Origin of the sequence: Rhodopseudomonas sp. BAL398 (assembly GCF_033001325.1) — a bacterium.
GTDB lineage: Bacteria > Pseudomonadota > Alphaproteobacteria > Rhizobiales > Xanthobacteraceae > JARJEH01.
On record NZ_CP133111.1, the window covers coordinates 4322494 to 4379642 of the forward strand.

49 protein-coding genes, 1 tRNA gene, 2 pseudogenes and 1 riboswitch (2 of these 53 only partly in view) are annotated in these 57149 nt (G+C 65.7%); of the genes and pseudogenes, 30 read left to right on the forward strand and 22 right to left on the reverse strand.

The genetic code is table 11. The annotated features are described in order from the left end of the window. Positions 1–826, forward strand: partial view of an endonuclease III gene (gene nth / locus RBJ75_RS20415; protein ID WP_080901231.1) — the 3' portion only. It extends 2 nt beyond the left edge of the window; 826 of the gene's 828 nt are visible here — the last part of the coding sequence; only part of the start codon is in view: it crosses the left edge, with 1 base visible at position 1; the stop codon is at positions 824–826. A 253-nt stretch (positions 827–1079) separates the two neighbouring features. Here nth and RBJ75_RS20420 read toward each other — a convergent pair whose 3' ends face one another. The 4 genes from RBJ75_RS20420 to RBJ75_RS20435 form a co-directional block, all read right to left on the reverse strand. Beyond that, on the reverse strand, positions 1080–2624 hold the full coding sequence (locus RBJ75_RS20420) for a S10 family peptidase (RefSeq protein WP_044412735.1): 1545 nt from the start codon (positions 2622–2624) through the stop codon (positions 1080–1082). A gap of 110 nt (positions 2625–2734) precedes the next feature. Beyond that, positions 2735–3772: an alpha/beta fold hydrolase BchO gene (gene bchO / locus RBJ75_RS20425; RefSeq protein ID WP_080901070.1), complete on the reverse strand. Its 1038-nt coding sequence runs from the start codon at positions 3770–3772 to the stop codon at positions 2735–2737. A 588-nt stretch (positions 3773–4360) separates the two neighbouring features. Further along, complete coding sequence (locus tag RBJ75_RS20430) at positions 4361–5140, reverse strand: transglutaminase-like domain-containing protein (protein ID WP_044412754.1); 780 nt, start codon at positions 5138–5140, stop codon at positions 4361–4363. Between the two features lie 154 nt (positions 5141–5294). Continuing rightward, on the reverse strand, positions 5295–6041 hold the full coding sequence (locus RBJ75_RS20435) for a sulfate transporter family protein (RefSeq protein ID WP_044412738.1): 747 nt from the start codon (positions 6039–6041) through the stop codon (positions 5295–5297). A 193-nt stretch (positions 6042–6234) separates the two neighbouring features. On the opposite strand from RBJ75_RS20435, the pseudogene RBJ75_RS29515 reads away from it, so the two are divergent. Next, positions 6235–6564 (forward strand): annotated as a pseudogene (locus RBJ75_RS29515) (PAS domain-containing protein); the annotation flags it as partial. 48 nt (positions 6565–6612) lie between these two features. Further along, a pseudogene (locus RBJ75_RS20440) lies at positions 6613–8208 on the forward strand (PAS domain-containing protein); the annotation flags it as partial. A 194-nt stretch (positions 8209–8402) separates the two neighbouring features. Here the strand turns inward: RBJ75_RS20440 and aceK are convergent. The 5 genes from aceK to lepA all read right to left on the reverse strand — a co-directional run bounded on the left by aceK (position 8403) and on the right by lepA (position 15287). Continuing rightward, the gene (gene aceK / locus RBJ75_RS20445; RefSeq protein ID WP_044412739.1) at positions 8403–10274 is read right to left on the reverse strand and encodes a bifunctional isocitrate dehydrogenase kinase/phosphatase; all 1872 of its coding nucleotides are present in this window, start codon (positions 10272–10274) and stop codon (positions 8403–8405) included. Positions 10275–10584: 310 nt separating this feature from the next. Further along, positions 10585–10767 (reverse strand): YegP family protein, encoded by a 183-nt coding sequence (locus RBJ75_RS20450; RefSeq protein ID WP_044412744.1) that lies wholly within the window; start codon positions 10765–10767, stop codon positions 10585–10587. Positions 10768–11210: 443 nt separating this feature from the next. Further along, entirely contained in the window at positions 11211–12761 is a 1551-nt protein-coding gene (locus tag RBJ75_RS20455; RefSeq protein ID WP_044412745.1) for a peroxidase family protein, read from the reverse strand. 212 nt (positions 12762–12973) lie between these two features. Further along, positions 12974–13240, reverse strand: a complete 267-nt coding sequence (locus RBJ75_RS20460; RefSeq protein WP_044412746.1) for a hypothetical protein — start codon at positions 13238–13240, stop codon at positions 12974–12976. A gap of 241 nt (positions 13241–13481) precedes the next feature. Next, on the reverse strand, positions 13482–15287 hold the full coding sequence (gene lepA / locus RBJ75_RS20465; protein ID WP_044412747.1) for a translation elongation factor 4: 1806 nt from the start codon (positions 15285–15287) through the stop codon (positions 13482–13484). Between the two features lie 254 nt (positions 15288–15541). Here lepA and RBJ75_RS20470 point away from each other — a divergent pair, with 254 nt between their 5' ends. Then, entirely contained in the window at positions 15542–17089 is a 1548-nt protein-coding gene (locus RBJ75_RS20470) for a glycosyltransferase family 39 protein (protein ID WP_044412748.1), read from the forward strand. 173 nt (positions 17090–17262) lie between these two features. On the opposite strand, the gene RBJ75_RS20475 is transcribed toward RBJ75_RS20470, so the two are convergent. The 5 genes from RBJ75_RS20475 to RBJ75_RS20495 form a co-directional block, all read right to left on the reverse strand. After that, positions 17263–17604: an HPr family phosphocarrier protein gene (locus RBJ75_RS20475; RefSeq protein WP_080901072.1), complete on the reverse strand. Its 342-nt coding sequence runs from the start codon at positions 17602–17604 to the stop codon at positions 17263–17265. Then, positions 17601–18002 (reverse strand): PTS sugar transporter subunit IIA, encoded by a 402-nt coding sequence (locus RBJ75_RS20480; protein ID WP_011471077.1) that lies wholly within the window; start codon positions 18000–18002, stop codon positions 17601–17603. Before RBJ75_RS20480 ends, RBJ75_RS20475 begins: the two co-directional genes overlap by 4 nt. A 128-nt stretch (positions 18003–18130) precedes the next feature. Continuing rightward, positions 18131–18667, reverse strand: coding sequence for an HPr kinase/phosphorylase (locus RBJ75_RS20485; RefSeq protein WP_044412749.1), 537 nt, complete (start codon positions 18665–18667; stop codon positions 18131–18133). Continuing rightward, positions 18664–20469, reverse strand: coding sequence for a sensor histidine kinase (locus RBJ75_RS20490; protein WP_080901073.1), 1806 nt, complete (start codon positions 20467–20469; stop codon positions 18664–18666). The genes RBJ75_RS20485 and RBJ75_RS20490 overlap by 4 nt, the downstream gene beginning before the upstream one ends. A 113-nt stretch (positions 20470–20582) precedes the next feature. After that, positions 20583–21284, reverse strand: a complete 702-nt coding sequence (locus RBJ75_RS20495; RefSeq protein WP_044412750.1) for a response regulator transcription factor — start codon at positions 21282–21284, stop codon at positions 20583–20585. 222 nt (positions 21285–21506) lie between these two features. Between RBJ75_RS20495 and RBJ75_RS20500 the strand changes: the two genes are divergently transcribed. Together RBJ75_RS20500 and RBJ75_RS20505 are read left to right on the forward strand one after the other, a co-directional pair. Then, entirely contained in the window at positions 21507–22247 is a 741-nt protein-coding gene (locus tag RBJ75_RS20500; RefSeq protein ID WP_044412751.1) for a HugZ family protein, read from the forward strand. A gap of 180 nt (positions 22248–22427) precedes the next feature. After that, positions 22428–24041: a phosphoenolpyruvate carboxykinase gene (locus RBJ75_RS20505; RefSeq protein WP_276156455.1), complete on the forward strand. Its 1614-nt coding sequence runs from the start codon at positions 22428–22430 to the stop codon at positions 24039–24041. A gap of 121 nt (positions 24042–24162) precedes the next feature. On the opposite strand, the gene RBJ75_RS20510 is transcribed toward RBJ75_RS20505, so the two are convergent. The 3 genes from RBJ75_RS20510 to RBJ75_RS20520 form a co-directional block, all read right to left on the reverse strand. Next, positions 24163–25023, reverse strand: a complete 861-nt coding sequence (locus tag RBJ75_RS20510; protein ID WP_234707537.1) for a hypothetical protein — start codon at positions 25021–25023, stop codon at positions 24163–24165. A 436-nt stretch (positions 25024–25459) separates the two neighbouring features. Then, positions 25460–26254: a sulfite exporter TauE/SafE family protein gene (locus tag RBJ75_RS20515; protein ID WP_044416484.1), complete on the reverse strand. Its 795-nt coding sequence runs from the start codon at positions 26252–26254 to the stop codon at positions 25460–25462. A gap of 15 nt (positions 26255–26269) precedes the next feature. Beyond that, on the reverse strand, positions 26270–26614 hold the full coding sequence (locus RBJ75_RS20520; RefSeq protein ID WP_044416486.1) for an ArsR/SmtB family transcription factor: 345 nt from the start codon (positions 26612–26614) through the stop codon (positions 26270–26272). Between the two features lie 46 nt (positions 26615–26660). Here RBJ75_RS20520 and RBJ75_RS20525 point away from each other — a divergent pair, with 46 nt between their 5' ends. Continuing rightward, a complete protein-coding gene (locus tag RBJ75_RS20525) occupies positions 26661–27587 on the forward strand; it encodes an MBL fold metallo-hydrolase (protein ID WP_044416488.1) in 927 nt (308 codons plus the stop codon). A 115-nt stretch (positions 27588–27702) separates the two neighbouring features. Further along, positions 27703–28071 (forward strand): hypothetical protein, encoded by a 369-nt coding sequence (locus RBJ75_RS20530; protein WP_044416490.1) that lies wholly within the window; start codon positions 27703–27705, stop codon positions 28069–28071. A 135-nt stretch (positions 28072–28206) separates the two neighbouring features. On the opposite strand, the gene rpoH is transcribed toward RBJ75_RS20530, so the two are convergent. After that, the gene (rpoH, locus tag RBJ75_RS20535; protein WP_044416492.1) at positions 28207–29106 is read right to left on the reverse strand and encodes an RNA polymerase sigma factor RpoH; all 900 of its coding nucleotides are present in this window, start codon (positions 29104–29106) and stop codon (positions 28207–28209) included. Between the two features lie 216 nt (positions 29107–29322). Further along, entirely contained in the window at positions 29323–30336 is a 1014-nt protein-coding gene (locus RBJ75_RS20540; RefSeq protein WP_234707514.1) for an RluA family pseudouridine synthase, read from the reverse strand. A 43-nt stretch (positions 30337–30379) separates the two neighbouring features. Here RBJ75_RS20540 and RBJ75_RS20545 point away from each other — a divergent pair, with 43 nt between their 5' ends. The 16 genes from RBJ75_RS20545 (at position 30380) to RBJ75_RS20620 (ending at position 45794) form a co-directional block, all read left to right on the forward strand. Further along, positions 30380–30712 carry a hypothetical protein gene (locus RBJ75_RS20545; RefSeq protein ID WP_044416494.1) on the forward strand — a complete coding sequence of 111 codons (333 nt, stop codon included), beginning with the start codon at positions 30380–30382 and terminating at the stop codon, positions 30710–30712. Between the two features lie 92 nt (positions 30713–30804). Further along, a tRNA-Glu gene (locus tag RBJ75_RS20550) sits at positions 30805–30879 on the forward strand. Between the two features lie 355 nt (positions 30880–31234). Continuing rightward, positions 31235–31948, forward strand: a complete 714-nt coding sequence (locus tag RBJ75_RS20555; protein ID WP_044416495.1) for an aspartate/glutamate racemase family protein — start codon at positions 31235–31237, stop codon at positions 31946–31948. 57 nt (positions 31949–32005) lie between these two features. Continuing rightward, a complete protein-coding gene (locus tag RBJ75_RS20560) occupies positions 32006–32869 on the forward strand; it encodes a VOC family protein (RefSeq protein ID WP_044416497.1) in 864 nt (287 codons plus the stop codon). After that, positions 32866–33993 (forward strand): M14 family metallopeptidase, encoded by a 1128-nt coding sequence (locus tag RBJ75_RS20565; protein WP_044416499.1) that lies wholly within the window; start codon positions 32866–32868, stop codon positions 33991–33993. The genes RBJ75_RS20560 and RBJ75_RS20565 overlap by 4 nt, the downstream gene beginning before the upstream one ends. 19 nt (positions 33994–34012) lie before the next feature. After that, positions 34013–35026 carry a zinc-binding alcohol dehydrogenase family protein gene (locus tag RBJ75_RS20570; protein ID WP_044416501.1) on the forward strand — a complete coding sequence of 338 codons (1014 nt, stop codon included), beginning with the start codon at positions 34013–34015 and terminating at the stop codon, positions 35024–35026. After that, positions 35023–35454, forward strand: a complete 432-nt coding sequence (locus RBJ75_RS20575; RefSeq protein ID WP_080901208.1) for a PaaI family thioesterase — start codon at positions 35023–35025, stop codon at positions 35452–35454. The genes RBJ75_RS20570 and RBJ75_RS20575 overlap by 4 nt, the downstream gene beginning before the upstream one ends. A gap of 57 nt (positions 35455–35511) precedes the next feature. After that, complete coding sequence (locus RBJ75_RS20580; protein ID WP_152647853.1) at positions 35512–37116, forward strand: ABC transporter substrate-binding protein; 1605 nt, start codon at positions 35512–35514, stop codon at positions 37114–37116. Positions 37117–37131: 15 nt separating this feature from the next. Next, positions 37132–38100 (forward strand): ABC transporter permease, encoded by a 969-nt coding sequence (locus RBJ75_RS20585; RefSeq protein ID WP_044416505.1) that lies wholly within the window; start codon positions 37132–37134, stop codon positions 38098–38100. A gap of 1 nt (position 38101) precedes the next feature. Beyond that, complete coding sequence (locus RBJ75_RS20590) at positions 38102–38947, forward strand: ABC transporter permease (RefSeq protein ID WP_080901209.1); 846 nt, start codon at positions 38102–38104, stop codon at positions 38945–38947. A 1-nt stretch (position 38948) separates the two neighbouring features. Beyond that, positions 38949–39977 carry an ABC transporter ATP-binding protein gene (locus tag RBJ75_RS20595; protein WP_044416507.1) on the forward strand — a complete coding sequence of 343 codons (1029 nt, stop codon included), beginning with the start codon at positions 38949–38951 and terminating at the stop codon, positions 39975–39977. Further along, a complete protein-coding gene (locus tag RBJ75_RS20600) occupies positions 39955–40944 on the forward strand; it encodes an ABC transporter ATP-binding protein (protein ID WP_044416509.1) in 990 nt (329 codons plus the stop codon). Before RBJ75_RS20595 ends, RBJ75_RS20600 begins: the two co-directional genes overlap by 23 nt. A 23-nt stretch (positions 40945–40967) precedes the next feature. After that, entirely contained in the window at positions 40968–42476 is a 1509-nt protein-coding gene (locus tag RBJ75_RS20605; protein WP_044416511.1) for a class I adenylate-forming enzyme family protein, read from the forward strand. Next, positions 42473–43237, forward strand: a complete 765-nt coding sequence (locus RBJ75_RS20610; protein WP_044416513.1) for an SDR family oxidoreductase — start codon at positions 42473–42475, stop codon at positions 43235–43237. Before RBJ75_RS20605 ends, RBJ75_RS20610 begins: the two co-directional genes overlap by 4 nt. A gap of 28 nt (positions 43238–43265) precedes the next feature. Beyond that, entirely contained in the window at positions 43266–45065 is a 1800-nt protein-coding gene (locus RBJ75_RS20615) for a gamma-glutamyltransferase family protein (RefSeq protein ID WP_317528528.1), read from the forward strand. Between the two features lie 216 nt (positions 45066–45281). Further along, positions 45282–45794 carry an Lrp/AsnC family transcriptional regulator gene (locus RBJ75_RS20620; protein ID WP_276156806.1) on the forward strand — a complete coding sequence of 171 codons (513 nt, stop codon included), beginning with the start codon at positions 45282–45284 and terminating at the stop codon, positions 45792–45794. A 256-nt stretch (positions 45795–46050) separates the two neighbouring features. On the opposite strand, the gene bluB is transcribed toward RBJ75_RS20620, so the two are convergent. Together bluB and cobT are read right to left on the reverse strand one after the other, a co-directional pair. Continuing rightward, positions 46051–46725, reverse strand: coding sequence for a 5,6-dimethylbenzimidazole synthase (gene bluB / locus RBJ75_RS20625; RefSeq protein WP_044407127.1), 675 nt, complete (start codon positions 46723–46725; stop codon positions 46051–46053). Between the two features lie 12 nt (positions 46726–46737). Next, complete coding sequence (gene cobT / locus RBJ75_RS20630; RefSeq protein WP_044407130.1) at positions 46738–47790, reverse strand: nicotinate-nucleotide--dimethylbenzimidazole phosphoribosyltransferase; 1053 nt, start codon at positions 47788–47790, stop codon at positions 46738–46740. Between the two features lie 91 nt (positions 47791–47881). Next, positions 47882–48073: riboswitch (cobalamin riboswitch) on the forward strand. A 111-nt stretch (positions 48074–48184) separates the two neighbouring features. On the opposite strand from cobT, the gene RBJ75_RS20635 reads away from it, so the two are divergent. The 6 genes from RBJ75_RS20635 to RBJ75_RS20660 all read left to right on the forward strand — a co-directional run bounded on the left by RBJ75_RS20635 (position 48185) and on the right by RBJ75_RS20660 (position 56418). Beyond that, complete coding sequence (locus RBJ75_RS20635) at positions 48185–48652, forward strand: DUF1636 family protein (RefSeq protein WP_080900908.1); 468 nt, start codon at positions 48185–48187, stop codon at positions 48650–48652. Continuing rightward, positions 48649–49185, forward strand: coding sequence for a bifunctional adenosylcobinamide kinase/adenosylcobinamide-phosphate guanylyltransferase (gene cobU, locus RBJ75_RS20640; RefSeq protein ID WP_044407133.1), 537 nt, complete (start codon positions 48649–48651; stop codon positions 49183–49185). The genes RBJ75_RS20635 and cobU overlap by 4 nt, the downstream gene beginning before the upstream one ends. Further along, positions 49182–50198 (forward strand): cobalamin biosynthesis protein CobW, encoded by a 1017-nt coding sequence (gene cobW / locus RBJ75_RS20645; protein WP_044407137.1) that lies wholly within the window; start codon positions 49182–49184, stop codon positions 50196–50198. The genes cobU and cobW overlap by 4 nt, the downstream gene beginning before the upstream one ends. 210 nt (positions 50199–50408) lie before the next feature. Further along, positions 50409–54116, forward strand: coding sequence for a cobaltochelatase subunit CobN (cobN, locus tag RBJ75_RS20650; RefSeq protein ID WP_044407140.1), 3708 nt, complete (start codon positions 50409–50411; stop codon positions 54114–54116). Further along, positions 54113–54733 carry a cob(I)yrinic acid a,c-diamide adenosyltransferase gene (gene cobO, locus RBJ75_RS20655; protein ID WP_276157008.1) on the forward strand — a complete coding sequence of 207 codons (621 nt, stop codon included), beginning with the start codon at positions 54113–54115 and terminating at the stop codon, positions 54731–54733. The genes cobN and cobO overlap by 4 nt, the downstream gene beginning before the upstream one ends. A 200-nt stretch (positions 54734–54933) precedes the next feature. Continuing rightward, positions 54934–56418, forward strand: coding sequence for a cobyric acid synthase (locus tag RBJ75_RS20660; RefSeq protein ID WP_044416960.1), 1485 nt, complete (start codon positions 54934–54936; stop codon positions 56416–56418). Here the strand turns inward: RBJ75_RS20660 and cbiB are convergent. Further along, on the reverse strand, positions 56391–57149 hold the 3' portion of the coding sequence (gene cbiB, locus RBJ75_RS20665; RefSeq protein WP_044416958.1) for an adenosylcobinamide-phosphate synthase CbiB. 213 nt of this gene lie beyond the right edge of the window; the window shows 759 of its 972 coding nt (coding positions 214–972); the start codon falls outside the window, past its right edge — the gene reads right to left on this strand; it ends in the stop codon at positions 56391–56393. The genes RBJ75_RS20660 and cbiB overlap by 28 nt on opposite strands.

Consider the following 57149-nt stretch of genomic DNA (forward strand, 5'->3'; position numbering starts at 1 on the left):
GCCGAAAATCAGCCCAGCCGCCGCGCCGAAATCGAAGTCTGGCGCGAAGAAGGCCGTCTCGGCCAAACCCGTTGCGACCAAGCCTGTCACGGCCAAGCCTGTCACGGCCAAGCCTGCCACGGCCAAGCCTGCCACGGCCAAGTCCGTCATAGCCAAGCCTCCGCGGCCAAAGCCCGCGAAAAAAGCCCGCCGCTGGAGCGCCGCCGAGGTGCGCGAGGCATTCAGCCGCTTTGCCGCCGCCAATCCGGAGCCGAAGGGCGAGCTCGAGCACCTCAATCCGTTCACCCTGCTGGTCGCGGTGGTGTTGTCGGCGCAGGCCACCGATGCCGGCGTCAACAAGGCGACCCGCAGATTGTTCGAACTCGCCGACACGCCGCAAAAGATGCTGGATCTCGGCGAGGAGGAGGTGCGCGAGCTGATCAAGACCATCGGCCTGTATCGCAACAAGGCCAGGAACGTGATCGCGCTGTCGCAAAAGCTGATCGAGCAATTCGGCGGCGCGGTGCCGCGTAGTCGCGCCGAATTGGAGAAACTGCCGGGCGCCGGGCGCAAGACCGCGAATGTGGTGCTCAACATGGCGTTCGGCCAGCCCACCATGGCGGTCGACACCCATGTGTTCCGGGTCGGCAATCGCACCGGGCTGGCGCCGGGCGACACGCCGCTGGCGGTCGAGCTCGAACTCGAACGGGTGATTCCGGCAGAATTCATGATGCACGCCCATCACTGGCTGATCCTGCACGGCCGCTATACGTGTCTCGCGCGCAAGCCGCGCTGCGAGGTCTGCCTGATCGCCGATCTGTGCCGCTGGCCGGAAAAGACGGTTTAGGAATTTCCAGAAAACGATCCAGGTCGTCATTGCGAGCCGAGGCCGGCGCGTAGCGCCGTCCGAAAGCGACGCAATCCAGGGGCCTTCAAGCAAGGACTGGATTGCTTCGTCGCAAGCGCTCCTCGCAATGACGGACTCCGTGACGGCGCAGCCCGCGACGGGTGTCTCGAAGGATGAGGACATGTCCCGCCTCATGGTTCGAGACGCGCGCGAAACTGCGCGCTCCTCACCATGAGGCGCGATCAACGTCCGCTTACTTCATCATCGCTTCGGCCTCGCCGCGCAGCGCCTGGCGGGCGGCGTCGCGGGCATAGAACATGTGGCCGCCGGGATAGACCTTCAGCGCGACGCGGTCGCGCGAGCCATAGGTCGGCAGCTGATCGAGAATGATCTGGGAGCCGAAATACGGCGTGGCGAGATCGAACAGCCCGTGCATCACCAGCACTTTAAGGTTTGGGTCGAGCGCCAGGATTTCGCGCAGTTGCGAGGTTGATTCCACCGGGTTATTGCCGCGGCCGAAATTCCAGGCCTGCGCCACCTCGCCGTTGAGCAGATGATACGAGCCGCTTGGCCGCCAGTTCAGCCTGTCGCGGGTGAGGATCACCGCAGCGCTGGTGAGTGGCGCGATCAGCGGATCGGAGGACGGGTCGCCGAAATCCGCCGAGCTGGAATCCGGATAGGGATCGAAGCCGAGCTGCGAGGCGTCGTAGCGGCCGGTGATCTTGCCATTGGCGCGGTCGAATTCGCGGCGGAATTCGGAGGTGGCGAGGCGGCCGGTCAGCCGCCGGCTCACCGTCTGGTCGATCCCGGTCAAGGCCGCGAATTTGTCGGCCAGGCGTGTGGTGGCGGCTGTGTCGGCGACACCCTTGACCAGATCGGTCAGGAATTCGCCGCGCGCGTAAGCCTCGACGTCGGCCATATCGGCGCGGGTCACCGGGCCTTTACGCTGCCGCGCCACCGCCGCCATCGACGGCAGGCTGGCGACATATTGCAGCAGGCTGGAGCCGGAATATTCGCGGAAGTCGAACAGCGGCGACACCAGGATCAGGCCGTTGACGCCGACGCCCTGCCGGGTCTGCAGATTGCGCACGATCTTCGGCCCGCGAATGCCGCCATAGCTTTCGCCGGCGAGATATTTCGGCGACGCCAGCCGGTCGGATTTTTCCAGCCAGCGGCGAATCACCAGCGCCAGCGCGGCGACATCGCCATCGACCGAATAGAACTGCTTGCGCACGTCTTCGCCGCTGGCGACGAAGCGGCTGTAGCCGGTGCCGACGGGATCGATGAAAACGAGGTCGGTGAAGTCGAGCCAGGTCTCGGCATTGGGCACCAGCTCGGGCGGCGCCGAGGCGGGGCCGGTCATCGGCAGCCGCCACGGCCCGGCGGCGCCGAGCTGCAGCCAGGCCGAGGATGCGCCCGGCCCGCCATTGAACAGGAAGGTGACCGGACGGCTGTTCGGCTTGGCGCCGTCGAGCTGATAGGCCGTATAGGCGATGTCGGCCTGGGGCTCGCCCTTGGTGTTGAACAGCCGGATCGTGCCCGCCGTCGCGGTGAAGGCCAGGCTGCGGCCGGGCAGCGTCAATGTATGGTCGGTGACGGCGTCCGGCGGCAGCTTGCGCTGATCGGTCGTGGTCGGCTCGGCCGCCGGCTTGCCGTGCGGCTGCGCTGTGTTGGCGGCCTCGGCGGGTTTGGCCGGGTGCGGTGAATGCGGCGAGGCCTCCTGGGCCTGCCCGGTCAGCGATGTCAGCGCCAGCATTGCGATGGCCATCGCCAAGCGGCGCGGATACGGACCGATCATGTGAGTCTCCCCGATTGCTGTGCATGGTGCGCAGCTTCGTCGCTCCGCCATGATCGCGCGATCTCAGCGCAAAACTGCGACGGAACCACGACCATGCCGGGCGCGGGGAATTAATTCAAGCGCGCCACCAGCGGGTGGAGCTGCCAGGCCTGCAACGGCTCCGGCGCCACCGTGTGCAGCGGCAGCAAGCCGATGCTGCGCGCCAGCCCGACGATCAGATCGCTGACCTCGCGTGGCTGCTCCTCATGGGCGAGATGGCCGAGGCCCGGCATGGTGACGATGCTGGAGCGTTGCACCATGGCGTGGACCCGCGCCGCATCCTTCGGCGCGATGGTCTTGTCGTTGCCGCCGCAGATCAGCATCAATTGGGTGGCCAGCCGCGGCAGGTCGAGCGCCAGCGGCGCCAGCTTCCAGTTCGCCATCATCCGGATCGCCGATGCGACGTGGCCGGGGCTGCGAGTGAGCCGGCGATAGAATTTGATTCCGGCCGGCTCCAGCGCCGAGCCGGTGTCGGCGATCATGCGTTCGATGAATTTGTCGCTGTCGGCAAAGCGGGCGAACAGCCGCGGCACCATCGCGCTTCGCGCCAGCAGCCGGGCGAACGGCGTCATCACCCGCCCGGCCAGTCCGCCAATCGGCAGCATGGCGCCGTTGAGGCCGACAAAGCCGCGCGGCGCGATGGCGCCATCGAGGCACATCCGCGCCAGCACCGCGGCGCCGGCGGAGTGGCCCGCAACCAGCGCCGGCGTGAGGTCGAGCTTGCCTAGCAGCGCGGCGAGATCCGACGCCATCGCATCGAGCGACAGTCGCTCCGGCACCGGGGATTCGGTGAAGCCATGGCCTGGCAGGTCGGGCGCCACCACGGTGAAATGCCGCGCCAGCATCGGCGCCAGCGCGCGCCACGAATGGGTGGCCGCGCCGGTGCCGTGCAGCAGCAGCAGGACCGGTCCGCAGCCCATCCGCTGCACATGCCAGCGCAGGCCGGCGGCCTCGACGAACGCGCTGGTCTCGCGGTTCGGCCAATCGAAGCCGTCGCGCGTCCAGCACAGCCTGCCGCGGTCATCCGTGTCAGCCGGCGATGCCGGCAACGGATGGTCCGGTTTGCGATCGAGGCTGTGATCGAATGGCTGAGCTTGGCTGAGGCGCATCTTGTCCTGCTCGTTTGATGACCTGCTCGCTTGAGACGTCCATCGCTACATCGACGGCATGCATTGTCAAACGAAAGTGATTACGTGCGGTTCCGAGGCCGGCGGCGCGAATCGAATCACCGACTAACGACGCGCGTGATCGTCGCGGACTATCAAGGCGGTAGAAGTACCAAGGCCGACGCCGGTTGTCCGGCTCGGCGACCATGATGTGTCAAGCAGGCTGGCGACAAACGCGGCGCGCGTGATCGATTCGATCATTCAACTTGACGCACGCAATGTCAGAGTTACGAGACATGTGGCGAATTTCGCCGCGCCGCGCGCATTTTGGTTTTCATCAGCTCATTACCGTTCATACTATCCAGTCAGACGATCCGATCAGGCCCGGAACGAAGCTGATTAGTTGCAGTTGCGAATCGCTGAACCAAGAATTCAGCGATCATGCGCGGTATCTGGAGCATTCCGATGAAGATGTCTCATCTGGCGAATTTTCTGCTGATCATCTTGGGCGGCGCGGCGCTCGAGGTCGCCCATGCGGTGCGCCGCGGCTTTCGCGGTCGCCGCGTGCCGCCGGGCTGATCGCCGGTCGCCTCACGCCGCGGCGGTCACCGAGATCGACTGGCGCAAGACCTGGCATTGCTTGTCGGAGGTCAGGAATGCGATGTCGGAGGCGTCGCGGCCATTGCCGATCCGCACGATGCCGGCCACCGGCGCCAGCCGGGTCGGGTCGATCAGCCACCAGCTGTTGTCGAGATAGACTTCGAACACCGCATGGAAATCCGGCGGATTGAGATCGAGCGCATAGGCGCTGACGGCGCGGGCCGGAATGCCCAGCGCCCTTGTCAGGGTGATGCCCAGATGGGTGAAGTCACGACACACCCCGGCGCGGTCAACGAAAGTGCGCTCGGCCGTGGTCTCGGCGTCGCTGACGCCGGCGACATAATCGATGTTGCGGCTGATCCAGTTCAGAATCGCCATCACTCGCGCAACGCCGTCACCGGCGCTGGCGAATTCGCGCTGCGCGAACCGCATGAATTTGTCGGACGGGCAGAACCGGCTGGGCAACAGAAACGGCAACACGTCGTGGGGCAATTCCGACCAGACATGTTGCTGCCCGCTGGCGGGGAGCAATTGGCGCAGCCGGTTCTCGACCACGGCGTCATAGCGAATCGCCACCTCGCCCGACAGGCAGGCGCGAATGCTGCGATCGCCGGCCGGCGAGATGTCGCGCAATAGCTCGGCCGGCGGATCGAACACCAGCTTCTCCGAGACGATGGTCTGATCGTCGGTGTGCGACGCCTCGAGGCTGGCGATGATCTGGGTCGATGGTGCAAAGCTGTAGACCAGTTCCGACTTGATCGCGATTTTCATGGTGCCCCCGGTTTCGACAGCGATGCGATGGCGCGAACCACCGTGGTCAGCAAAGCTCATCGCCAGCAGAGTTCATGGCAAGCAAAGGTGATTGAAAGCAAGAGTCACGCCGGGATGTCGCGGCGGTGGTCCCGGGGCGTTGCCGGCGGCCGGCCTAGCCGGTCGAGACTTCGCGCCGCGCCTCGAACAATTCGCGCGGCGGGCCGGACAGGCGCTTGTGCATGTGGACCATAAACGCCATGCCGAACAGCGGCGTCGCCAGATTGACGATCGGGATCGAGACGAAGGCGGCGATCACCAAGCCGCAGGTGAACACGATCGCGGCGTTGTCCTTGCGCATTGCCTTGGCCTCGGCGGCGGGTCGAAACCGCATCGCCGCCAGCTCGAAATATTCCCGACCGAGCAGCCAGGCGGTGGCGATGAAGAAGGCGATGAAGCCGGCGCCGGCAATGAACACGAAGGGCAGCGCGATCAGATAGACCAGGATGGTCAGCAGCGCGGTCTTGATGGTCTCGGTCATCGCCAGGCCGAACGGCAGCGCGACGCCGGGCGGCTCGTCCGGATAATATTCGCGCTCGACATGGTCGGCGGCGTCATCGACGAAAATGCCGGCGACCAGCGAGGTCACCGCCGGCATCAGGAATACCGCGCCCAGCACCACGCCCAGCGCAGCGGCGATCGAGACGATCCAGGCCAGAATATTCAGCGGGGTCTGAAAGCCAGGTCCCAGCGCGGCCTCGGCCCAGACCTCGCCCGAGGTGGCGAACCAACTCAGCGCCCGTTGCAGACCGATCGCCATCACGGTGATCAGCGCCAGCGCGAAGGCGATCGATCGCCACAGGATCGAGCGCATCGGCGGCGACAGGATCTGGGTCAGCGCCTTGATGGCGGCGTCGAGCATGGCGGCGTCCTCGTCGAATAATCAGTCGCACAGGTAGCGATGGTGGCGGGCTTCGGCAAGGGTTTCGGGCCGGGCGTCGCCGTCGTCCGGCGACCCTGGCGGGTGCCGCGCTGTCCGGTGCCAAACCGAAAAGTAGCTTTGCAACTTCGGCGTTGTAGGCCAAAGTCGCGCCAGATTTCTCACAAGCAGATCGATGGTGCGCGTGCCGACAAGTGATCGACAGTTTCGGGCGTTGGCGGAAAACCTTCCGACGCTGTGCTGGATAGCCGGACCCGACGGCTATATCCACTGGTACAACCGCCGCTGGTACGAATACACGGGAACCAGCGCCGCCGAAATGGAAGGCTGGGGTTGGCAATCGGTCCATCATCCGGAAAAGCTGCCCGACGTGCTCGAACGCTGGCGGGCCTCGATCGCCAGCGGCCAACCGTTCGAGATGTTGTTTCCGCTACGCGGGGGCGATGGGGTCTACCGGCCGTTTCTGACCCGGGTCAGTCCCTCCCGCGACGCCGACGGCGCGATTACCGCCTGGTTCGGCGTCAACACCGATCTCACCGACCAGATGAACGCCGAGCAGGCGCTGCGCGACAGCGAGGCCAAGTTCCGGACCCTCGCCCAGGCCATCCCCAATCACGTCTGGACCGCGCTGCCGGACGGCCAGCTCGACTGGTTCAACGACCAAGTCTATCAATATAGCGGCGCGGCGCCGGGCGAACTCGACGGTCAGAGCTGGGCTGCTATCGTTCATCCCGACGACGTTGCCGCGATCGCCAATGGCTGGGCGGCTTCGCTCGCCTCGGGCGCGTCCTATCAGGCCGAATTTCGGTTGCGCCGCGCCGACGGGCTGTATCGCTGGCATGTCTCCCGCGCGGTGCCGATCCGCGATGCCGACGGCCGGATCACCCGCTGGATCGGCACCAACACCGATATCGAGGACCAAAAAAGCACCGCCGAGGCGCTGGCGCATCTCAACGACACGTTGGAACATCGGGTCGAGAGCCGCACCGCCGAATTGCTGCAGGCGCAGGAGACGTTGCGGCAGAGCCAGCGCATGGAATCGCTCGGCAAGCTGACCGGCGGCGTCGCGCATGATTTCAACAATCTGCTGCAGGTGATCAGCGGCAACCTGCAACTGCTGCTGCGCGACATCGCCGGCAATGCCAAGGCCGAGCGGCGGGTTCATAATGCGATGGCCGGCGTCACCCGCGGCGCCAAGCTGGCGTCGCAGCTGTTGTCGTTCGGCCGGCGGCAACCGCTGGCGCCGCGCGTGGTCAATATCGGCCGCTTCATCCGCGAAACCGACGACATGCTGCGCCGGGCGCTGGGCGATGAAATCGAGATCGAAACCGTCGTCGCCGGCGGGTTGTGGAATACGCAGATCGATCCCGGCAATATCGAGAATGCGATCCTCAACCTCGCGATCAACGCCCGCGACGCCATGGACGGCGTCGGCAAACTGACGATCGAGGCCGGCAACGCCTCGCTGGATGACGACTACACCCGCCTCAATCCAGACGCGACGCCGGGCCAATACGTGTTGCTGGCGATCACCGATACCGGTTGCGGGATTGCGCCCGAAATCGTCGACGAGGTGTTCGAGCCGTTTTTCACCACCAAGGCGGATGGCAAGGGCTCCGGGCTCGGCCTGTCGATGGTGTACGGCTTCGTCAAGCAATCCGGCGGTCATATCAAGATCTACAGCGAGGTCGGCCAGGGCACGACAATCAAGCTGTATCTGCCGCGTACCACCGAGTCCGAGGACGTTGTGGTCCCGGCCGTCGCCGGACCGGTCGAAGGCGGCTCCGAATCGATCCTGGTGGTGGAGGATGATGCCGAGGTGCGGGAAACCTCGGTCGCCACCTTGCTCGATCTCGGCTATCGGGTGCTGCAGGCCAAGGACGCGCAAAGCGCACTCAGCGTGGTGGAAAGCGGCTCGGCGATCGATCTGCTGTTCACCGATGTGGTGATGCCAGGGCCGCTGCGCAGCCCCGAACTGGCGCGCAAGGCACGGGAACGGCTGCCCGGCCTCGTCGTGCTGTTCACCTCGGGCTACACCGAAAACGCCATCGTGCATGGCGGCCGGCTCGACCCCGGGGTCGACCTGCTGCCGAAGCCCTATTCGCGCGAGGCGCTGGCGCAAAAGATCCGCGCCGTTTTGGCGAAGCGCAACTGAGCGAGGCGGCTTACGCCGTATCCCGGACGCGGTGCGGCATTGTTCATGCCGCTCCGCGGCTCAGGGATGCCGCTTGATAAGCCAACCAGCGGGGCCCCGGCTCTGCGGCGCACCACGCCGCCAAGCGGCGCGTTGCGCCGCGTCCGGGGCACGGCACGACTGATGAATCGGCCTCGGCGACAGCCGCCTCAGCGCGGCAAGCGCCGCGCGGCTGGGTAGCTCATCACCTCCGGCACCTCGCCGGCGCGTAAGGCGCGCTGCATGGCTTCCCAATAATCGGCGCGCAGCAGATCCGCATGGGCATCGCGGAACACGCGGCGCAGCGTGAAATCGTCGATCCGCAATCCGGCCTCCATGTCGTCCGGCGCAAATACCGCGCCCTGCTCGAACTGCCAATGCGGAAGACCGGGCTCGCCCTCGGCGCAGCCGGCGGTGTTGTGGACCGTGACGTCGGTCAGCGGTTCGACCGCATGGTAATCGAACAGATAGACCTTGAGGGTGCGGCTGACGCCGTAATTGGAGCTGTCGAGATCGCGGTTGAAGATATTGGCGGCGGCGTTGTTGCGGATGCAATGGCCGAGATTGATCACCGCGGTCCGCGCCTCGGCCGGCGACGCCTTGGCCAGAAACAGCGGCAGCGGCACCAGTTTCATCTGCACGATCAGCTGGCGGAACACCAGCGCCGAGCGGTCGAGGCTGACATTGCCGATGCCGGCCTCGAGCAATTCGTCGAGCAAATCGGGCGCGAACATCGCGCGCTCCAGCTTGACGTTGGTGTAGATGATGTTGTCCAGCATCGCGCCGGCGCGGTCCATCTCATGCACCAGATGATATTTGCGCAGCACGCTGTCGGGGCCTTCGAAGCGGTCCCATTTGTAATCGTCGGTGGGATGGTCGCGGATGATCTTCAGCACATAGCCCGAGCCCGGCATCGTGAAGGCGATCGCCACGGTGCCGCGCAGGCCGGGCGCGGTATCGAATTTTTCCTTGCTGCGGCGGTGATGGCTCAGGATCTCGGTCATCACCGCGACCTTGCCGAGGTGATGAAAGCCGATCGTGGAATAATGCAGGCCGAGCGGCCGCTTCGGCATCAGCTCGCTGAGCAGCAGCGCCAGCTCGTGATAATGCGGATTGGTGACGTGGAAATTCGCCAGCGTCGGCGAGAATGCGTATTGCAGCTCGTCGCTCTCGCACAGCACCGCGTCGACCGACAGCCCGTCGTGATCGTGCCGCAGCGCGAGCATCAGCGGGATGCTGCGCAACGGCCGGTCGCCGCTGCTGCGTAGCACGATGCGGCCGACCAGGCAGGCCTCGCGATTGCGGAAGAAGCCGGAATTCGCCATCTCGATCCGCGCCGCCTCGCCATCGCGCGGCCCCAGCGGCTCCAGCGCGGCGGCAATCGCATTGGCCACCCGTGCGGCGTCGCCATCGAGATCGCGCCATGGCGTGTCGCGACCGGGCACCGTGAAGCCGGCCATCTCCAAGATGTCATGGATCACCCCGGGCTCGATCGGAATCCGGGCGGGAAAGGTCTTGATCACCGCGCGGGCGGTGCCGCGTGGCTTGGCGGTGATGCCGGCCTCGTAGGAGATCGGCCGCCATTCATTGCGCAGCAGCATGCGGCGCAGCGATTGCCAGAACGCGAACACGAAATCGGCCTCGTAGCGAGTCGCGATCGCGGCCAGCAATTCGGCCTCGGCCAGCGCCCACAGCCGCTCGTCATTGGCGGATTCCGGCAGGCCGGCATGGAGCAACGGCGTCAGCTGATCGAGGCAGGCGGTGTACAGCGTCAGCCGGTCGCGCGACAGCTGCACCGTCGCCGGCCAGTCGCGGGCCTCGAACGCGGCCTTGACCAGCTGCGGAATCCGCCGCGACACCGCGTAATAGCTGGTGAAGGCTTCCAGCACCACGCGGGCCAGCAGCGGCGCCTGCTGCTCCAACTCGCTGGCGCGGAACAGCTCATCCAGCAGCTCGAAATCCGGCTCCGCGATCTTCAGCGCGCCCGACAATTGCCGGGTGCCGATGGCTTGATTTGGGTTCTGTCGGTCCGGGCTGATCATGACACCGTCTTGGCTGGCGCAGGGTTGGCTACAGGCCCCGCGCTTTGGCTGCCCGATCATGCACCGTCTGAATATGACAGCGCGTGATCTGACGCAAAGTCGGGAGCGGATCGGCGCAACTGCGGAGTCTCGCGGCTTCCGATACCGCCCGGCCGCAGACATCGCCGGCCGTGGCCCTAGCGCAGGATGCCTTATCTTCGAATCGTCATCCCGCTCTAGCTTCTTGTTCGCGCATGATCTTTTCCGAAGACCGGGATCCACTTTTTTTCGGGATCAGCTGTAGCGCCCGTCGGTCGTGGCGCCGGTCGCTTTATTTGGTCTGATCGTCGAGCGTAGCGCCGGGGGCGTTGGTCTTGATCGATTCGATCGCGCTGAGCGCCGAGGCCTTCTGCGCATAGCCTTCCGACGCAAACATGGTCTCGCCATTGGACGCCTTGAAGCGGAACCGGAACTCGCCGGCCTTGTCTTTGTAGACTTCGAATTTGTAAGCCATCTTGTGTCCCCCGCGGCGCTCGACTCGGTCCCTCGCCGCAATGGTGTTTCGAGCGCATCTCTAAGTCAACCGACCGCGGCGCTTCGACCAAGGCGCGGATCGCCTTTCCCGATGTCATTCGCAGATCGCAAATGGAGCACCGGCAGGCGCCATAGTTGCAAAATTTACGTGATGGTCTCTGCCGGCGCTCCACCAGCGGTCGCTCAGGTGATTCCGAAGCCGCCGGCGCGATCCGCCCGCCGCGCCTCGTAATGCGCGGGGGGCAGGGCTGATCAGATCCACATCCCGGATTGCGCGGCGCTGCATTCAGGTTGCGCATGCTATTTGGTCTGATCGTCGAGCGGGGCAAGAAAAAGCAGGATGGTGTTCCGGGCGAATTGCGATCCTGCTTTAGCTTAGGGTCAGCGATAGTCTGGCCGAAAATCGTGGCCCAGTTGTTGAGCCTATACGCCGGCGATGTTGTCGATAGGGCTGACGTCACCGACGAACCGCAGCAGGTCGGCCATGGTGAAATCGCCCGGTGTCTTCGACGGCAGCGTCGGTTTCCAGTCCTTGCCCCTGAGCCAGAGATAGGACTGGTGGTCGCCATGGACCAAGCCGACGAATACCTCGGATACGATGGTGGCGCCGACCGGACCGAGCCTCTCACCGCGGCCGCGCTGCTCGGCTTCCTTAAGAATGTAGTACCACAGCGGCGTATGCTCATGCAGCCCATGCTTCTTGGCGACCGCGCCGTCCGGCCCCTTGGCGATCTCCGCCGGCGTGAGTGGATTCTTGATCATCATCGTCTTGGCGATATCTTGGCCGGACGGCAGGCCGACCAACACGCCACGCTTGAGATTGCGAAACGGCAGACTACCGCCGCCGCCCGGCAGGGTGTGCAGCGGGGGGACCACGAAGGGGTCGAGCTTGCGCGAGGCATTGCGTGGGACGTCAGCGGGATTGTTCGGCAGAACTTCATGAAAGCGGCGCCAGTCGATGATCCAGTTGCTCGGAAGCGCCGAGACCGGCGTAGGGCCGGTCGGCGGATTGGGCGCAAGATCGCCGACGATTCCGCCCGATAAGCCAGTGAACGTGAACAGCAGTTGGAGCGTCGCCGGGGTGATTGCGCCTTCGGTGAAGACTCGATTGTAGCTATACGTCTGTCGCACCATGCTGTGCCCGAGCCGATAGGCGGCGGCGGAAAACTCGACCGGGATATAGGGCGTGGTCTTGAAGCGGTAGAACCGGCGCCCCTGCTCGAGAATCTTGGCGACGATTCCCTTTTCGGTGATGCGCTCGACGAAATCGTGCAGCACCAGCCATTGATAGTGCCAGGTTGCGGTTTGGCGGGCTTCCAGGAAGATACTGTCCGCCGGTCGACCCGCCGCGATCAACTGATCGCAGATCTTGTTGTGGAATTTCAGCATCGCCAGCTGGGTCTGGGCGACGAGCAGGTTCTCGTCATTGCGATGATCGCCGATCAGGGCGAAGCCTTCGGGACTGCGCGGGAGATCGTTACGGAAAGCGCCGGTGACACCGCCGAGCGGCACATTGATGTTCTTGCCGATCAGCAGCTTGGGACCGGGATTCTTACCGTCGGCGTCGCCGGGATTGCGGGCGTAGAGATGGCGGCTGCCATCCGGGCCGAGCCCGTAGACGTTATCGAGATCGAGCGCCGGTGTGCGAAAATTCCGCACCGCTTTCGGGTCGTCCTCCTTGTCGCCAAACGAGGTCAGATCCAGCGTGATGTCGTGATCGACGAACTGGCCGAGATAGGTGAATCCGGCGGGAACCTTGGTGTTGTCGCCGGCGGCATCGTCCGGCGCTGCGTCCTTCATGGCGTCGGCGAGTTCCTGCAGCGGGCCGTCATCGACCGCCAGCGGCCGCAGGTCCGGGAACATCCGGCCGAACATACCGGGATCGTCATGACCGGATAGGCTATCGAGAAACGCACGGGTCGGATGCCGGCCGGCCTTGCCATGGCTAGGCTGGACGTTGACTTCGCTTGCCATTGTTGGACTCCCTGAATGATTTGCTTAAATCGAGGAAGCGCAGGCAGTGAGGTTGGTTTTTTCTGGAAGGGTACGCGTCGGTCTCAAACAGAGTACGGAATGAAAATCACTCACGCGAGCGCAACAAAAACTTCGCAGGCGATTGTGGAAAAACCAAGACGGAAGCAGCCGTGCCCGACGGTGTCGGCACAAACGGGGCGTCGTCGTTGCGGTCAGGCCAGGAATTCGCGATGCAATTCAGCGTCGGTGTAGAAGCAAACGCCACCGTCCAGATCCTTTACCAGCCATTCGCCGAGATAAACGATCTGCACCCCACTGCGCCTCTCGTGGCGCAGTTCCAGCTTCCCGTTGGGACCGCGCTGCAGTATGCAGCCCGCCTGCACCCATCTCGGCCATTGATGCAATGGCTGGCCAAGAAACTGCCAAGCGATCAACGTTGCGGGCGTCGGGCGGGGCCGTAAATGCAGAATGTTATCCACGTCGCCTCCAGATAGCGCGGTGCATTATCAGGCTAGAATGCGTAGGGTTAACGAAAGTTTACTAATCTGGCGGGTAAGACTACCTGTATATTTTACGCGCGGCGGGGAACTTGTTCTCAAAACGGCATTGCCGCGAAGCCGACCGCTGGTAGACGCGCTGGAGTCGACGGAGCGGACGAACAAACGCCGCCCCGAAAGGGCATCACGCGCGGACAGGTGGACTCGGTGTCAGGCCGTCCCCTCAGCTATCCACCTTCAGCGCCGCGATGAAGGCCTCCTGCGGGATTTCGACCTTGCCGAATTGCCGCATCTTCTTCTTGCCCTCCTTCTGCTTTTCCAGAAGTTTGCGCTTTCGCGTGATGTCGCCGCCGTAGCATTTGGCGGTGACGTCCTTGCGCAGCGCGCGGACAGTTTCGCGGGCGATGATCTTGCCGCCGATCGCCGCCTGGATCGGAATCACGAACATATGCGGCGGGATCAGCTCCTTCATCTTCTCAACCATGGCGCGGCCGCGGCCCTCGGCGCGGGTGCGGTGCACCAGCATCGACAGCGCGTCGACCGGCTCGGCATTGACCAGGATCTGCATCTTGACCAGATCGGCCGCCTTGTACTCGGTGAGGTGATAGTCGAACGAGGCGTAGCCCTTGGAGACGGATTTGAGCCGGTCATAGAAATCGAACACCACCTCGTTGAGCGGCAGTTCGTATTTCACCATCGCGCGGGCGCCGACATAAGTCAGCTCCTTCTGATTGCCGCGGCGGTCCTGGCACAGCTTCAGCACCGCGCCGAGATATTCGTCCGGCGCCAGGATGGTGGCCTCGATCCACGGCTCATGGATTTCGGCGATCTTGACCACGTCGGGCATGTCGATCGGATTGTGGATCTCCATCTCGGTGCCGTCGGTGAGATGCATCTGGTAGATCACGCTTGGCGCGGTCGCGATCAGGTTGAGGTCGAATTCGCGGGACAGCCGCTCCTGGATGATCTCCAGATGTAGCAATCCGAGGAAGCCGCAACGGAAGCCGAAGCCGAGTGCCGCCGAGGTCTCCATTTCGAACGAGAACGAGGCGTCGTTGAGCCGCAGCTTGCCCATCGCGGCGCGCAGCGTTTCGAAATCGTCGGCGTCGACCGGGAATAGACCGCAGAACACCACGGGGATCGCCGGCTTGAAGCCGGGCAGCATCTCGGTGATCGGCTTCCTATCATCGGTGATGGTGTCGCCGACGCGGGTGTCGGCGACTTCCTTGATGCCGGCGGTCATGAAGCCGATCTCGCCGGGGCCGAGTTCGTCGGTCTGAGTCATCTTCGGGGTGAAGACGCCGACCCGTTCCAGATCATAGGCGGCGTTGGTGCCCATCATCCGGATCCGCTGGCCCTTCTTCATCACGCCGTCGACGATTCGAACCAGCACCACGACGCCGAGATAGACGTCGTACCAGCTATCGACCAGCAGCGCCTTCAGCGAGGCCTCGCGGTCGCCCTTCGGCGCCGGGAGCCGATGCACGATGGCCTCCAGAACCAGGTCGATCCCGATCCCGGTTTTGGCCGAGATCATCACCGCGTCGGAGGCGTCGATGCCGATCACATCCTCGATCTGCTGCTTGACCTGGTCGGGTTCGGCGGCCGGCAGATCGATCTTGTTCAGCACCGGGACGATCTCATGGCCGGCGTCGAGCGCGTGATAGACATTGGCCAGGGTCTGGGCTTCGACGCCCTGCGAGGCGTCGACCACCAGCAGCGAGCCTTCGCAGGCCGCCAGCGAGCGGGAGACTTCGTAGGCGAAGTCAACATGGCCGGGGGTGTCAATCAGGTTCAGGATGTAGGTGTTGCCGTCCTTGGCCGGATAGGCCAGCCGCACGGTCTGCGCCTTGATGGTGATGCCGCGCTCGCGCTCGATATCCATCGAGTCCAGCACCTGCTCCTTCATCTCGCGCGCCTGCAGCCCCCCGGTGGTCTGGATCAGCCGGTCGGCCAGCGTCGATTTGCCGTGGTCAATATGGGCCACGATCGCGAAGTTGCGGATGTTGGTAATCGGAATGGCGGTCATCCGCGCGGGATAGCATTGGCGCTGAGGGGCGGCAAGGCAATCGGGCCCACAAGCCGCCGTTAAGCGCGCCACAGCGGGCTGGCACGTCTTCCCGGCCGGTTCGGGGCCAGCGCGCGGCGAAGGTGTTCGTGGACCGGAAGACGGCATCCCGGCCTGAAGTCGATCAACTCATCGCAATTACGGGGGGCGGCGCTTGACGGCCCAATCCGAACCATATCCTGTCCACCGTCCATTCTGCGAAAGTCGCCTCCCGGATGAGTTCGATTGCCCTGTCCCGTCCTCGGCCTGGCTGGATCACGCGCTGGATCGATGCCCTGGTCGATCCGCTGCGGCAGGAGCGCACCGTTGTCCTGACGCTTGCGGTCTATGCGGCGATCTGGACCGCCTACCGGACCATCGCGACGCTGCCGCGCGACCTACATGCCGACGTCACCGAGCTCTATGGCTGGTCGCGGAATCTGGCGTTCGGCTACGACAAGCATCCGCCGTTCAGCGCCCTGGTGACAAGGCTGTGGTTCACGCTGTTCCCGGTGTCGGACCTCATGTTCCACGTGCTGGCATCCGCCAATATCGCGCTGACCCTGTATATCGCCTGGCGCACCATGCGGCGCTACATGTCGCCGGAGAAGGCCGTCTTCGGCCTGGCGCTGCTGACGCTGATCCCGTTCTTCAATTTCATCGCGCTGAAATACAACGCCAATTCGGTGTTGCTGCCGCTCTGGGCGGCGGCGATCCATTGCTTCCTGCGCGCCTTCGAGGCGCCGGGCCGGAAGTCGAGCCTGCTGTGGCCGGCCTTGGCGGGGCTGTTCACCGGCTTCGCCATGCTGGGCAAATACTGGTCGATCGTGCTGGTGGCCGCGCTCGGGCTCGCCGCCCTGACCGATCCGCGCCGCGCCGCATTCTTCCGCTCGCCGGCGCCCTGGCTGATGATCCTGGTCGGCGGCGCCGTGCTGGCGCCGAATCTGGTGTGGCTGGCGCAGCACCATTTTTCGTCCTTCGCCTATGCGACATCGGTGCATCCGGCGGGCGGCCTGACCAATAATATCGTCGCGACCTTGATCTATCTGCTGGGCTCCCTGGCTTACGCCGCGCTGCCGCTGGTCGTGGCCTATTGGCTGCTGTGTCCCTCACGTGACGCGCTGGCCGACATCGCGGCGCCGCCGGATCGGCAACGCCGGCTGATGCTCGTGGTCCTGCTGGCGATGATTTTGGTGCCGATGCCGCTCGCTTTGCTGAGCGGGATTCAGATCTCGTCGCTGTGGACGATGCCGTCCTGGACCCTGTTGCCGATCGTGCTGCTGGCATCGCCGCTGGTCAGCGTCGGCCGCGAGGCGGTGCGACGCGTCGCGGTCGGCGCCGGGCTGTTGTCGTTGATCATGCTGGCGCTGGCGCCGGCGGCGGCGCTCGCGATCCATCTCGGAACCGCGCCGGCTTCGTTCGAATATGCCTCCGTGCTGGCCGACCATATCGCCCGCGAATGGCGGCTGCGCAGCGACCTGCCGATTCCGCTGGTCGCCGGCGACACCGTGCTGGCGGCCAATACGGCCTATTATCTGCGAGCCCGCACGCGCTCCTTCGAGCACGACGATATCGCGGCGATCGCCGCCGCCGCGCACGCCCATGGCGCGGTGCTGGTCTGCCCAGCCACCGACGCCGGCTGCCTCGCCATCGCCAGCAGGATCGCGGCGGATCAGCCCGAGATCCGACGTGGCGAGGTCCGGGTGACGCGGTCTCTGTTCGGGATCGAAGGCAAGGCGCTGCGCGACGTGTTCATGATCGTGCAGCCGACCGTCGCGAAGTAATCGCTGTCGATTGCAGTTTTTCGGTCAGGCAGGACGTCTCGGCGCGATCCCGGCTTCGCGCGCGGCACGGCTGCCCGCGCCCCGGAACGACAGAAATCATGAGCGATAGAGCACGATTCCGAAAAGTGGATCGCGGTTTCGGAAAAGGTCAGGCTCAAACGACGCTTCGGGATCTATTCTTCTTCGCCGAACCGGGTGCCGAGCAGTTCGGTCAAGGCGTCGACCGCCTCCTGCGCCTGCGGTCCGACCGCCGACACCACCACCGAGGTCCCGATCCCGGCTGACAGCATCATCAGACCCATGATCGAGGTGCCGCCGACGGTCTCGCCGCCGCGGGTGACCCAGACCTCGGCGTTGAAGCGCTCGACCATCTGGACGAATTTTGCCGATGCCCGCGCGTGCAGGCCGCGCTTGTTGATGATCGGAATCTCGCGCGCCACCGGCTCGGTGGAAGATCCACCGTCCTGAGCCGCGCTGCCGTCCGCGGAAACCATCGGGTCGGGCTTGGCGGTCATTTTCCGGCGAGGACCCGGCTGGCGATGGTGACGTATTTGCGGCCGGCTTCCTGCGCCAGCGCAATGGCGTCGGGCAGCGGCCGCTCCTCGCGGACCTTGGCGAGTTTCACCAACATTGGAAGATTGATCCCCGCGAGCACTTCCACCTTGGGGCGGCTCATGCAGGAGATCGCCAGATTGGAGGGCGTGCCGCCGAACATGTCAGTCAGAATCGCGACGCCGTCGCCGCTATCGACGCGGTTGACGGCCTCAATGATGTCGCTACGGCACAGATCGGCGTCGTCTTCGGCGCCGATTGTGACAGCCTCAATTTGCTTTTGCGGGCCCATCACGTGTTCCAGCGCCGCCTTGAACTCGTCGGCCAGGCGCCCATGGGTCACAAGTACTAGACCAATCATCGGAAACTCCTCGCGGGCGCCTGTGGTGCACCGCGCGAACGGGTCACTTTGACCATCCAGAGCCCCTATGCAAGAGGGGTCTTCGCGTTTCTCCCTCAAATGCGACACATTTGGGAGACAGCGCGGGTCTATTCGGACTCGAGTGTGGGACTTATATGGTTACCAATTCCCTTCTCACAATCGCCGGATACTGGTGTTGCGGCCACAGCGTCGGTTGTCGTCAGAAAGCCCGCTACCAGAGGTAGCGCGGACCAGTCGGCGGCGACCGCAACCCGCGGCAATTGGACGCCCTCCAGGATTATCGACGAGGCTGCCGTCGCTGGCAGGCGATCGGCGTCCGCAGCCGCCAGATCGACCACCAGCCCGAGCACCGCCTCGGCGGCGTAATCGCAGCGGCGGATCCCCAACCCACGAATTTCGATCAGACCGGCCAGCGCTGGCACCGGGCGAACGATAACGGTGTCGCGCCGACGTTGCAGCGTCACCCGGTCATCCCCCACCAGCACCGCCGGCGGGATCTGTCCGGCGCGGCCGGCGAGGATCAATTCGAAGGCGAGCCGCGATTTGCCGGTCCCGGATGCGCCCCGGATCAACACCGCGCGATCGCCGATCAGCACGGCGGCGGCGTGCACGCTTGGGCCGGGCCCGGGCGCGTCGGCGCTCATGTCGCCGGCAGCCGGACGATGAAGCGGGCGCCGGCCACGGTGGCTTCGCCGTCGGCGTCGGCCGGCCCGGCCCGGTTCTCGGCCCAGATCCGGCCGCCATGGGCCTCGACGATCTGCTTGGAGATCGACAGGCCGAGACCTGAATTCTGTCCGAAACCCTGATGCGGCCGGTCGGTGTAGAAGCGCTCGAAGATCTTCTCGAGCGCGTCTTCGCCGATGCCCGGCCCATCATCGTCGATCACGATCTCGATCTCGGTCTTGCGGCGGCGGCAGACGATGCCGACCCGGCCGCCCTGCCTGGAGAAGGATTGGGCGTTCATCAGCAGATTGGAAATCACCTGACCGAGCCGCGAATCATGGCCCGGCACCGAGAAGGTGTCATGGTCGGCGCCGTCGAAACGGACGTCGACCGCGGCGTTGTTGCCGAGCCGCGTTTCGTTGGCGACCAGCGTCAAGGTGGTCAGCAGCCGCCGCAGATCGACCGGCGCCACGTCCTGGCGCTGCAATTCGGCGTCGAGCCGGCTGGCGTCGGAAATATCCGAGATCAGCCGGTCGAGCCGTTTGACGTCGTGTTCGATCACCGCCAGCAGACGGGAGCGGCTATTGGCGGTCTTGGCCAGCGGCAGGGTCTCGACCGCCGAACGCAGCGAGGTCAGCGGGTTCTTCAATTCATGGCTGACGTCGGCGGCGAAGCGCTCGATCGCCTCGATGCGGTTGTACAGCGCGTCGGTCATGTCGCGCAGCGCGCCGGACAGATGGCCGATCTCGTCGCGCCGTTTGGTGAAATCCGGAATTTCGACCCGGGTGCGGATGCGGCGGCGGACCCGCTCGGCGCTGTCGGCCAGCCGCCGCACCGGGCCCGCAATGGTCGAGGCCAAGAGCAGCGACAGCACCAGCATCACCGCGGCGGCGACGCCGAACACTTTGAGGATCGCCAGCCGCTCCGCCGTCACCATCTGATCGATGTCATCGCCCTGGGTGGAGAGCATCAGGGCGCCGTGGACGGCGCGAAACCGCTGCACCGGGACCGCGACCGAGACGATCACCTCGCCGCGGTCGTTGATTCGCACCATGGAGCTCTTCTGGCCCTTCAGCGATTGTGCGACTTCCTGATAGCCATTGCCGTTTTCCGGGCCCAATTCGCGATACAGCGGCAGGTCGCCGCGATTGAGCCAGGTCCGGATCGCGATCGTGGCCTTTTCGACAAAGCCGGGCTTTTCCTGGGCCGGCGGCGGCAATTCGAAGCGCAGCACGTCGCCGCGGCCATACAGGCTGCGGCTGTCCAGAATCAGCACGCCGTCGCGGTCGTAAATGCGGGCGCGGGTCTTGGTCGGCGAGATCAGCCGCCGCAGCACCGGCGCCACGCGTTCCGGATTGATCGGAAAATCCAGCACCGCATATTCGTCGGCCGGGCCGTAGCTCTCGCCGGGCTTGAGGTCGAGCAGCCGGTCCGGGTCGATGGTGATGGCGTTGGTCTCGACCGTGGCGGAGGCGGCGATCGCGCCGGCGATGATTTCGGCCTGCACCAGCAGGCTCTGGGCGCGGGCGTCGATCAGCCCGGCGCGGAATTGCGACAGATACAGAATGCTCGCCACCAGCGCGATCAGGCCGGCGAGGTTCAGCGACACGATCCGGCGGGTCAGGCTGGAGAAGCTCAGCGCAAAGAAAAACTGTCCGGCGCGACGCAGCCAGCGCATCGGGCGTGGCCGCGACCAGCCACGCTTCTTGACGGCGGCGTCCGCGCCATCGGGCGCATCCGCCCCGGTGTCGAGGTCAGGATCAAGCGGGGGGCGATCAAGCAATGGCCAAAACTGCCCGGTTGTTTGCGATAGGTCGCAGGCGCATTCTACCCTAAAGCGGCCGGCCCGTCAGTTCTTGAAGGGGCCGGCGCGCTCACAGAGCCGTTTCACGGGATTCAGGTTTCCTTGAACCGATAGCCGACGCCATACAGCGTCTCGATCATCTCGAAATCGTCGTCGACCACCTTGAACTTCTTGCGCAGCCGCTTGATGTGGCTGTCGATGGTGCGATCGTCGACATAGACCTGGTCGTCATAGGCGGCGTCCATCAGCGCGTTGCGGCTTTTCACCACGCCGGGGCGGGTCGCCAGCGCCTGCAGGATCAGGAATTCGGTCACCGTCAGGGTGACCGGCTCGTTCTTCCAGGTGCAGGTGTGGCGCTCCGGATCCATCCGCAGCAGGCCGCGATCCAGCGCCTTGGCGTCGGTTTCCTTCGGTGCGGCGGTCGGATCCTTCGGCGCGGCGCGACGCAGCACCGCCTTGACCCGTTCGACCAGCAAGCGCTGCGAAAACGGCTTGCGGATGAAATCGTCGGCGCCCATTTTGAGGCCGAACAATTCGTCGATCTCCTCGTCCTTGGAGGTCAGGAAGATCACCGGCAGGTCGGATTTCTGCCGCAGCCGCCGCAGTGTCTCCATGCCGTCCATCCGCGGCATCTTGATGTCGAGGATCGCAAGGTCCGGCGGGCTGGTGCGGAAGCCGTCCAGTGCCGACGCGCCATCCGTATAGGTCATGATCCGGTAGCCTTCGGCTTCCAGGGCGATCGAAACGGATGTGAGAATGTTGCGGTCGTCGTCGACCAGGGCGATGGTGGGCATGAGCCTGCTTTCGAAACGGGGTGGCGAGTCAGTCAAGTGAATCGATTCGGCAGTTCGCCGTTCGTCTGAGGTGGCCTTAAGAGCACAGTCAACGAGCAATGCAAGCTGGGCTGAAATGTGGCCGGTTCCCGATAACCGCGGTTGGACGCGGCTCAATCCCCATATAGACCTTGTTTTTGCTCGCAAAAGGCCTGTTTTGCAATGAAATGGCAGATCTGAACGATGCAGCCGACCCCCGATTTCAGCGCCGCCGCCCTCGCCCGCTCGCTATTGCGCCGCCGCCGTCAGGGCGCATTGGCGACTTTGATGACCGCTGACGGGGCGCCCTATTGCTCGCTGGCCAATCTGGCCAGCCATCCCGACGGCGCGCCGATTCTGTTGATCTCGCGCCTGGCCGTGCACACCAAAAACCTGCTGGCGGACCCCCGGGTCTCGCTGATGCTGGACGAGCGCGGCGCCGGCGACCCGCTGGAGGGCGCCCGGATCATGCTGGCGGGCAATGCGGTCGAGGCCGGGGCCGCCGACGCCCCGCTGCTGCGCCGGCGCTATCTCAACGCCCATCCGGCCGCCGAGCAATTCATCGACTTCACGGATTTCTCGCTGTTCCGGATCGAGCCCGCCGGCGCCCATCTGGTCGCCGGTTTCGGCCGCATCGTCGATCTGGCGCCGAACCAGTTTCTCACCGACCTATCCGGGGCCGAAAGCCTGGTGGAAGCCGAACAATCCGTGGTCGACCACATGAATGCCGATCATTTGGGCGCGATGAATCTTTACGCGACCAGGCTGCTGGGCGCCGAGCCCGCCGAGTGGCGCTGCACCGGCTGCGATCCCGACGGCCTCGATCTGGCGGCGGGAACCAACAATTTGCGGCTCGATTTTGGTCAGCGCATCGTCACGCCTGCCGCATTGCGGGCCATACTAAAAAGCATGGCTGATCGGGTGCGGCACGCGGCCCCGAGTTGAGCCAGCGCAATGTGACAGGGGGATAAACCAAATAATCGGGCGTTGACTTGGCAAAGTCGGCCTACGGCACTATTAGGTCGCCCCGCCGGGGCAGGCCGGCTATATTCACGGTTACCGCGACAGACGCGCGTGGCGGCAATCGCGCGATCGAGATAACGCGGATTCGAGGAGGACTTCTACGTGCAAGAGACGGGCGTGCATAATGGTGCCTTTGGCGCCGACAAATTCGGTTTAAAAAATCTCGGGGGCGTGAACTGGAATCTCGGTGCGCCGCAGCTCTATGAGCACGCGCTGCGTGCCAATGAGGCGGTGCTGTCCGGCGACGGCGCGCTATGCGCCGATACCGGCGTGTTCACCGGGCGCAGCCCGAAGGACAAGTACACGGTCCGCGACGAAAACACCGACAAGACGATGTGGTGGGGCGGCAATCAGTCGATCACCGCCGACCAATTCGAGACGCTGTATCAGGATTTCCTGAAGCACGCCGAAGGCAAGACGCTGTTCGCTCAAGACCTCTATGGCGGCGCCGATCCGAGCTTCCAGATCAAGACGAGAGTGTTCACCGAGCTGGCCTGGCATTCGCTGTTCATCCGCACGCTGCTGCGCCGCCCCGAGGCTGCGGCGCTGGCGAGCTTCGTGCCCGAACTCACCATCATCGATCTGGCCAGCTTCAAGGCCGATCCGGCGCGCCACGGCTGCAAGTCCGAAAACGTCGTGGCGATCGACTTCACCCGCAAGATCGTGCTGATCGGCGGCACCCAATATGCCGGCGAAATGAAGAAGAGCGTGTTCACCACGCTGAACTACTACCTGCCGGAAAAGGGCGTGCTGCCGATGCATTGCTCGGCCAATGTCGGCCCCGACGGCGACACCGCGATCTTCTTCGGCCTGTCCGGCACCGGCAAGACCACGCTGTCGGCCGATCCGAACCGCACTTTGATCGGCGACGACGAGCACGGCTGGGGCAAGGACGGCGTGTTCAATTTCGAAGGCGGCTGCTACGCCAAATGCATCAAGCTGTCGGCCGAGGCCGAGCCTGAGATCTTCGCCGCCTCCACCCGCTTCGGCGCGGTGCTGGAAAACGTCGTGCTCGATCCGGTGACCCGCAAGCCGGATTTCGATGACGGCTCCAAGACCGAGAACACCCGCTCGGCCTATCCGCTGGAATCGATCCCCAACGCCTCGCTGACCGGCCGCGCCGGCCAGCCCAAGAATGTGGTGATGCTGGCGGCCGATGCCTTCGGAGTTATGCCGCCGATCGCCAAACTGACCCCGGCGCAGGCGATGTATCACTTCCTGTCCGGCTACACCGCCAAGGTCGCCGGCACCGAGCGCGGCGTCACCGAGCCGACCCCGGAATTCTCCACCTGCTTCGGCTCGCCGTTCCTGCCGCGCGATCCGTCGGTCTATGGCAACATGCTGCGCGAGCTGATCGCCAAGCACAATGTCGATTGCTGGCTGGTCAATACCGGCTGGACCGGCGGCATCTACGGCACCGGCCATCGCATGCCGATCAAGGTGACGCGCGCGCTGCTGACCGCGGCGCTCGACGGCTCGCTGCGTAACGTCGAATTCCGCACCGACAAATATTTCGGCTTCGCGGTGCCGACCGCGCTGCCGGGCGTGCCGAGCGATATCCTCGATCCGGTCAAGACCTGGGCCGACAAGGCCGCGTTCGACACCACCGCGCGCAAACTGGTCGGCATGTTCCAGAAGAATTTTGCCAAGTTCGAAGCCCAGGTCGACGCCGAGGTCCTGGCCGCGGCGCCTGACGTCAAGATCGCGGCGGAGTAACACCGCACTCGTCGCTGTCATCGGACAGACCAACGACTAATCAAAAGGGCGGCTCATCATCGAGCCGCCCTTTTTCGTGAGCCGGATCGACCGCCCGTTGCCGGGCAGTCAGGGCCCGCGCTTACTTCAGGGACGCCATCTTGCCGGTTGCGACGTTGAGCACCGAGCCGTCCTCGAGGCTGATCCGATAGATCTCGCGCAGCACGTTGCCGGCAAAGCCGATCTCGACGATCGACACGGACTTCAGGGTGGCGTCGATGCCATCGGGGAGAATCTGGTTGAACTCGTTGGCCGCCTGATCCATCTGCGCCCGCAATTCCGGGGTCAGATTGGTCATGCTGTAGACCAGCGTGGTGTGCGGATTGTGCGAGCGCAACTCCTTGCCGTCCTTGACGGTGTTGACGCCGCTGACGCCGACGGTACGCACCAGATCCTTCGCCGCGTCGCTCATCGCCGCATAGACCGGTCCGGTGCAGCGCGGCAGCGGGCCGTCGCGCAGCGGCGCCAGCGCCGCGGTCGCCGTGGTGCTGAACGCCAGCATCTGCTCGAAGTCGTTGCCTTCCTTGACCACGCCGAGATCGAACCACCACGGACGGTCGACGCCCTTGGCGGCGACGGTGGTGGAGAATTTCTTCAGCGTCACGTTCAGCGCCGACGGCAGTTTCGGCAGCGCCGCCAGCATCTTCTCGGGCGTCGCCGGATCGGCATTGTGGATGTGCATCACGGTGATATGCGGAATGTTGGGCATCTGCGCTTCGGTATCGAGCTTCGCGTTCAGCAGCTTTTCTTTCAGCGGGCCCCGGATGGTCGCGTCCAACACGTCGTTGACGTTTTTGGGCAGCGTGTAGACCAGACCGAAGGTCCTGGCATGGTCGCGGAATTCGGATGACGACAGCGCGCTATTGTCGACGGCGCCATCGGCCGCCGCCGCAACGGTGACGGAAGCGAGTGCGATCAGTGCGGAAGCAAACGTAGTCAGCATGGTGTTGCGCATAAAGGGACCTTTCACTGCGGAGTCGAAGCCTGCCGAGAGATGCAACGCGCGACCGCGATCCGTTGCGGGTGCTGCATCACTCAGGCGATGATGAACCATCACCGAAATACCCGTGCACCATGACAGTCGTGCTTCATCGCAGCAGTCTCGCCTGAGACGCACTGTCGCAGAGGATGAGTGGATGTTTCAGCTGATCGTGTCGCTGCAGAGTATCGCAGGCAGCGCAGTCAGCTGGTCGACCGCGGATGTTGTCATTCCGGGGCGCGAGCAGCGATAGCTGCGAGCGAACCCGGAATCTCGCTGACGCGCTGTGCCGGCCGCAAGATTCCGGGTTCGCTCGCCTGACGAGTTCGCGACCCGGAACGACCGCAAATTTGATGTTGTCCGCTGGCCGACGGATTGCGCGAGCGGGGATGCGATGAGGCTAAAGGAAATACATCACGCCGCGATAGCAGACATAGAGCCCGACCATCACCACCACCGCGGCGAAGATGCCGCGCAGCGCCCGGTCGCGCTTGCCGACGATCCTGCCGGTGGCGATTCCGACCAGCCCGCCCAGCAGGCCGCCGGCGATGAATACGCCGGCCAGACGCCAGTCGATCAGTCCGGACACCGCGTAGCTCGCCGCCGTCGAGGCGCCGAACGTCACCACCGCGACCAGTGAGGTGCCGATCGCAAAAGTGAGAGGCATGCCGGTCGCCAGGATAAGTCCAGGCACGATCAGGAAGCCGCCGCCGATGCCGAAAAAGCCGGACAGGATCCCGACGCCGAAGCCGGTCCCGATCAGCTTCGGCAGCATCGCGCGCGCCGTCGCGCGGCTCAGCCGGATCGAGGCGTCGCCGCCGCCGCCGCGCTTCTTCGACATCAGCACGCCGATCACGATCATCAGCATGCCGAACAGGATCAGCAGTTTCTGGCCGTCGATCTGCTTGGCGATGGTGGCGCCGGCCAATGCGCCGCCGATCCCGGCGGCCGAGAACACGATGGCGCAGGGCCAGCGCACATTGCCCCGCGCCCAATGCGACAGCATGTTGGCGAAGGCGCTGATCGCCACCGCGATGGCGCTGGTGCCGATCGCCACATGCGGCGACTTGACGCCGACCACATAGACCAGCAGCGGCACCGCGAGCACCGATCCGCCGCCGCCGATCAGCGCCAGGATAAAGCCGACCATGCCGCCGGACAGCACGGTCACGACGTCGGGGGAGGCGATGGGCATGAAGCTGACTTTCGTTCAGGCCTGAACCGGCGCGGTCCGGCAATACAGGCGGTGCAGCTCCGCCATCAATTGTTCGATTCGGGTATCGGCAATTCGATACCACAGGGTCTGGCCCTCGCGGCGAAACGTCAGGATCTGCTCGTCGCGCATCCGGGCGAGGTGTTGCGACAGCGCCGACTGGCTGAGGCCGACCGCCTCGGCCAAGGTCCCGACGGTCATCTCGCCGGCCTCCACCAGCTTGCAAAGAATCGTCAGGCGGCGCTCATTGCCCAGCGCGCGCAACAGATTCGCGACCTGCCGCGCATTGGCCGCGACGTCCTGCAGGTCGATGGGGGGCAGATCGATGGTGGCGGTCGACATCGCAGCCTCTTATATTAGATATTGCTAATTTACAATATGACAATAAATGTCAATAGCAGTTGTGCCTAGGAGAACGCCAGTGCCTGATTCATCCCCGACGATCCGCGCCTTCTTCGACGAGCCGACCAACACGGTCAGCTATCTGGTCTCCGACCCAGCGACCCGTGTCGCGGCGGTGATCGATCCGGTGCTCGATTATGATCACCGTGACGGATCCGTGGACGTCGCATCGGTCGATGCGATTCTGGCGGCGGCCCGCGCCGAGGGGCTGACCATCGCCTGGGTGCTGGAAACCCACGCCCATGCCGACCATCTGTCCGGCGCTCCCTATATCAAAGCCAAGACCGGCGCCAAGGTCGGAATCGGCGAGCACATCAAGGACGTGCAGCGGATCTTCCGGCCGATGTTCAACGCCGACGATCTGCGCACCGACGGCAGCGACTTCGACCATCTGTTTGCCGACGGCGAGACCTTCCGGATCGGCGAGCTGAGCGTCGAGGTGCTGCATACGCCCGGGCATACGCCGGCCGATATCGCCTACAAGATCGGCGACGCGGTGTTCGTCGGCGACACGTTGTTCATGCCTGACTATGGCACCGCGCGGGCGGATTTCCCTGGCGGCGACGCGCATCAGCTCTATCGTTCGATCCAGAAATTGCTTGCGCTGCCGCCGCAGACCCGGCTGTTCATGTGCCATGACTACAAGGCCCCCGGCCGCGACTCCTATGCCTGGGAAACCACGGTGCGCCAGCAGCGCGACGGCAACGTCCATCTGCGCAACGGCGTCACCGAGGCGGAGTTCGTGGCGATGCGCACGGCACGCGACGCGACGCTGAAGGCGCCGACGCTGCTGCTGCCCTCGATCCAGGTCAATATCCGCGCCGGCCACTTCCCCAAGGCGCAGCACAATGGCGTGCATTATCTGCTGCTGCCGGTCCACGCCAAGCCCGGCGCCGAGACCGGCATCAGCTGACGCAGTCCCTTCCGGGCCGCCAGCAAGCCGCAATTAACGCTCTCTTAACCGGAGATGCCGTGTACTGCCCCGGAATTGCGCGGCGCGATTGCTGACCGCGCGACGGAGTATTTCCATGGCTGACATGCTGAGCATTCTGGCGGCGAACTATCGCACCGTCGGGCTGAACACCACGAGCGGCACGCCGTACAAAGCCGTCGATCCCGACGCCTATAAGGGCACCTGGACCGGCACCTATGCCAATGGCAAGAAATTCGCCGTCACGGTGAACGATGTCTCCGGGTTCCGGGCGCAGGTGAAATATGAAAGCGCCGGCACGGTGAAATATCAGCAGGTGCTGATCAAGGATAATACGTTCCGGATTGGCGACACCAAATTCAAGCTGAGCAATTCGGGCACCTCCGCGGAGATCAAGAACGTCGTCACCGACCCGGTCACTCAGTCCACCTATCTCGACACAGCGACCGCCAAACGGGCGACCTGAACCACCTGGTTCCGAGTGGCGGACGTGCAGACCAGGACCCGCTGAACAAACCCTCCCCAACGAAAAACCCCGCCGTCGCCGGCGGGGTTTCGCGTTGTTGGGTCTTGAACCCCGGCGTTGCCGCCGGCGCATCGGTCAGTGGGCGACTTGCAGCGTGGCTTCTTCCTGCAGGGCGATGGTGGTCTTCACCGCGCTTTGAACTTTTTCAAAGGCACGGACCTCGATCTGCCGCACCCGCTCGCGCGAGACGCCAAATTCCGAGGCGAGGTCTTCCAGCGTCATCGGCTCGTCGGCGAGCCGGCGGGCCTCGAAAATGCGGCGTTCGCGCGGATTGAGCACGCCGATCGCGCCATTCAGCGCGGCGCGGCGATGATCGAGCTCCTCGTGCTCGGCCAGAACCGCTTCCTGGGTCGGCGCATGGTCGACCAACCAATCCTGCCATTCGCCGGGCTCGCCGTCGTCGCGGATCGGCGCATTCAGCGAGGCGTCGCCGCCAAGCCGCCGGTTCATGTCGACGACGTCCTGCTCGGTGACGCCGAGCCGCTTGGCGATCAGCTTGACCTGGTCGGGGTGCATATCACCCTCGTCCAGCGCCGAGATCTTGCTCTTGGCCTTGCGCAGATTGAAGAACAGCTTCTTCTGGTTCGCAGTGGTGCCCATTTTGACCAGCGACCACGAGCGCAGGATGTATTCCTGGATCGAGGCCTTGATCCACCACATCGCATAGGTGGCGAGGCGGAAGCCCTTTTCGGGCTCGAACCGCTTGACCGCCTGCATCAGGCCGACATTGCCTTCCGAGACCACCTCGGAGATCGGCAGGCCGTAACCGCGATAACCCATGGCAATCTTGGCCACGAGTCGCAGATGGCTGGTGACAAGGTGATGCGCCGCGTCGCGATCGTCGTGCTCGCGCCAGCGCTTCGCAAACATATATTCCTGCTGGGGCTCCAGCATCGGAAATTTGCGGATTTCCGAGAGATAACGAGAAAGCCCAGATTCTCCGTTGAGAACCGGTAGAGTTGCTGCACGGGCCATTGAGCGCCCTCCAGTGGTTCAGGTCCCCGACATCGGGCGACCAGGCAGACGGCCGCTTTGCTAAAGCCGACCGGGCTGCGATGTTCCGCGTTGGGACATCCAACGCATCTGCAATATAAACGATTTATTTTGCCCGCGGGAAGCACACGGGCCGTCACGTCGCTGTGACGGCGATATAACCAATTGACGTAGCTAATGTTTCGCGAAGACGCTGCGTCATTCCGTCGCCGTCAACGCACCCCGCAAACGGGCCAGATCGCGGGGCAGATCGGAGCTCCACTCCATGATCTCCCCGGTTCGCGGGTGCTCCAATACCAATAGAAAGGCGTGCAGCGCCTGCCGGCCGAGGCCGGTCAGCGCCGCCTGCCCAGGCTGGCCGAGATGGCTGGCCTTGGTCTTGAAATGCGGACCATAGACGTCGTCGCCCATCAATGGATGGCCGATATGGGCCAGATGCACCCGGATCTGGTGGGTCCGGCCGGTCTCCAGCGTACAGGCCAGCAGGCTCGCCACCGGCTTGCCATCGCGGCCGTTGAAGCTTTGCTGGACTTCCCAATGGGTGATGGCCTCGCGGCCGCCTTCGCGCACCGCCATCTTCTCGCGGGCGAAGGGATGGCGGTCGATCGGGGCGTCGACGGTGCCGCGCTGCCGGTTCGGCGCGCCCCAGACGAAGGCCATATAGCCGCGGCGCAGCGCCCCGGTGCGGCCGTGATCGGCGAATTGCTCGCTGAGCGATTGATGGGCGCGGTCGTTCTTGGCCGCCACCATCAACCCGGTGGTGTCCTTGTCGAGCCGATGCACGATCCCCGGCCGTTTCACCCCGCCAATGCCCGACAGGCTGGCGCCGCAATGGGCGATCAGCGCATTGACCAGCGTGCCGGTCTCATGGCCGGCGGCCGGATGCACCACCAGCCCGCGCGGCTTGTTGATGACGATGATGTCGTCGTCCTCATGGATGATATCGAGCGCGATCGCCTCGCCGGCGGGCTCCGCCGCGATCGCTTCGGGCACGTCGATTGTGATCGTATCGCCCGGGGCGACATGATAAGCGGGGTCGCGGACGCAGGTGCCGCCGATCGCGACCCGATCGGCGAGAATCAGCGCCTTCAGCCGCGAACGCGACAATTCGGGACGGCACACCGCCAGCACGCGGTCGAGCCGGGTCGAGCCCTCCTCGCCGGAAACGGTGACCTCAAGCAGCTGCCCGTTGTGTTCGGCCGAATCTTCCAAATGTGAGCCTTGTTCCAAAACGCCTAGTTCCAAAGAGTGTTGCATGACCGAGACCGATGCGCCCGAACCGACCCCCGAGCAAGCCGCGCTGTTCGCGCGGGTGCGCAGGATGATGCTGATCGCGGGCCTGACCACGGCGCTCGCGGTCGCGGCCGTGCTGGTCGCCATCGGTTACCGGCTTTACCGCGCCGGGGGAAGCGCCCCGGCCACCCATAGCACGGTCACGCTGCCAAAGGGCGCCCGGATCGTCTCCACCGCGGTCGCCGGCGACCGCCTGGTGCTGACGCTGGATGTCGGCGGCGCGGTCGAGATCCGCACCTTCGACGCCAAGACCCTCAAGCCCACCGGCCGGCTGACCTTCGCCACCGAGCCATAGCGCCACCGATTCCGAGCGGCCAAGATCGCCGCCCCGATCCGCCCCGCACGGCTTGCAGCGGCGGCGTTTCAAGGCTATTAGCCTGTCGTCCCGCTCCCTTCGTCTAGCGGTTAGGACGTCGCCCTCTCACGGCGAAAACAGGAGTTCGATTCTCCTAGGGAGCGCCATTTATCGATCGCGCGGCATGGCACACGCATTCCGATCCCGGGATCGGATGGCGCCGATCCGAGACCCCCGACACCCAACGATGTTCGCGTTCCGGATCCTGCGGCGCTCGATCAGGCCGGATGGCGTGAATGGCCGGTGCGGCCGGGCAGCGACAGGATTGCTCCAAAGCGGCGTCCTTGAGCATGGAAAATCGGTCGGGATTTCTCTTTTAGAATTCCATTTCGTTGTCGGCGCCGAGTCCGAAGTCTGATTTCACCGAAACCCGGTCACCTGCCATTGATACGCAATCCGATTGCGCGGTCGTGCTGCTAGTTTTCTGCCAACGCGGACATTCAGGCAGAGCGGGCGGCAGAAATGCAAATGATCGGTTTGATTGGTGGGATGAGCTGGGAAAGCACGGCGGTTTACTATCGCCTGCTCAACGAACAGATCCGGACCAGGCTGGGCGGGCTGCACTCCGCCGACATCCTGCTGCGCTCGATCGACTTCGACGCCATCGTCAGCCTGCAGAAGCAGGGCCGCTGGGACGAGGCCAGCGATGTGCTCGCCGAGATCGCCCGCGGCCTCGAGGTCGGCGGCGCCAGCTGCCTGCTGATCTGCACCAACACCATGCACAAGCTGGCCAAGGAGGTTCAGCAGGCGGTGTCGATCCCGCTGCTGCATATCGCCGACGTCACCGCGACGGCGGTGAAGGCCGAGGGCCTGTCGCGGCCTTTGCTGCTGGCGACCCGCTACACCATGGAACAGGATTTCTATGTCGAGCGGCTGCGCGACGGATTCGGGCTGGACCCCGTGATTCCCGGCGAGGCCGACCGCACCGCGCTCCACGACATCATCTTCGATGAACTGTGCCAGGGCGTCGTCAAGGACGCCTCGCGACAAACCTATCTGGACGTCATCGCTCGCGGCAAAGCCCAGGGCGCCGACAGCGTCATCCTCGGCTGCACCGAGATCTGCCTGCTGATCGGGCCCGAACACACCGACCTGAAAGTGTTCGATTCGACCGCGCTGCACGCCGACGCGGCGATCGACTTCGTGATGGCGCTGGAAACGCCGCAGGCGGCCTGACCACGCCACGACGCGACCAAAGGCATCGAGACGCAATCGATCGGAAGAGCAACGCAGATGAGTGACGGATCCAACGCCCGAAGCCCAATCGTCCCGATCCTCGATCACGTGGTGATCAATGTGATGGGAGGCCTCGACGACGCGCAGGCGCAATTCGCCAGGCTCGGCTTCGACCTGACCGAGCGCGGCCATCACACGCTTGGGTCGAGCAATCATCTGGCGATCTTCGACACCAATTATCTCGAGCTGCTCGGCTATCTGCCCGGCCGCGAGACCATGCGGGCCGATCTGTGGGCGCATCCGCCGGGCCTGACCGGGCTGGTGTTCAAATCGGTCGATGCCGATCGCGTCTATCAGACGATGCGGCAGCGCGGCGTGCCGGTCGAGACGCCCGCGAGTTTCGCCCGGCCGGTGATGCTGGCCGATGGCGCCCACGACGCCCGCTTCCGGGTGATCCGCGTCAGCGGCGACGAGGTGCAGAACGGCCGTACCTTCTTCTGCCACCACGATACGCCCGACATGGTGTGGCGTCCGGAATGGCAGTCGCATCCCAACGGCGTCACCGGGATCACCGAATTCGTCATCGCCTCGCAGCAGCCGGCGCGTACCGCGGCGCTGTATGAGCGGATGTTCGGCCCCGGCCTGCTGAGCGCCGTTCCGGGCGGCGTGTCGTTCCGCGCCGGCGCCGCCACGGTGTTCGTGCTCGATCCGGCTACTGTGGCCGCGACCTACGCGGGCGCGGCGCTGACCAGCCCGGACGGCTCCGACCGGATGGTCGCGCTGACATTCAGGGTCGGATCGCTGGCCGCCACCAAGGAGCTGCTCCGCGCCGCGGCGATTCTCTTCGCCCCCTTCAAGACGGACGGAATTGTCGTCCCGCATTCCAAGGCCGCCAATGTGGCGGTGGGATTTGCCGAATGAGCGCGGCGATCAGCAATGATTTCACCAAGAGCTTCGCGCTCGACTATGCGGGCGCCCGCGCCAAATTTATCGCCGTCGCAAGCGAGCTCGGTGCCGCGCTGTCCTCCTACAAGCATCCCGGCGCAACCGGCCCGAATGGCGCGGAGCTGTTCATCGATGTGGCCAGGCTGGGTGATGCCGGCGCCCCGTCGCAGCTGGTGATCCTCAGCGGCACCCACGGGCTCGAAGGCCTCAGTGGCTCGGCGGCGCAGATCGGCTGGATGCAGAGTTCGTTCGCCCGCGCCTTGCCGCGCGGCGTCTCGGCGCTGCTGGTCCATGCGCTCAACCCTTTCGGCTTCGCCAACGGCACCCGCACCACCGAGAACAACGTCGATCTCAACCGCAATTTCATCGATCACGGCGCGCCTTACCCGGCCAATCCGGGCTACGCCGCGCTGTATCCGGAGCTGATGCCGCGCGACTGGAACCCGGCGGCGCTGGCGCCCTACGACGCCGCGGTCGCGGTGTTCCAAAAAGAGCACGGCCCCGACGCGCTGTTCGACGCCCAGGCGCGCGGCCAGTACCAGTTTCCGGAAGGCACCAATTACGGCGGCGACCAGCGCGAATGGTCGAACCTCACGCTTGAGACCATCGTGGCCGATCACCTCGGCGCGGCGCAGCGCCTCGGCTTCATCGACTGGCACACCGGCATCGGCGACTGGGCCGATTCGTTCTTCCTCTGCTTCAACGACGAGGCGGGGCCGCTGCATGCCGAGGCGGTGCGGTGGTGGGGCAAGGAGCGCATCGTCGGCCAGAAGCCGCACAGCCTGGCCCGGCCGAATTATCAGGGCCTGGTGTTTCACGGCATGACGCAATTCCTTGGCGCTCGGCCGATGGTCGGCGCGGTGATCGAATTCGGCACCCGCGGCATGAAAGTTCGCCGCGCGCTGCGGCTCGATCAATGGCTGAAATTCAAGGCCGAGCCCGACAGCGAGCGCGTCCGCCTGCTGCGCGCCGATCTCCAAGACTGCTTCGTGCCGGTGTCCTCGCATTGGCGCGAGGAGACCACCGAACAGGCGATCTCGATTACCCAACAGGCGGTTGACGGGCTGGCGAGCTGGTCCCCGACGGCCACAACAATCTGACAACGGAGCGAAACAGCAAATGCGTGCGGTGGTTCTTTACGAGCATGGCGACAACGAGCAACTGAAATTCGTCGCGGATTATCCGACGCCGAAAGCCGGCGAGGGCGACGTTGTCGTCAATGTCAAGGCGTCGTCGATCAATTATCACGACGTCTTCACCCGTCGCGGCATGCCGGGCATCAAGGTGCCGCTGCCGGTGATCATCGGGCTCGACGTCGTCGGCGAGATCGCCGAGCTCGGCGCCGGCGTCGAGGGCTGGAAGGTCGGCGACCGCGTCCTGATCGATCCGGTCAACCGCGTCGAAGGCGGGTTGATGGGCGAGACCCAGGACGGCGGGCTCGCCGAATTCTGCCGCGCCAAGGCGCATCAGCTGGTGAAGATTCCGGATGGCGTCGGCTTCGAACAGGCCGCGGCGCTGCCGGTGGCCTACGGCACCGCGATCCGGATGATGAACACCATCGGCAAGATCAAGCCCGGCGAGAAGGTGCTGATCCTCGGCGCCTCGGGCGGCGTCGGCGTCTGCTGCGTGCAGCTGGCGAAATTGGCCGGCGCCTATGTGATCGCCTGCGCCGGCAGCGAGGAGAAGGGCCGCCGCCTGACCGAACTCGGCGCCGACGAGATCATCCTCTACACCCAGGCCGACTTCATGAAGACGGTGTTCGAACGCCACGGCAAGCCGCATCGGCGGCGCTTCGTCGAAGGCGGCGGCGTCGACGTCGTGGTCAATTTCACCGGCGGCGACACCTGGGTCAAATCGCTGCGCTGCCTCAAGCTCGGCGGCCGGCTGCTGACCTGCGGCGCCACCGCGGGCTATGCGCCGGTCGAGGATCTGCGCTTCATCTGGACTTTCGAACTGCAATTGCTCGGCTCCAATGGCTGGGAGCGCGAGGACATCACCAAATTGTTCGACCTCGTCGAGGCCGGCAAGCTCAAGGTGCTGATCGACAAATCCTACCCGCTGACCGAGGCCAAGGACGCGGTGCGCATCATCGAGGATCGCGCGGTGTTCGGCAAAGTCGTGGTGACGCCTTGAGCAAGCCCGAGGTCAAAGCGCTCTCGGCCGAGCAGATCCAGCAGATGTTGGACGTGTCGCCGTTCAACCTGTTCCTCGGATTGACGGTGGTGTCCGCCGATCCGGTCACGCAGGAAGTGACGATGCGCTCGGCGATGCGGCCGGAATTCGAGCGCCGGCCGGGCTCCAAGCAGTGGCACGGCGGCGTCATCGCCTCGGTGATCGACACCGTCGGTGATTTCGCGGTCGGCATGATGGTCGGCCGCGGCCTGCCGACGGTGAATTTCCGCGTCGATTATCTGCGCCCGGCGGTCGACACCGCGTTGGTCGCGGTGTCGCGGGTGCGCCGTGCCGGCAAAAGCGTCGGCATCGCCGACGTCGATGTCTTCAATGAAAAGGGTGTGCTGCTCGCGATCGGCCGCGGCACTTACTCGACGCTGGAGTCCTGATCGCCGCCACAACACCAGACGCATGTGTTCCGACCCATTGGCAGAGAGAGAATGACGATGAGCAGGTTGACCAGACGCGATTTCCTGATGACGACCGCCGCGGCCGGACTGGCCGCGAGCTTCGCCGGCTCTGCCGGCGCGGCCACGGCGGCTCCGAAAAAGGGCGGCACGCTGCTCGCCAGTTGGGGAGGCTTCGAGCCGCAGGCACTGTTCGTGCCGGCCGGCGGCGGCTCCAGCCCGTATTTCACCGCGACCAAGGTACATGAGCGCTTGTTCCGGCTCACCTCCGAGCTCAAATTCGAGCCGGAACTCGCCCTCGAGATCAAACCAGCAGCGGATTTCCGCAGCTACACCATCAAGCTGCGCGACAATGTGAAATGGCACGACGGCAAGCCGTTCACCGCCGACGACGTCGTCTACAACGCGATGGAATATTGGAAGCCGATTTCCGGCGGCGTCTCGCTCAACGCGTTGCAAGGCGCCGAGGCGGTCGATCCGCTCACCGTGGTGCTGAAATTCAGCGCGCCGGTGCCGGAATTCTTTCTGAAGTCGGTGCTCGCCGGCAAGGCCGGCCTGGTGATCGCCAAGCATATCTATGCCGGCAGCAACATCATCACCAATCCGATCAACAACACACCGGTCGGCACCGGCCCCTACAAGGTCAAGGAATGGGTGCGCGGCAGCCATGTCGAATTCCTGCGCAATGACAATTACTGGGCGCCCGGGCTGCCTTATGTCGACCGGCTGGTGATTCGCTGGTGGCGCGACCCGGCGTCGCGGTCGGCGGCGTTCGAGGCCGGCCAGCTCGACATCGCCACCTTCAATCCGATTCCCCCGCCAGAAATCACCCGCCTCACCGCGGGCGGCAAGTTCATCGCCGAGACCAAGGGCTATTCGAACTCGGCCTGGGTGACGACGGTTGAATTCAATCAGCGCCGAGAGATCTTCAAGAAGCGCGAAGTCCGCCAAGCCCTGATGCAGGCGATCGACCGCGACTTCATCGCCGACACCGTGTTCTTCGGCCGCGCCCATCCCTCGGTCGGCGCCATCGCGTCGTCCAACACCATCTTCTTCACCAAGGATGTTCAGGCCTATCCGTTCGACGTCAAGAAGGCGGGCGCGATGCTCGACGCCGCCGGCTATCCGATCAAATCCGGTTCGCGCTTCAAGCTCAGCCTGGTGTCGGCGGGCTGGTTCGAGGAGAACATCAAGATCGGCCAATACGTCAAGCAGGCGTTCGAGGATCTGTCGATCGACGTCGAGCTGACCGTGCCGGATCGCGCCACGTCGTTGAAGCGGATCTATACCGATTACGACTACGACGTCGCGATCTCGAATAATTCCGGCGGCATCGAGCTGATCCCGACCACGACGCAATACTACACCACCGACGGCATCGTGAAGGGCGCCGCCTTCCGCAACGCCACCGGCTACTCGAATCCCAAAATGGACGACATCGTCGCCAAGATGACGGTGGAAACCGACGAGGCCAAGCGTATCGAGCTGGCGCATGCGTTCGACAGCCTGGCCGCGACCGACATCCCGATCCTGCCGATGGTCGATCTCGAACCGGTGACGATCGCCCGGAGCGATGTTCGCAACCATTCGACGGCGGCGGACTTCATGGGCGACAGCTGGTCCGGCGTCTGGCTCGACCGCTAACAAAGGAGAGCCTGCGTGCGTCGTATCGTCCTCCGCCGGCTCGCACAGATCATCCCGCTGATCCTCGGGGTGATCGTGCTCAATTTCGCGCTGATCCATCTGGCGCCCGGGAGCCTGTTCGACGTCATGACGTCGGAGCAGCAGGTGACCGATCCGGCGATGCTGGATCAGCTGCGCCACACCTATGGGGTGGATCAGCCGGTCACGGTGCAGCTGTTCAAATATATCTGGTCGGTGATGCATCTCGATCTCGGCTACTCGTACCGGCAGAACGCGCCGGTGCTGGACGTCATCATGCAGCAATTGCCGGCGACCGTGATCCTGATGCTGGCGGCGATGGCGATCGCGCTGCTTGTCGGCCTCACCGCCGGCGTGGTGGCGTCCGTCAAGGTCAATACCATCTGGGACAATCTGATCTCGCTCGGCGCGGTGTTCTTCTTCGCGGCGCCGAGTTTCTGGATCGGCATCATGATGACGGTGCTGTTCTCGGTGAAGCTTGGCTGGTTTCCGGTCGGCGGGATGCGCAAGATCGGAACCGATTACGGGGCGCTGCGCGACGCGCTGGACGTGATGTATCATCTGGTGCTGCCGGCGACGGCGCTGGGGCTGTTCTACGCGGCGACCTATGCGCGGGTGATGCGCGCCTCGATGCTCGAGGTGTTCCGGCTGGATTTCGTCCGTACCGCGCGCGCCAAGGGCTTGTCGGGCGGTCGCGTGATCCTGGCCCATGTGATGCGCAACGCCTTGCTGCCGATCGTCACTCTGCTCGGGCTGCAGCTCGGCACCATGCTGGGCGGCAGCGTGGTGATCGAGGCGGTGTTCAGCTGGCCCGGGATCGGCAGCCTGTTGTTCGACAGCGTGATGAGCCGCAACTATCCGATGGTGCTCGGCGTGCTGGTGCTCGGCTCGCTGCTGGTGGCGGTGTCCAACGCCACCGTCGATCTGGTTTACCTGCGGCTCGATCCGCGTATCCGGGCAAGATAGCATGCTGACCCTCACCATCGAATTCGCCCGACGCTTCGCCCGCAACCGCGCCGCGCTGGTCGGCTTCGTGCTGGTCCTTGTGGTGATCGGCATCGCGCTGGCGGCGCCGTGGATGTTTCCGCGCGATCCGCTGCGCATCGTCGGCCGGCCGGAATTGTGGCCGTTCACCTCGTCGCGCTATCCGCTCGGTACCGATTCGCTGGGCCGCGACATCGCCGCGATGATCGCCTATGGGGCGCGCACCACGCTGCTGATCGGGATCTGCGCCAGCCTGACCGCCACCATCATCGGCATCAGCGTCGGAGCCAGCGCGGCCTATTTCGGCGGCTGGGTCGACGAATTGTTGATGCGCTTCACCGAATTGTTCCAGACGATTCCGAACCTGATCTTCGTGCTGACCATCGTGTCGATCCTGGGACAGAAGCTCGAATACGTCACCATCGCGGTCGGGATCGTGACCTGGACGCCGATCGCGCGGCTGACGCGCGCCGAATTCATGTCGCTGCGCGACCGCGAATTCGTCCAGGCCTGCCGCTCGATGGGGATGGGGAATTTCCGCATCATGTTCGGCGAGATCCTGCCCAACGCGCTGCCGCCGGTGATCGTGCTGTCCTCGCTGGTGATCGCCGGCGCGGTGCTGTTCGAATCCGCGGTGTCGTTTCTCGGCCTCGGCGATCCCAACGTGTCGAGCTGGGGCCGACTGATCGGCGACGGCCGCACGCTGATCCGCAGCTCCTGGTACATCTGCGCGGTGCCGGGACTGGCGATCATGCTGACGGTGCTGGCGCTTAATCTGGTGGGCGACGGTCTCAACGACGCGCTCAACCCCAAGCTGAGGGATCGCTGAGATGGCGGCGGAGATCGTTCCACCCGGCACGCCGATCCTGTCGGTCGAGAATCTGGAGGTCTCGCTGTTCACCCGGCGCGGCGTGTTGCCAGCGCTGGACGGGCTGTCGCTGAAGGTGATTTCCGGCGAGACGCTGGCGATCGTCGGGGAATCCGGCTGCGGCAAATCGCTGGCGGCGCTGGCGGTGATGCGGCTGCTGCCCGTACCGCCCGCCAAGATCGTCGGCGGCGTGGTCCGCTTCATGGGCCGCGATCTCGCGGCGCTGTCCGATCGCGAGATGCAGAAGGTCCGCGGCAAGGACATCTCGATGATCTTTCAGGATCCGATGACCTCGCTCAATCCGGTGATGACCGTCGGCGATCAGCTGATCGAAGTGATCCGCTGCCATAACGACGTCTCCTCCAAGGAGGCGCGCGAGCGTGCCGTCGCGCTGCTGCGGCGGGTGCGGATTCCCGATGCCGAGCGCAGGCTCAACGACTATCCACACCAGATGTCCGGCGGCATGAGCCAGCGGGTGATGATCGCGATGGCGATCGCCTGCGGGCCGAACCTGTTGATAGCCGACGAGCCGACCACCGCGCTCGACGTTACCATCCAGGCGCAGATCCTCGAATTGATGAAGGAGCTGCAGGCCGATGCTGATATGGGATTGGTGATTATCACCCACGATCTCGGCGTCGTCGCCGAGACCGCAGATCGGGTCGTGGTGATGTATGCCGGCCGCAAGGTCGAAGAGGCGCCGGTCGAGGCGTTGTTCGAACGGCCGCTGCATCCCTACACACGCGGCCTGCTCGGCGCCACGCCGTCGGCGACCGGCCATCGCGGCGACCGGCTGGTCGAAATCACCGGCAGTGTTCCGGCGCTGTCCGATCTGCCGGTCGGTTGCGCATTCCAGAACCGCTGTCCCGACGTCTTCGATCGCTGTCGGGCCGAACGGCCGGTGTTGAAAGAGTTGCTGCCGCATCGCTCCGTCGCCTGTTTCGCCGCCGAAAAGGAGTTGTCGCGCGATGTCGCTTCTATCGGTGCTTAGTCTTTGCGTGCAGTACCAAAGCGCCCGGGGCGTGGTGCGCGCGGTCGATGACGTCAGCCTCGAACTCGCCGCCGGCGAGACGCTGGGGCTGGTCGGCGAATCCGGCTGCGGAAAATCCACCCTCGGCAAGGCGATCATGCGCCTGGTGCCGACCTGCGATGGCCTCGTCGTGCTCGACGGCCAGGACATTACCAATATGGCGCCCAAGCCGCTGAAAAAGGCGCGGCAGTCGATGCAGATGATTTTCCAGGACCCCTATGGGTCGCTCAATCCGCGCCACAGCGTCGGCACCATCGTGGGCCAGCCGCTCAGCATCGCCGGCTGGACCCGCCGCGACATCAAGGATCGGGTCAGCGAATTGCTCGAGCAGGTCGGGCTGCCGGCCGAGGCGATGGGGCGCTATCCGCACGAATTCTCCGGCGGCCAACGCCAGCGCCTCGGCATCGCCCGCGCGCTGGCGCTGAGCCCGAAGGTCATCATCTGCGACGAGCCGGTGTCGGCGCTCGACGTCTCGGTGCGGGCGCAGGTGATCAATCTGCTCGACGATCTGCAGCAGGCCACCGGGGTCTCGTATCTGTTCATCTCGCACGATCTGTCGGTGGTGGAGCACATCTCCGACCGGCTGATCGTGATGTATCTCGGCCGCATCGTCGAAAGCGGCCGCGGCGAGGAGATCTGGCACCAGCCGGCGCATCCCTACACCAGGGCGCTGCTGGCCGCCGCGCCGGTGGCCGATCCGCGGCTGGCGCGAAGCCGGGCCAGGAGCGTGTTGCAGGGTGAATTGCCGAGCCCGCTCAATCCGCCGCCGGGTTGCGCCTTCAACACCCGCTGCCCGATCGCCCAGGAGCGCTGCCGGGTCGAGCGTCCGGTGCTGCGCAGCGTGGCCGGCGGGCGGCAGGTGGCCTGCCATTACGATCTGCTCGAGCAGCACAGCGTGGTGCCCTTTGCCGGGCGCGCAACCGGTTGATACCCACATCAGGAGATTGGTGCATGCGTTGGAACAATCTCGGCGACCTGATCGACCGCAGCGGCGATCTCGAGCGCGAGGCCATCATCGATCTGGTGCAGCCCGGGCAGCCGCGGCGCTACACCCATCGGCAGATCGACCGTCTCGCCAATGGCGTCGCCAAATATCTGACCGCTCGCGGCTATGCGCGCGGCACCCATATCGCCATCGCCGCACTGAATCGCGCCGAATATATCGTGGCCTATTTCGGCATCATGCGGGCCGGTTTCATCGCCGTGCCGGTCAATATCAAGCTGCCGCCCGACACCATCGACTATGTGATGGACGACGCCAGGATCGCGTTGGCCTTTGTCGACGCCGCGAACCGCAAATTGGTGCGCCAGGGCATCGAGGTGATCGATTTCGACGATGCCGGGCCGGGCGGGTTCGCCGCCATGATCGAACCCGGCGACTTCGCCACCGTGGAAGTGACGGCCGACGAGATCGGCCAGATGCTCTATACCTCGGGCTCGACCGGCCGGCCCAAGGGCGTGCCGCTGACCCATCATGGCCAGCTCTGGGCGCTGTCGACCCGCACCAGCGGCGCGCTCAACGCTACCGACCGCTACATCATCGCGCAGCCGCTGTTTCACATGAATGGGCTGTTCGCGATCAAGACCATCTTCGCCACCAATGCCTCGGTGGTGCTGCTGCCGGCATTCGAGACCCGCAGCTATATCGAGGCGATCGCGACCTACAAGGTCACCGCGGCGACCGCGGTGCCGACGATGTGGGCGCGCGTCATCAAGGAGACCGCGCTGCTCGCCACCCACGACATCACCACGATCCGCCGGCTGATGCTGGGATCGGCGCCGATGACGAGGGGGCTGTGGGATCGCATCAAGCTGGCGCTGCCCGATGTCACCATCTCGATGGGTTACGGCACCACCGAGGCCGGCCCCGCGGTGTTCGGTCCGCATCCCAAGGGGATACCGACGCCGCCGATGGCGCTGGGCTATCCGATCGATCTCGACAATCTCCGGCTGGTCAACGGCAGCGCCGACGAGGGCGTGCTGTTGATGCGCAATCCGGCGCTGATGCCGAACTATCACAATCTGCCGGCGCAGACTGCCAAAGCGCTGGTCGATGGCTGGTATTACAGCGGCGACGTGATGCGCCGCGACGAAAACGGGTTCTATTATTTCGTCGGACGCGCCGACGATATGTTCGTCTGTTCCGGCGAGAACATCTATCCGGGCGAGGTCGAAAAGCTGCTGGAGCGGCATCCGCAGGTCCAGCACGCGGTGGTGGTGCCGCTGCCCGACGAGGAACGCAGCCAGGTTCCGGTGGCGTTCATCGTCGCCCGCGATCAGGCCCATCCGAGCTTCGACGAGATCCGCCAATTCGCCATCGCCAACGGCCCGGCCTATCAGCATCCACGACGGATCGAATTCGTCGACGAATTGCCATGGGCCGGCACCAACAAGATCGACCGCAAATTGCTGATCGAGCGCGCCCGCAGCCTGGAAGCCAGCCGCGGCTGGTCGTCATGAGCGGCGCGCTGGACGGCAAGATCGCGCTGGTCACCGGCGCCAGCCGCGGCATCGGCCAGGCCATCGCGCTGCGCCTGGCCCGCGACGGCGCCATCGTGGCGGTGCATTACCACGCGGCGGAGGATGCGGCGCAGCGCACCGTCGCGGCCATTGCGGATGCCGGCGGCAGCGGCTTTGCGGTGCAGGCCGATCTGTCGGATCGCGGCGGCGCAGGCTTGCTGGCGCAGCGGTTCTCGGCTGAGCTCAGCAGCCGCTATCAAAATGCCACGTTCGATATTCTGGTCAACAATGCCGGGGTGGGCAAGCACGCGACGCTGGAACAACTGACAGAGGACGATTTCGATCGCATGCTGCAGACCAATCTGAAATCGCCGTTCTTTCTGATCAAGGCATTGCTGCCGGCGTTGCGCGACGGTGGCCGCATCGTCAACATCTCCTCGATGGGAACCCGCGCGGCCTATCCGCGGATGGCCGGCTATGCGCCGTCGAAGGCCGCGCTCGAAGCCCTGACCCGGCTGCTGGCGGTCGATCTCGGCCGGCGGCAGATTACGGTCAATTCGGTGCAGCCCGGCGCCACCGCGACCGACATGAACGCCAATGCCCGCGATCCGGTGGCCAGCCGCGCCGTCGCCGAGACCATCGCGCTCGGCCGCGTCGGCCAGCCCGAGGACATCGCCAAAGTGGTGGCGTTCCTCGCCTCCGACGATGGCGGCTGGGTCACCGGACAACAGATCGACGCCAGCGGCGGCCAGCGGCTATGATGCCGCGCCTCCCGCCAAAGGACATAAAATGAGCTTCGTTGATCCGTCCGCCTTCACCACGAGGCCGGAAATCGTCGGCACCTTCGGGGTGGTGACCTCGACCCACTGGATCGCCACCGCGGTCGGCATGTCGATCCTGGAAAAGGGCGGCAATGCCTTCGACGCCGGCTGCGCGGTGGCCTTCGTGCTGCAGGTGGTGGAGCCGCATCTCAATGGCCCCGGCGGCGACGTGCCGGTGATCCTGCACGACGCCCGCCGCGACCGCACCGAGGTGATCTGCGGCCAGGGCACCGCGCCGGCCGGGCTCACCATCGCGCATTGCCGCGCGCTCGGGCTCGATCTCGTCCCCGGCACCGGGCTGCTGGCGCCGTGCATCCCGGGCACTTTCGACAGCTGGATGCTGCTGCTGCGCGATTACGGCACGCTGCCGCTTGCCGAGGTGCTGGGGCCGGCGATTGCCTATGCGCGCCATGGCCACCCGCTGGTCGAGCGCGCCAGCGCCACGATCGCCACCGTTGCGACGCTGTTCAAGGACCATTGGCCGACATCGGCGGCGGTGTTTTTGCCCAATGGCGAGGTGCCGGCGCCCGGCTCGCTGTTTTGTAATCCGGCACTGGCCGACACCTATCAGCGCATCCTGTCGGAAGCGCAGGCTGCGGGCGGCGACCGCGAAGCGCAAATCGAAGCCGCGCGCAAAACCTGGTCGCAGGGTTTTGTTGCCGAGGCGATCGACCGATTCTGCCGCAACGAGGTGATGGACGTCACCGGCCGGCCGCATCGCGGCGTGCTGACCGGGCAGGACATGGCGGGCTGGCAGGCCAGCGTGGAGCCGCCGGTCGGCTATGATTACGGCCGCTACCGCATGCTCAAGGCCGGGCCGTGGACCCAGGGTCCGGTGGCGCTGCAGCAGCTGGCGATCCTGAAGGGCTACGATCTCGACAAGCTCAGCCCGGTCGATCCGGACTTCATCCATCTCGTGGTCGAAGCCTCGAAACTGGCTTTCGCCGATCGCGAGGCGTTCTATGGCGATCCCGATTTTGCCGAAGTGCCGCTCGGGACGCTGCTGTCGGACGCTTATAACGCGATTCGCCGCGCCCAGATCGGCGAGACGGCGTCGATGGAATTGCGCCCCGGCGTGATCGAAGGATTTTCCGGCAAGGTCGACGCACGGGTGTCGACCGGCGCCCGCGTCGCGGTCGGCGCCTCCGGCGCCGGCGAGCCGACCGTCGGGCGGATGGGTCAAGTGCGCGGCGACACCGTGCATTTCGACATCATCGACAAGGACGGCAACATGATCGCCGCCACGCCGTCCGGCGGCTGGCTGCAGAGCTCGCCGATCATTCCCAAACTCGGCTTTGCGCTCGGCACCCGGGCGCAGATGTTCTGGCTCGACGAGACCCATCCGGCGGCGCTGGCGCCCGGCCGGCGGCCGCGATCGACGCTGTCGCCCGCGATGGCGCTGCGCGACGGCAAGCCCTATCTGGCCTGGGGCTCGCCCGGCGGCGACCAGCAAGACCAGTGGATTCCGCAATTCTTCCTGCGCCACGTCCATGCCGGAATGAATCTGCAGGAGGCGATCGACGCGCCGGCCTGGCACAGCGAGCATTTTCCGGCCTCGTTCTGGCCGCGGCAGTCGCGCCCCGGCGTGCTGGTGGTCGAAAGCCGGCTGCCCAAGGCCACCATCGCCGAATTGCGCCGGCGCGGCCATCTGGTCGAAATCGGTGAGGATTGGTCCGAGGGCCGGCTGGTCGCCGCGTCGCTCGACGCGCCCTATCGCCGCGCCGCCGCCAATCCGCGCGGCATGCAGGCCTATGCGGCCGGGCGATAGCGCGCGATCGGTCCTGCGGCAATGCCAGCCAAACCGAAACGGCCGTGGGCCGATTCACCCCTGTGTCGTCCTGAAATACGGCAGGGTGCCGCCTGTTTATCGGGCAATCTGGCGGATGTTTATTCTCGTAAAGAGGTATTTCCAACAATAGCCTTCCACAAACAGCGCAAGAGGCGACATGATTGTCCTATCTGCCCTGGGATATTGGAGGCCACCATGCTTGATGAGCTTGACCGCAAGATTCTCGCCACGCTCCAGATCGATTCCAGCCTGTCGATGCAAGAGGTCGCCGATCGGGTCGGTCTCAGCTCGACGCCGTGCTGGCGGCGGATTCAGAAGCTGGAGAAATCCGGCTACATCAAAAAGCGCGTCGCGCTGCTCGACGCCGACAAGCTGAATCTCGGCGTCAGCGTCTTCATCGCGGTGCGGACCAATCAGCACAATGCCGAATGGGTCCAGCGCTTCCGCAGCATCGTCAACAGTTTCCCCGAAGTGGTGGACTTTTATCGGCTGAGCGGCGAAGTCGATTATCTGATCCGCGCCGTGGTCCCGGATATCGCCGCCTATGACGACGTCTATCAGCGGCTGATTGCCAAGATCGACCTGCAGGACGTCTCGTCGATGTTCACCATGGAGCAGATTAAATCGACCACCGAATTGCCGCTCGGCGGGCCTGCGATGCGGCCGATGCCGGAGCGCTCTCCCGCGCGCCACGCCGTCGCGGTGTAGGCGGTGTAGCGCATCTTTCGGGCGGCTTTTCCAAGGGCGCGGTCATTCCGGGGCGCGAGGCCGATAAGCGCGTTTACGCGCGTCTTCAACGCGCTATGGGCCGAGTGAACCCGGAATCTTGCGGCACGGGCAGCCGCTCATGGACTCTCGGCAAGATTCCGGGTTCGCGCGCAGCTATCGCTGCTCGCGCCCCGGAATGACTGCATCCTTGGCACCAAGTGAATCAGTTCACCCCGAAAAATATCGCGCGCGCGACTCAGCGCGAGATGACCTGGCGACCCGCGCCGGTGCGGTCCTGCCAGTGGTGGCGCACCAGTTCGGGGTCGATATGTTCTTCGACCGGCCAGCCGACGCACAGATAGGCGATGAATTTCCAGCCCTGCGGCACGTCAAGATCGGCGGTGACTTCGACCGGATCGAGGATCGAGACCCAGCCGACGCCGAGGCCGGCGGCGCGGGCGGTGAGCCAGAAGGTCTCGATCATCACCGCGACCGAATAGTCCAGCGCTTCGGGCATCGACTGGCAGCCGACGCCCGAGCCTTGCGCGGTGCCGTGATCGCAGAACAGCGCGAATTGCCGGGGCGCGATGTCGATGCCTTCCAGCTTCAGTCGCGCGTAAAGCTCGGCGCGCGCGCCGCGATAATTCGCCGCCGCGGAATCGTTGCTGCGAACGAAATTGCCGCGGATTTTTTGCCGCATCGCCGCGCTATCGACGCTGACCCAGCGCCATGGCTGGCTATTGCCAACCGAGGGCGCCAGTTGCGCCAGATCGAGCAGGCGTTCGATCAGCTCGGGCGCGACCGGGTCCGGGCGAAATCGCCGCACGTCACGGCGCCATGCGATCAGTTCGGCCAATTGCGCCTGAAACTTTGCGTCGAAGCGCGGCGGCGCCGCATTCGCAATGGCGGCATTGGGGAGAGTTTTGGTCATCGTTACGTCCGCTCAGATCTTTCCGGCCAGCACGTCGGACAGATCGGCGACGTCGGTCAACAGCCGCGCCGCGGCGCGCAGCAGCGGCACCGCGAGAATCGCGCCGGTGCCTTCGCCGAGCCGTAGTCCGAGTTCGAGCAAGGGTTTGGCGTCGAGCGCGGCCAGCGCCAGGTCATGGCCGCGCTCGGCCGAGCGATGCGCGAACACGCAATAGCCGCGCGCCGCCGGGCACAGCCGGACCGCGAGCAGCGCCGCCGCGGTGGCGATGAAGCCGTCGATGATCACCGGGCGGCGCATTGAGGCGGCGCCGAGGATCGCGCCGGCCATCATGGCGATTTCCAGCCCGCCGAATTCGGCCAGCACATCGAGCGGCGCGGTGACGTCGCTGCGCGCGGCCGCCAATTCGATCGCGGCGCGCTTTTTCGCCATGCCGGCGGAATCCTGACCGGCGCCGACGCCGATGCATTGTTCGAGCGGCGCCGGCGCCAGCCGGTGCAGCAGCAGCGACGACGAGGCGGTGTTGCCGATCCCCATTTCGCCGAGCGCGATGATGTCGGCGCCGTCGCGAATTTCGGCGACCGCGAGTTCGCAGCCCTTGGTCAGAGCGGCGGCAGCCTGTTGCGGCGTCATCGCCGGCTCACGCGCCGCATTGCCGGTGCCCATCCGGATCTTGGCGTCGATCAGGTCCGGATGCGCCGGCAGCGTGGCGGCGACGCCGGCGTCGATCACCCGGACATCGACATGGCTGGCGGTTGCGAAGGCGTTGGCGCAGGCACGGCCGGCCAGATAGGTCATCACCATGCCGACCGTCACCGCGGCGGGAAATTGCGAGACGCCCTCGGCGGTCAGGCCGTGATCGCCGGCGAACACCATCAGCACGGCATTATCGCCGCGCGGTTCGCCGGGATGCCGAATCATGCCGAGCTGGACCGCCAGATCCTCGATCTGCCCGAGCGAGCCGAGCGGCTTGGCCTTGCCGTCGATTCGCGCGCGAATCGCGGCTTCCGCCGCAGGATCAAGCGGCGTGATCGCCGGCGGCTGCCATATCAGGGTATCGGTCGGCATTGTGGGTCCTCATTGGGAAGTCGGCACCAGACGTCAGGATAGCTTGCTCGGTCAACACCACCTTCGCGTGGTTGACCGGCGCGGGCACCGCGGTTAGCGTTTGGGCGATGGTCCTTCCACGTGGAAGGTGAAAAGGGAAGCCGGTGCGAATTCGTTCAATCCCGGTGCTGCCCCCGCAACTGTAAGCGACGAGCCCTCGCCGAGGCCACTGGGATATCCTGGGAAGGCGGCGAATGGCGACGACTCGCGAGCCAGGAGACCTGCCATCACGGATTGTGCTTTGGAGGCGTCGTCGGGGCGGGGTGCACCGGACGGGAGCGAGCGTGACGGCGCAAGCCGTTGCCGCGCGAACCCAACAAAGCTCGCGGCCGCAAGGCCTTGACGTGAGCTTGACATGGACCGCGACCGCCTCGATCCGGCCTCCGCCGATCACCCAGCCGACGCTCTGACGCCGATCGAACCCCGCCGCGACGCCCCCGCGGGCCCGGTCGTGGTCAGCGTCTGCACCACCTGCAAATCCGCCGACGGCAGCGCGACCGTCGGGCCGCAGATGTTCGACGCCATCAAGGCCGGGCTCGGCGCCGGCGATCCCGGCGTCGTGGTGCGGCCGGTTCAGTGTCTGAGCGTCTGCAAGCGCCCGGCCACCGTCGCGGTGTCGAGCCCGGATGGCTACACCTTCCTGTTTGGCGACCTCGAAACCGACAGCGGCAGCGCAGCGCTGCTGGATTTCGTGCGCTCCTACCAAAAATCCGGCTACGGGCTGGTGCCGTGGCGCGAGCGCGCTGCGGTGTTGCGCAAGGGCATGGTGGCGCGGTTGCCGCCGGCGCGCTGGTCGCCGGACGACGGACGCGCCCCGTCATGACCGCGCTGTCCTCAACGCTGGTGCTGGGCGGCGCGCGCTCCGGCAAATCGGGCTTTGCGGAGCGGCTGGTCGAATCCAGCGGGCGATCGCAGATCTACCTCGCCACCGCCACCGCTGGCGACGCCGAGATGACGGCGCGCATCGCCCATCACCGCGCCCGCCGCGGCGCCGGCTGGACCACCGTCGAGGAACCGCTGGCGCTGGTCGAGGCGCTGACCCGCGAAGCCATCCACGGCCGCGCCGTGCTGGTGGATTGTCTGACGCTGTGGCTGTCGAATCTGATGCTGGCCGAGCGCGACCCCGAGATCGAGGCGCGCCGGCTGACCCGGTTTCTCGGCGTGGCGCAATATCCGATCGTGTTGGTCTCCAACGAGATCGGTCTCGGCCTGGTGCCGGAGACGCCGCTCGGCCGCGCCTTTCGCGACGCGCAGGGCCGGCTCAACCAGATCGTCGCCGCCACCGTTCCCAATGTCGTTTTCATCGCCGCCGGGCTGCCGCTGTGGCTCAAGCGCTCAGGAGAACTCAACCCATGACCGTCCGTGTCCCCGTCACCGTGCTGACCGGCTTTCTCGGCGCCGGCAAGACCACGCTGCTGCGCGCGCTGCTGATGGAGGCCGAGGGCCGCCGCATCGCCGTGATCGTCAATGAATTCGGTGACGCCGGCTTCGACGGCGGTCTGGTCGAGGATTGCGCCGCCAATGCCTGCGCGCCCGGCGATATCGTCGAGCTGACCAATGGCTGCATCTGCTGCACCGTGGCCGACGATTTCATTCCCACTATGGACAAATTGCTGACGCGCGAGATTCCGCTCGACGCCATCGTGATCGAGACCTCCGGGCTGGCCTTGCCGCAGCCGCTGCTGAAAGCCTTCGCCTGGCCGGCGGTGCGAACGCGCGCCACCGTCGACGGCGTCGTCACCGTGGTCGACGCGCTGGCGCTGGCGGAAGGCCGCGTCATTCTCGACGAAGGCGCGGTGGCGGCCCAGCGCGCCGCCGACCCGTCGCTCGATCATGACGATCCGGTCGAGGAAGTGTTCGAGGATCAGCTCGCCTGCGCCGATCTGGTGGTGCTGTCGAAGGCCGATCTGGTGGCGCCGGAGATGCTGGCCGATATCGAGACGCGGCTGGCCGCGATGCTGCGGCCGGGGGTTCGCATCGTGCGCTCGCATGGCGCCGTGGCGCCGCAGGTGCTGATCGGGCTGAATGCGGCGGCCGAAGACGATCTCGCCGCCCGCACCGGGCACCATGGCGAGGAGGAGGAGCACGACCATGACGATTTCGTGTCGATCGTGGTGACGCCGTCGGCCGCGAGCAGCGTCGACGCGATGCGCGGCCGCGTCACCGACGCGCTCGGTCTCGACGGCGTGTTGCGGGTCAAGGGCCACGCGCGAATCGCCGATCGGCCGGCACCGATCGTGGTGCAGGCGGTCGGCGCCCGCGTCGAACTGTCCTTCGCGCGGCCGGATGCGACGCGAACAGAGCATCTGGTGGTGATTGGCCTGAAGGGATTCGACGCCGCCGCGGCGCGCCGCGCGCTGGCAGGGTAGTCCTTCTCCCTCCCCCTTGTGGGGAGGGTGGCCCGGCGGAGCGAAGCGAAGCCGGGTCGGGTGTGGGGCCACGGGCGCCGTGCCCGCGGCACCCCCACCCCGGCCTCCGCATTCGGCGATGCTGCGCATCGCCTTCGCTTGGCCGACCCTCCCCACAAGGGGGAGGGAAGCCAATTCGACTTCGACCACGACCAAGGCTACTTCTCCCGGATGCATCTGAAACTCGACCAGGGCGGCACTATCGACGACGGCGCGATCGCGCGTGATCTCGGGCAGGAGACCGCCGACATCGTGGTGCTGTCGGCCGCCGATAGCGACTTGGCGGCTTTCGCGGCGGCGCATGCGACGCTGCCGAAGGATTATCCCAGCCTGCGCCTGACCAATCTGCTGGCGCTCGGCCATCCGGCCTCGGTCGATGCTTATGTCGAGCGCACGCTGCGCGGCGCCAAGATCGTGCTGCTGCGGATGCTCGGCGGCGAGAGCTACTGGCCGCACGGCGTCGAGAGTCTACGCGCCGATGCGCTGCGGCGCGGCACGCTGTTCGCCTGCGTGCCGGGCGAGATGGCGTTCGATCCGGCGCTGGCGGCGCGCGGCACGGTCGACCTCGACGACAGCCATGCGCTGTGGCGCTATTGCTCCGAGGGTGGCGTCGACAATGCCCAGCTGGCGCTGCGCTACGCCGCCTATCTGATCATGCGCGACGACGCGCCGCCGCCGGCGCGACCGATGCCGGCCGCCGGGTTCTGGCCGGCCGAACCCGCGCCTACCGCGCGGCGCAACGCCTTGGTGATCTTCTACCGCGCGCTGGTCGCGGGCTCCGATACCGCGGCGATCGACGCGCTGCGCTCTGCGCTCGACGAACGCGGCCTCAACCCGGTCTGCCTCTATGTCACCAGCCTGAAGGATGCGCGCTCGGCGGCGTTTCTGCGCGCAGCGCTGGCGGCCTATCCGCCCGATGTCATCATCAACGCCACCGCTTTCGCCACCGCCACGGCGAGCGACGATGCCGGGGTGCTGGCGGCCTCGGGTTGCCCGGTGCTGCAGGTGGCGCAGGCCGCAATGTCACAAGAGGCCTGGCAGGCCTCCAGCCGCGGCCTCAACCCGCGCGACCTGGCGATGCATGTGGTGCTGCCGGAGGTCGACGGCCGACTCTTTGCCGGCGTGGTTGCCTTCAAGCAGCGCAACGATAGTGACGCGGATTTCACCCCGACGCTGTATCACCCGCTCGCCGATCGCGTCGACGCCGTCGCCGAACTGGCCTGGGCCTGGGTTCGGCTGCGGCGGCTGCCGCCGCACAAGCGCCGCGTCGCCATCGTGTTGGCGAACTACCCCAACCGCGACGGACGCCTCGGCAACGGCGTCGGGCTTGATACGCCGCAGAGTCTGGTTGACGTGCTGATGGCGATGCGCGACGCCGGCTACGCCAGCGGCGAGGCGCCGGGCGACGCCGCCACCCTGGTGCGGATCCTGCAGGACGGCCCGACCAATGCGCTCGCCGATCGGGCGGCGCGCATCGGCGGCGTGGCCTGGCCGGTGGCGGACTACAAGATCGCCTTTGCGACGCTGCCGGAGAATGTCCGGCGCGCGGTGGAGGCGCGCTGGGGCAATCCGGCGGATGATCCGCATGTGGTCGATGGCAGCTTCCGGCTCGGCCTGCATCGCTTCGACCATGTGCTGGTCGGGGTGCAGCCGGCGCGCGGCTACAATATCGATCCGCAATCGAGCTTCCATGATCCCGATTTGGTGCCGCCGCATCATTATCTGGCGTTCTATCTGTGGATCCGGCGCGCCTTCGACGCCCACGCGGTGGTCCATCTCGGAAAGCACGGCAATCTGGAGTGGCTGCCGGGCAAGAGCGCCGGCCTGTCGCAGGATTGCTTCCCGACCGCGGTGCTGGGGCCATTGCCGCAGCTCTATCCGTTCATCGTCAACGATCCCGGCGAGGGCGTTCAGGCCAAGCGCCGCACCGCTGCCGTCATCATCGATCATCTGACCCCGCCGATGACCCGCGCCGAACTGCATGGCGATCTGGCGCGGCTGGAAAACCTGGTCGACGAATATGCGCTGGCCACCGATCTCGATCCGACCCGCGCCGATGCGATCGCCCAGGATATTCTGTCGGTGGCGAGGGCGCAGCGGCTCGACGCCGATATTCACATCACCCGCGACACCCCGACTTACGAGGCGCTGCGCGCGCTCGACGCGCATCTGTGCGACCTCAAGGAAATGCAGATCCGCGACGGCCTGCACATTTTCGGCAGCTCGCCGCCGGTGGCGCGATGCAACGACCTCTTGGTGTCGATCGCCCGGCTGCCGCGCTCGGAGCTGGCGCCGCGCGACGCCTCGCTGCATCGGGCGCTGGCGCGCGATCTGGGGCTTGGCGATTTCGATCCGCTGACCCGCGACCTGGTCGATGATTATGTCGGGCCGTGTCCCGTGCTGCTGGCGGGGCTGATCGACGCCGCCTGGCGCAGTGTTGGCGACACCGTGGAGCGGATCGAGGCGCTGGCGCTGCGATTGGTGGCGGGCGATGTCGCTTGCGATCCGGCATGGAGCCAGACCAGGGCAGTGCTCGACTGGATCAACGCCACCTTGCGCCCTGCGGTTGAGGCTTGCGGCGCCGCCGAGATGCGCGCGTTGCTGCAGGGACTCGACGGCCAGTTCGTGCGTCCCGGCCCGTCCGGCGCGCCGACCCGCGGCCGGCCCGACGTGCTGCCGACCGGGCGGAATTTTTTCGCTGTCGATGTCCGCGCGGTGCCGACGCCGTCGGCGTGGCGGATCGGCAAGCTCGCCGCCGAACGGCTGGTCGAAGCCTATTGGCAGGAGGCCGGCGATTGGCCGCGGGCGATCGCGCTGTCGGCCTGGGGCACCGCCAATATGCGCACCGGCGGCGACGACGTGGCGCAGGCGCTGGCGCTGATCGGCGCGCGGCCGGTATGGGAGCAGACCACCGGGCGGGTCACCGGCTTTGCGATCACCTCGCTGTCGGAGCTGAGGCGGCCGCGGATCGACGTCACCTTCCGGGTCTCCGGGCTGTTTCGCGATGCGTTTCCGACCCAGATGGACATCATCGGCAGCGCGGTGCGCGCCATCGCCGAACTCGACGAGCCCCACGACGCCAATCCGATCGCCGCCAATGTCCGGGCGCGGGCGCGCGAGCTGGAGGCCGGTGGCATCGATCCAGCCACCGCGCGGCGGCAGGCGGCGTGGCGGGTGTTCGGCTCAAAACCCGGCGCCTATGGGGCGGGGTTGCAGGCGCTGATCGACGAAGGCGGCTGGGATCGTCGCGGCGATCTCGCCGAATCCTATCTGGCCTGGGGCGGCTACGCCTATGGGGCCGGCGATGACGGCGAAGCCGCGCGCGACGCCTTCGCGGCGCGGCTGACCGTCACCGATCTGGTGGCGCAGACCCAGGACAATCGCGAACACGATATTCTCGACTCCGACGATTACTACCAGTTCATCGGCGGCCTCGCCGCCACGGTGCAAAGCCTGCGCGGCACCGCGCCGCGGATTGCCCATATCGACACCTCGCGGCCGGAAGCGCCATTGCCGCGGCCGCTTGCCCACGAAATCTCCCGCGTGGTGCGCGGCCGCGCCGCCAATCCGAAATGGATTCAAGGCGCGATGCGGCACGGCTACAAGGGCGCCTTCGAGATCGCCGCGACGGTGGACTATCTGTTCGGCTTTGCGGCCTCGACCGACGCCGTCGGCAGCCATCATTTCGATCAGCTGTTCGCCGCCTATCTGGAGGACGAACAGGTCCGCGACTTCATGCGCGACGCCAATCCGGCGGCTTTGGCCGAGACCGCCGCGCGCTTTGCCGAAGCGATCCGGCGCGGGCTGTGGACACCGCGCGCCAATTGCGCCGCCGATCTGATCGCCGACCTGCTGCCCAACCCGAAGGACCCCGCATGACCGCGACCGACAGCGACGACAATGCCCGCCACGCCGAGAAGGCCAGGAAGCACAAGGCGGCGCGCGACAAGATCATGGCCGGCAAGACCGGCGAGAAGGGCCTGCTGATCGTCCACACCGGCACCGGCAAGGGCAAGACCTCGGCGGCGCTCGGCATGGTGTTCCGCCATATCGGTCACGAGATGCCGGTCGGCGTGGTGCAGTTCACCAAATCGCCGAAATGGGACACCGGCGAGGCCAGGCTGCTGGCGAAATTCCCCGAATTGGTGACGCTGCACATCATGGGCGAGGGTTTTACCTGGGAGACCCAAGACCGCGAACGCGACATCGCAGCCGCCACCAAAGGCTGGGAACGCGCCAAGGAGCTGATCCGCGACGACCGCCACCGCATGGTGCTGCTCGACGAGCTCAACATCGTGCTGCGCTACGACTATCTGCCGCTCGACGAGGTGCTGACCTTCCTGCGCGACGAGAAGCCGGCCGACAAGCACGTCGTCATTACCGGCCGCAACGCCAAGCCGGAGCTGATCGAGATGGCCGATCTGGTCACCGAGATGACCCTGGTGAAGCACCCGTTCCGCGCCGGCGTGAAGGGCCAGAAGGGCGTGGAGTTCTAGGGAATGATGGCCAACCACGGTTCGAACGGGCACGGCTCCTTTTCCCTCCCCCTTGCGGGGAGGGTGGCCGGCCGTCAGGCCGGTCGGGTGGGGGGCGCCACAGGCGCTGTGCTCGCCGCACCCCCACCCGACCCGGCTTCGCCGGGCCACCCTCCCCACAAGGGGGAGGGATGCAACTCCGCTAGTGCAGTACACATCATATGACCGTCACTCCCGCCTTGATGATCCAGGCCACCGGCTCCAATGCCGGCAAGTCGACGCTGGTGGCCGGGCTGGCGCGGGTGCTGGTGCGGCGCGGGCTGAAGGTGGCGCCGTTCAAGCCGCAGAACATGTCGAACAACGCAGCGGTCGCGGTCGATGGCGGCGAGATCGGCCGGGCGCAGGCGGTGCAGGCCCGCGCGGCGCGGCTGCCGCCGAGCGTGCATATGAATCCGGTGCTGCTGAAGCCGCAGACCGACACCGGGGCGCAGATCATCGTCCAGGGCGAGCGCTGGGGCGAACTCGGCGCCGGCAATTATCTTTACAAGAAGCCGGCGCTGCTGCCCTTCGTGCTGGACAGTTTCGCGCGGCTGGCCCGCGATGCCGACATCGTGCTGGTCGAGGGCGCGGGTAGTCCGGCCGAGACCAATCTGCGCGCCGGCGACATCGCCAATATGGGCTTTGCGGCTGCCGCCAATGTGCCCGTCGTGCTGGCCGGCGACATCGACCGCGGCGGCGTCATCGCCAGCCTCGCCGGCACCCATCTGGTGCTGGAGGATGATGAGCGGGCGCGGATCCACGGCTTCATCATCAACAAGTTTCGCGGCGATGCCCGATTGTTCGATCAGGGCCTCCGCGAGATCACCCGCCACACCGGCTGGCCGTCGCTCGGCGTGGTGCCGTGGCTGCCGCAGGCGGCGTGGCTGCCGGCGGAAGACGCGGTCGATCTCGATCGCGCGCGGTCTTCGTCGGCGACGCGGATCATCGCGGTGCCGATGCTGGCGCGGATCGCCAATTTCGACGATCTCGATCCGCTCGGGATGGAGCCCGGAGTCAAGCTTGTCTTCGTGCCGCCGGGCCAGCCGATCCCCGGCAATGCCGATGTGGTGATCATCCCGGGCAGCAAATCGACGCTCGGCGATCTGGCGTTTCTGCGCGCGCAAGGCTGGGACATCGATATTGCGGCGCATGTCCGCCGCGGCGGCCATCTGTTGGGATTGTGCGGCGGCTATCAGATGCTGGGAAAGACCATCGCCGATCCCGACGGACTCGACGGCCCCGCCGGCCGTGTCGACGGGCTCGGCCTGCTCGATATCGCCACGCTGATGCAGGGCGACAAATCCACCACGCTGGTCAGCGGCATTCACTGCACCAGCGGTGCGCCGGTCCAGGGCTATGAGATTCATCTCGGCCGCAGCGACGGCGCCGATTGCGCCCGCCCGGTGCTGACGATCGACGGCCGCCCCGACGGCGCGATCTCGCGCGACGGGAAGGTGCAGGGCACCTATGTGCATGGCCTGTTCACCGGCGACGCCTTCCGCAAGGCCTGGCTGGCGCAGCTAGGCATCGCGTCAACGCTCGCTTATGACTCACAGATCGAAACCGCGCTCGACGCGCTGGCCGATCATCTCGAGGCGCATCTCGACATTGAGCAGATCCTCAAGATCGCCCGCTTGCGTCACAGCACCAGCGCCAGCGCCGCATAGGCCGCCGCCTGCACCACGCAGGCGCCCAGCATCACGTTGAGGGCGCGGCCGATATCGTCTGGCGTCGCATCGATCCGCGCCTCGGCATTGAGCAACGGGTCGTCGACCAGACCCTCGGCATAGATTCGCGGCCCGGCCAGCGCGATGCCGAGCGCGCCGGCCATCGCGCTTTCCGGCCAGCCGGCATTGGGCGAGCGATGTTTCGCCGCGTCGCGGCGCATCGTCGCGAGTGAGGTCGCGATCGACCCATGGGCCAGTGGCGCGATCAGCGCGATCAGCAGCCCGGCCAGCCGCGCCGGCACGAGATTGACCAGATCGTCGAGCCGCGCTGCGGCCCAGCCGAATGATTCGTAGCGCGGCGTGCGATGGCCGATCATCGAATCCGCGGTGTTGATCGCCTTGTAGACGATCAGTCCCGGCAGTCCGAACAGCGCCAGCCACAGCACCGGCGCCACCACGCCATCGGAGAAATTCTCGGCGCAGGATTCGATCGCGGCGCGCGACACCCCGGCCGCATCTAGCCGCTTCGGATCGCGGCCGACGATCATCGCCACCGCCGCGCGGGCGGCATCGAGCCCGCCGGCGACAAAGGCGTCGCGGACCTTGGCGACGTGCTGATACAGGCTGCGCTGCGCGATCAGCGTCGCGGCCACCAGGCCGAGCGCCAGATCGCCACCTGGCGCCCGCTGCAAACTCACCTGGAGCAAAATTCCGACCAGCGCCGCGGTGAC

Excerpts from the sequence above, each read along its gene's own strand:
- RBJ75_RS20420 (WP_044412735.1), bottom strand. The coding sequence starts at position 2,624 with ATGATCGGTCCGTATCCGCGCCGCTTGGCGATGGCCATCGCAATGCTG.
- bchO (WP_080901070.1), bottom strand. The coding sequence starts at position 3,772 with ATGCGCCTCAGCCAAGCTCAGCCATTCGATCACAGCCTCGATCGCAAA.
- RBJ75_RS20430 (WP_044412754.1), bottom strand. The coding sequence starts at position 5,140 with ATGAAAATCGCGATCAAGTCGGAACTGGTCTACAGCTTTGCACCATCG.
- RBJ75_RS20435 (WP_044412738.1), bottom strand. The coding sequence starts at position 6,041 with ATGCTCGACGCCGCCATCAAGGCGCTGACCCAGATCCTGTCGCCGCCG.
- aceK (WP_044412739.1), bottom strand. The coding sequence starts at position 10,274 with ATGATCAGCCCGGACCGACAGAACCCAAATCAAGCCATCGGCACCCGG.
- RBJ75_RS20450 (WP_044412744.1), bottom strand. The coding sequence starts at position 10,767 with ATGGCTTACAAATTCGAAGTCTACAAAGACAAGGCCGGCGAGTTCCGG.
- RBJ75_RS20455 (WP_044412745.1), bottom strand. The coding sequence starts at position 12,761 with ATGGCAAGCGAAGTCAACGTCCAGCCTAGCCATGGCAAGGCCGGCCGG.
- lepA (WP_044412747.1), bottom strand. The coding sequence starts at position 15,287 with ATGACCGCCATTCCGATTACCAACATCCGCAACTTCGCGATCGTGGCC.
- RBJ75_RS20470 (WP_044412748.1), top strand. The coding sequence starts at position 15,542 with ATGAGTTCGATTGCCCTGTCCCGTCCTCGGCCTGGCTGGATCACGCGC.
- RBJ75_RS20475 (WP_080901072.1), bottom strand. The coding sequence starts at position 17,604 with ATGACCGCCAAGCCCGACCCGATGGTTTCCGCGGACGGCAGCGCGGCT.
- RBJ75_RS20480 (WP_011471077.1), bottom strand. The coding sequence starts at position 18,002 with ATGATTGGTCTAGTACTTGTGACCCATGGGCGCCTGGCCGACGAGTTC.
- RBJ75_RS20485 (WP_044412749.1), bottom strand. The coding sequence starts at position 18,667 with ATGAGCGCCGACGCGCCCGGGCCCGGCCCAAGCGTGCACGCCGCCGCC.
- RBJ75_RS20495 (WP_044412750.1), bottom strand. The coding sequence starts at position 21,284 with ATGCCCACCATCGCCCTGGTCGACGACGACCGCAACATTCTCACATCC.
- RBJ75_RS20500 (WP_044412751.1), top strand. The coding sequence starts at position 21,507 with ATGCAGCCGACCCCCGATTTCAGCGCCGCCGCCCTCGCCCGCTCGCTA.
- RBJ75_RS20510 (WP_234707537.1), bottom strand. The coding sequence starts at position 25,023 with ATGCTGACTACGTTTGCTTCCGCACTGATCGCACTCGCTTCCGTCACC.
- RBJ75_RS20515 (WP_044416484.1), bottom strand. The coding sequence starts at position 26,254 with ATGCCCATCGCCTCCCCCGACGTCGTGACCGTGCTGTCCGGCGGCATG.
- RBJ75_RS20520 (WP_044416486.1), bottom strand. The coding sequence starts at position 26,614 with ATGTCGACCGCCACCATCGATCTGCCCCCCATCGACCTGCAGGACGTC.
- RBJ75_RS20525 (WP_044416488.1), top strand. The coding sequence starts at position 26,661 with ATGTCAATAGCAGTTGTGCCTAGGAGAACGCCAGTGCCTGATTCATCC.
- RBJ75_RS20530 (WP_044416490.1), top strand. The coding sequence starts at position 27,703 with ATGGCTGACATGCTGAGCATTCTGGCGGCGAACTATCGCACCGTCGGG.
- rpoH (WP_044416492.1), bottom strand. The coding sequence starts at position 29,106 with ATGGCCCGTGCAGCAACTCTACCGGTTCTCAACGGAGAATCTGGGCTT.
- RBJ75_RS20545 (WP_044416494.1), top strand. The coding sequence starts at position 30,380 with ATGACCGAGACCGATGCGCCCGAACCGACCCCCGAGCAAGCCGCGCTG.
- RBJ75_RS20555 (WP_044416495.1), top strand. The coding sequence starts at position 31,235 with ATGCAAATGATCGGTTTGATTGGTGGGATGAGCTGGGAAAGCACGGCG.
- RBJ75_RS20560 (WP_044416497.1), top strand. The coding sequence starts at position 32,006 with ATGAGTGACGGATCCAACGCCCGAAGCCCAATCGTCCCGATCCTCGAT.
- RBJ75_RS20565 (WP_044416499.1), top strand. The coding sequence starts at position 32,866 with ATGAGCGCGGCGATCAGCAATGATTTCACCAAGAGCTTCGCGCTCGAC.
- RBJ75_RS20570 (WP_044416501.1), top strand. The coding sequence starts at position 34,013 with ATGCGTGCGGTGGTTCTTTACGAGCATGGCGACAACGAGCAACTGAAA.
- RBJ75_RS20580 (WP_152647853.1), top strand. The coding sequence starts at position 35,512 with ATGAGCAGGTTGACCAGACGCGATTTCCTGATGACGACCGCCGCGGCC.
- RBJ75_RS20590 (WP_080901209.1), top strand. The coding sequence starts at position 38,102 with ATGCTGACCCTCACCATCGAATTCGCCCGACGCTTCGCCCGCAACCGC.
- RBJ75_RS20595 (WP_044416507.1), top strand. The coding sequence starts at position 38,949 with ATGGCGGCGGAGATCGTTCCACCCGGCACGCCGATCCTGTCGGTCGAG.
- RBJ75_RS20600 (WP_044416509.1), top strand. The coding sequence starts at position 39,955 with ATGTCGCTTCTATCGGTGCTTAGTCTTTGCGTGCAGTACCAAAGCGCC.
- RBJ75_RS20605 (WP_044416511.1), top strand. The coding sequence starts at position 40,968 with ATGCGTTGGAACAATCTCGGCGACCTGATCGACCGCAGCGGCGATCTC.
- RBJ75_RS20610 (WP_044416513.1), top strand. The coding sequence starts at position 42,473 with ATGAGCGGCGCGCTGGACGGCAAGATCGCGCTGGTCACCGGCGCCAGC.
- RBJ75_RS20615 (WP_317528528.1), top strand. The coding sequence starts at position 43,266 with ATGAGCTTCGTTGATCCGTCCGCCTTCACCACGAGGCCGGAAATCGTC.
- RBJ75_RS20620 (WP_276156806.1), top strand. The coding sequence starts at position 45,282 with ATGCTTGATGAGCTTGACCGCAAGATTCTCGCCACGCTCCAGATCGAT.
- bluB (WP_044407127.1), bottom strand. The coding sequence starts at position 46,725 with ATGACCAAAACTCTCCCCAATGCCGCCATTGCGAATGCGGCGCCGCCG.
- cobT (WP_044407130.1), bottom strand. The coding sequence starts at position 47,790 with ATGCCGACCGATACCCTGATATGGCAGCCGCCGGCGATCACGCCGCTT.
- RBJ75_RS20635 (WP_080900908.1), top strand. The coding sequence starts at position 48,185 with ATGGACCGCGACCGCCTCGATCCGGCCTCCGCCGATCACCCAGCCGAC.
- cobU (WP_044407133.1), top strand. The coding sequence starts at position 48,649 with ATGACCGCGCTGTCCTCAACGCTGGTGCTGGGCGGCGCGCGCTCCGGC.
- cobW (WP_044407137.1), top strand. The coding sequence starts at position 49,182 with ATGACCGTCCGTGTCCCCGTCACCGTGCTGACCGGCTTTCTCGGCGCC.
- cobN (WP_044407140.1), top strand. The coding sequence starts at position 50,409 with ATGCATCTGAAACTCGACCAGGGCGGCACTATCGACGACGGCGCGATC.
- cobO (WP_276157008.1), top strand. The coding sequence starts at position 54,113 with ATGACCGCGACCGACAGCGACGACAATGCCCGCCACGCCGAGAAGGCC.
- RBJ75_RS20660 (WP_044416960.1), top strand. The coding sequence starts at position 54,934 with ATGACCGTCACTCCCGCCTTGATGATCCAGGCCACCGGCTCCAATGCC.